The following is a 57,671-nucleotide window of genomic DNA, read 5'->3' as shown; positions in this document are numbered from 1 at the left end:
GATTGTAACTATTTCTTTGTCGTCTCATTTCTCTACGATTTTTCTCGGCGTTTTTCTTTCTGCGTCTCATTTCGCTTTCTGAAACCCTGCCGCTTGAAATATCGTATTTTTTATTAATATCACTGTAACTTGATTTTCTTTTCTTGTCAGCCATATTCCACCTCTTTTATTGATGTTCTACATCCGGAGTATAATTTGGTACGATCTTTTGCAATTGTTCTACAATTACTAACTTAGAGTTTTGTTCTGTAGTTTTCTTCAAATCTACTAAGTCGTCAGATAATTTTTCTATATCGTGAACCACCGGTTCTTCTACAAATATCATATCATATTTTGTCTTACTTATATTATTAGCTTCAATCAAAGTTTCTTCATAAAGTTTTTCTCCAGGTCTAAGTCCCGTAAATTCTATCTTGATGTCTTTGTCCAATTCCAAACCTGATAACTTTATCAATTTTTTAGCCAAATCTACTATTTTTACAGGATCTCCCATATCTAACACAAATATTTCTCCACCTTCTGCCATTGCTCCAGCTTGCATAACAAGTTGACAAGCTTCAGGAATTGTCATGAAATATCTAATGATGTCCTTGTGGGTAACAGTAACTGGTCCACCTTCTTGAATTTGCTTTTTGAATAGTGGAATTACTGAACCATTTGATCCAAGCACGTTTCCAAATCTAACTGCTACATACTCTGTTTTAGAAATTTGATTTTTAGATTGTACTAATAGCTCACAAATTCTCTTGGTGCAACCCATTACAGATGTAGGATTAACCGCCTTATCTGTAGATATTAATACGAATTTCTTGACGTTATGAATATCGCAACAATCTATTATATTTTTCGTTCCAAATACATTGTTCAAAACAGCTGCTTGTGGTGAATGTTCCATCAAAGGAACGTGTTTGTGAGCTGCAGCATGGAACACAACATCTGGTTTGTGAATTCCAAAAATCGCATTCATTCTATCGAAGTTTCTTATAGATTCTATAATAACATCAATTGGTGCATCAGGATCATTTCTCAAAATTTCATTTTGTATATCATAAGTAGTGTTTTCATAGATATCAATCATCGCCAATTTTTTTGGTTTATATTTTAATATTTGTCTACAAAGCTCACTACCTATTGATCCACCTGCTCCAGTTACCATTACGACTTTATCGTTCAAAAATTCATTAAGAATTTCTTTATCCAATACTACTTGGTCACGTCCAAGCAAGTCTTCGATTTGAACATCTCTTAAATCTTTCAAATCAACCTTGGAATCTATAAATTCATAATAGCCAGGCATTATTTTAACTTTTGCATTAAGTTTTTCGCATTCATTAAGAATTTGTTTCTTTCGTTCTGAATCTATAGTTGGTATCGCTAAAACAATTTCTTCAACGTTGTACTCATGTGCCTTTTTAACAATATCACTTGTGTCACCAACAACCGGAACTGAAGATATGCTTTTGTTTATTTTAGTATTGTCATCGTCGATTATACACACAGGTTTGGATTTCATTTCAGGGTGATTTAACATTTCACGAACAACCAAAACACCTGCAGCACCTGCTCCTATTACCATTGAATTAACTTGTCCTTCGATAGTTTGTACGACCGATGATTTTTTATCAGTTTGAGTTCTTGCAATCATACGAACTATTAAAATCAAAATAACTTCAAAAACAAGCGCAATCAAAAAGCTTGATCTTGGCAGAGTTGATTTTACTAAAATCAAAAACAATGAAGAGCCAACACTTGCAATAGCAGTGTACACACCAGCTTTTAAGTAGTCTTCAAATGTTGCATACCTCCACATTACCTTGTACATTTTGAAAATAAAAAGTATTAAAATTTGTATTATTGTAACTACAACTGCGTATTTAAGATAGTAACTCATATACCTTGGCGGAACTTGTCCGTCAAATCTTAAAAGTAAACCTACAATATACGATATATTAATGATTATAGCATCTAAAATTCCCAATACTATGTTTCTGTATTTATTCATTTTAACTCCTCTGACAAATATTACTTATCGTATTCATTATACCATAAATACAAGATAAAATTATTTGGAAAATGACTTTTATCGCTTAAATCTCAACTCTCCAATTAAAGTTATCTTCAATCTTTCCAAATTGTAAATTAGTTAATGTTTCATAAACGTGAAGGCTAGTTTTTCCGATTTGGCCATCGTTAATAATCATTTCATATTCATCATACAATAGCTTCCCAACTGGACTGATAACAGCAGCAGTTCCGGTTCCAAATATTTCTAGAAGCTCTCCATTTTTGTAATAATCTTTGATATCGTCAATAGAAATTCTTTCTTCTGAAACTTCCATACCTTCGTATCTTAGTAATTCGATAACAGATTTTCTAGTTATTCCTTCCAAAATACTTCCGTTAATCATTGGCGTTATAACTTTGTCTTTTAGCACAAAGAATATATTCATGGCACCGACTTCTTCGATGTATTTTCTTTCCACACCGTCTAGCCATAAAACTTGTGAATAGCCCCTGTCGTGAGCAATATCTTGGCTTTTCATACTAGCAGCATAATTTCCACCAGTTTTTGCCATTCCCATTCCGCCTCTTACAGCTCTCACATAATCTTTTTCTACATAAATACTAACAGGGCTCAAACCATTTTTGTAATAAGATCCACTTGGAGAAGCTATTATGATAAGTTTGTATTGGCTACTAACTTTTACTCCTAATTGTGCATCAGTTGCAATGATAAAAGGTCTGATATACAATGAGCAACCTTCTTCTTCAGGTATCCAATCTCTTTCCAAATCGACAAATTTGTACAAATATTTCAAAACTTTTTCTTCATCGATTTGTGGAATACACAATCTATCATTGCTTTTATTTAATCTTTTTAAATTTTCTAATGGTCTAAACAAATATACTTTGCCGTCATTTTTATAAGCTTTCATCCCTTCAAAAACAGTTTGTCCATAATGAAAGACCATAGAAGAAGGATCAAGACAAATATTTTGATATGGAATTATCCTTTCATCGTGCCAACCATTTTCTTTGTCATAATCTATTACTAACATGTGATCTGTAAATATTTTTCCAAATCCCAATTCTTCACTATTAGAGTATTTTTGCTTCGGTGTTGTTGTTTTTTCGATTTTTAAACTCATTTATATCTCCTTATATGTAAAAAAAGCTACCATCAAGGTAGCTTAATTTTGTCTTATTCAGCACTGTATGGTAATAGTGCAACTTGTCTAGCTTTTTTGATAGCATCAGTTATTTGTCTTTGATGTTTTGCGTTTAATCCAGTTACTCTTCTTGGTAAAATCTTACCTCTTTCGCTGATATAGTTTTTAAGCATATTAACATCTTTGTAATCAATAACTTTTGTTTTATCCTTTTGGAATGGATCTATCTTTTTTCTAGGTCTAAATCTTCTTTGCATATCTTTAAAACCTCCTACTATTAGAATGGAAGTTCGTCAATATCAGTCGGAACTGCATTGTCTCCCATTCCGAAATCGTCATTACTCTTATGAATATCGTTTGAATTTTGGAAATTATTGTTTTGGAAAGAATTATTGTTGAATGACTGGTTATTGTTGTAACCTTGATAGTTACCTGAATTTGGTTGTGAATTACTTGATTCAACAAAATCAAATTGATCGACAATTACATCAGTTGTATAAATTCTTTGTCCTTGTTGGTTTTCATAAGATCCCGTTTGAATGTGACCTGTAATCGCAATTCTATTTCCTTTGTGGAAATATTGTCCAATAACTTCTGCAGTCCTTCCAAAAGCAACGCAATTGATAAAATCCGCAGTTGGTTGATTGTTGTTTTCAGCTTCCATTCTTTTCTCTTTAGATAATCTTCTATCTACAGCAACACTAAATCTAGCGTTAGCTAATTGAGTATTCGCTGAATATCTCACTTCAGGGTCTCTTGTCAATCTACCCATCAAACTAACATTATTCAAAACATTTCCTCCTCTTACGATTATTGTTCGTCTACTCTAACAACCATGTATCTAATGATTTGGTCGAATAATCTACATCTTCTTTCGATTTCCTTAACAAATTGTGGATCTAAATCGAAGTTTACAATATAATAGTATCCTTCTTTGATGTAGTTAATTTCATAAGCTAATTTTCTTTTTCCCCAATCGTGAACTTCTTCAAGTTTACCATTTTCGTCAATTACTTGTTGAATTCTTGAAAATACAGTATTTCTGTCTTCTTCTGATAATTCTGGCTTAAAGATTAGCACTAATTCATATTTGTTCATATGACACCTCCTTGTGGTCTATTTGGCTCCTATACCGGAGCAAGGATTTACCTATATATATTACCATAATCTTATAATAATTACAACAAATTACAAAAATTTTCTTGTAAAATTTTTCCTGTTAATTTTTGTATTTTAATTGCCACATTTTTTATATCTGTGATAATATATTATAAAGTTTAAAAATAAGGAGGAACCTTATGGAGAAGAAATTTATACCAGAAGTAAAATCTAATTTAAGAAATAGAATGGTACATATTCCAGAAGCAATGTACAAGGCAACTGGAATAACAGTTTTAGGAAAAAGAATCAAAACTCTTGTCTTCACAACAGACATTGCAATAATTAATAATACAAACGGTCATGCGATAATGGCAGTGTATCCTTTCACACCAACATTGGCAATCACAAATGCTATTATAATGTCCTCCAGTCTTCCCGTTTTTGCCGGAGTCGGCGGTGGAATCACATCTGGGATTAGAAGTATAAATATGGCATTACAAGCAGAAATGTTAGGAGCTTACGGAGTAATAGTAAATGCACCAATGAAAAATGAGACTATTGTTCAGATGAAAAAAGTTCTAGACATTCCTATTGTAGCTACAATCGTATCTGCATATGATGACATCGAAGGAAAAATAAATTCTGGTGTGGATATTTTAAATGTATCTGGTGGAAAGAAAACTGCATTTTTAGTTGAAGAAATTAGAAAAAAAGTTGGATATGAATTCCCAATAATTGCTACAGGCGGCGACAATGAACAAAATGTTATAGATACAATAAATGCTGGAGCAAATGCTTTAAGTTATACTCCGCCAACATCAGGAGAAATTTTTCACAAAGTTATGGCAAATTACAGACAAGATATGAAGGAGAAACAAGATGACTAATAAATCAAATACAAAAGAACTTATAAAAATCGCTTTATTTAGTGCTCTAATAATAATTGGATCATATATAATTATCCCTCTATTCCCAGTTCCTATATCACTACAAAGTTTGTTTGCAATAGCATCTGGATATTATTTAAGTAAAAAATACGCAAATATGTCAGTTTTATTATATATTATACTTGGTCTTATAGGTCTTCCTGTTTTTGCTGGAGGAAAAGGTGGTTTGCAGGCAATATTTTCACCAAGCTTTGGTTATATACTTGGCTTTTTAGCACAAACTTTTTATGTTAAATACAAAAAACGAAACTTATCTAAGATAAATCTTTTTATTATGTTCATGGTGTCATCAATTATAATTTACGCTTTTGGTGTCGCATACATGGGAATATTTTTCAAATTATCCAACAAACAATTTGATTTGTGGAAATTATTGTTTACTGGTATGATAGTTTTCTTACCTGGAGATATGCTAAAAGCATTGGTTTTTAGTTTCGTAACAAAAAGAATAGAAAAATACATTTAAAAAAGTCATACAAATTTGATATTGAAATCAAATTTGTATGACTTTTTTTATTCTGTAATTTCTTTTAATTTTCCAAATATTTTGTAGTCCACATTTTTAAGCTCATTGATGTTTTTTGCTCCGAGCATTACCATAAGCATTTTTAATTTATAAATCAAGCTATCCAAAAATTCCTTAGCAAATTCATAACCACCATGCATTAAATAAGATAACACTTCTCCACTCATCGCTGTCATATCTGCACCAAGGACTAATGCTTTTACAATATCAATTGATGTTTTTATTCCACCACTTGCAATCAAAAACAAATCGTCAGGTTTATCTTTCATGTCCAATAAAATCTTCGCCGTAGGAATTCCCCAACAGTAAAATTCAGAAAATTCCATATCGAATCTTCTATTATCTTCTATTTCAGAAAAATTTGTTCCACCAAAACCAGCAATATCAATGTATCTAACACCTAAATCGTATAATTCATAGATTGTTTTCTTGCTCATACCATAACCCACTTCTTTTACGATTATAGGCACATCTACATTTTCTACTATATTTTTAATGTTAGCTTTTATTCTGGAAAATTCTCGGTCTCCCTCTTCCATAATCAACTCTTGAATTGGATTCAAGTGAAGGCCAAACATATCAGAGTCTATCATCTCAATTGCTCTTTGAACTGATTCCAAGCTTTCTCTTGCAGAAAGATTTCCTATTACGATGTTTTCGTTTTTAATCAAATTTTCTCGTACAAGTTCGAAACTTTCAATCGCTTCATCTTCCACAAGAGCAATTTTTTGACTGCCAACTGCCATTGGAATGTTGAATGTCTTACACAATCTAGCCAAATCTTCATTGATGTCACAGCAGGAATCTCCACCACCAGTCATGGCGTTTATCATGAAAGGATAGTCGATTTTCTTGCCGTTAAATTCCACAGACAAATCGACATCATTCAAATCTAATTCTGGTAATGATGTGTGTTCCAAATATACACAATCAAATAAGTTGTTACCTCTGTATTCTGATTTTAAATAATTTTCAATGTGTTCTTGCTTTCTTTCCACAAAAATACCTCCAAAAAACAAAACCGCTAATTATTTTGTGATTCTTCCTCATTTTCATTATTTTCGTTGTTTTCACGATTAGTGGTTTGATCATCCAGTTTGTATTCAGCAAATAATCTGTCTACAATTTCTGGTAATTTTTCTTCATCAGCCATATACCAACTTATTCCATCATCCTTGTATTCTCCTGGAAGTATATAGCTATGTATTTTGCTAGATGAAAAGTTAGGAAGTTTTGTCAGATAAGCAGTCATATCTCCCAAAGGAATGTTTGTCTTTACATCTTTTTTGAAAATATCAACCATCTTTGGCATTTTCGTAATATTCGATGGGCTCAATAATTGATCCAATAATGTTTTTATGAAGTAGTGTTGATTTTCAATTCTAGCTTCATCTGATCCTCCAAGTGGATGACGAGCTCTTACATATTGCAACGCTTCAGCTCCATTTAGCTTAGATTTTCCTTTTGGAATATGCATTTTTATTGTAGGAAGATTAATTTCTACTGGAGAATCAACCTCAACCCCTCCCATAGCATCTACAATATGTTCAACACTATCAAAATCAACTTCAACATAATAATCTAAATCTATTCCCAGTAAATCTCTCAACGCTTTCAAAGATCCTTTTGGACCTTCATACGCGTGTGCTGCATTTACTTTGTGAATATTGCCATTTAATCTAATTTGTGTATCTCTTGGTACAGATAATATGTCAACATTTCCCGAATTAAAATTAACTTTGCAAACCATTATAGTATCAGATCTTTGATGATCGGTTGTGCTTACTTCTTTATCAATGCCTAATAATACAAATAAAAATTCATCTGGTATATTTTGTTCAATTACGTTATTTTTTCCTAATTCATCGCCTTTAATATCAGAGCCAGTTGTTTTTAAGCTTCCCAAAAATTTACCAGCACCGAAATAAACTCCCAAAAATAGTGCTAGCGAAATAAAAAAGACAATAACAGCTCTTTTTTTCATTCTTTCCTCCAATTACTTTTTTAATGAACAAAGCACTCGGATTCACCGGTGCTTTGTCTTAACACTTATTTAATTATATCAAAAACAATGAAAATTTACATTAAATTTGATTTTTTGTAAGTTTTAATTATTAATTTTCTCCTTTGCTTGTGAAAGCATAAGTTTAATTCTGTTAATTTGGTTTACTTCACTTGCACCAGGATCGTAGTCAATTGGAATTATGTTTGCTTGTGGATACAATTGTCTAATTCTCTTAATTACTCCTTTTCCTGTGATATGGTTAGGAAGGCAACCAAATGGTTGGATACATACAATGTTGTTGGCGTTGATGTGAATTAATTCAATCATTTCTGCAGTTAACAACCAGCCTTCACCATATTGATTTCCTAGCGATACAACTTCTTGTGCGTAATCTTCCAGTTCTTGTATCTTAAGTGGATGAGTAAACTTCGATTTGATTAATTGGTTTCTGATGTATTTTCTGTAATGTTCAATCAAATTTACACCCATGTTGCACATAAATCCTGTGAATTTGGATTTGGATAAGAAGTTTCCCTTATGGTATTCATTTCTCAAACAATAAAGTACAAAATCTGTCAAATCAGGCATTACTACTTCACAGCCTTCTTTTTCCAATAAATCTTGCAAATTATTATTAGCTTGAGGAAGATATTTTACTAGAATTTCTCCCACAATACCAACTTTTGGTTTTTGTATATCCAATAATTCTATTTTTGAAAAATCTTCAATAATTTCATCGACAGTTTGTCTAAATAGTTTTGAACTTGATTTCAAAACTCTCTTTTGACATTCTTCAATCCATTTTTGTTTTAAAGTATCAGTTTCTTTTTCCTTTTCGTAGGCTCTTGTGAAGTTTGATAATCTCATTATCAAGTCCCCATATAATACTGCAACTATCATTTTTTGTAATACTAACGGAGAAAGGTTAAAGCCTTCGTTTTTTTCGATATTTTGCCAGGAAATAGCAATTACAGGAATATTTTCATATCCCGCTTCTTTTAATGCTTTTCTTATGAAACCAACATAGTTACTTGCTCTGCATGCTCCACCAGTTTGACTCATTAACAAAGCTAGTTTGTCAGTGTCATATCTACCAGAATTTATAGCTTCCATCATTTGTCCAACAACAGTTATAGATGGATAACAAGCGTCGTTGTTTACATATTTTAATCCCTCGTCGATTACTTTTGAATTAACATCTTTTAAAAATTCCACTTTGTAGCCATTATCTTTGAATAAAGATTCCATTATTTCAAAGTGATCCGGCGCCATTTGTGGTGCTAGGATTGTGTATTCTTCTTTCATTTTCTTAGTGAATTCAACTTTTTCAACGTGATATGATTTTTTCACATTTGGAACGAAGTTTTTCTTTTCAAGTGCTTGTATCAATGATCTTATTCTGATTTTAACGGCACCTAAGTTACTAATTTCATCGATTTTTAATACAGTGTAGATTTTTCCTTTAGCAGACAATATTTCATTAACTTGATCTGTTGTTACAGCGTCTATTCCGCAACCGAATGAATTAAGTTGAACCATTTCCAAATCTTCACTGTTTCCAACAATTTCTGCTGCTCTGTAAAGTCTGGAGTGATATACCCATTGATCCAATACTCTCAAATCGCTATCAACGTCATCATCATAATCAATTATAGAATCTTCTGATAAAACTCCAAGGCCTAATGAAGTAATCAGTTCAGGAATTCCATGATTTATTTCTGAATCAACGTGATAAGGTCTACCAGCTAACACAATTGCTTTTTTGCCCATTTCACGAATTTTGGACAAAGCTTTCTTCCCTTCAACCTTTACATCTTTTCTGTATTTTTCAAGTTCATCCCACGCTCTATCAACGCTGTTTGAAATGTCCTTATCAGAAAGTCCTAGCTCTTTTAATTCGTCGATAAGTCTTGTCTTTAATTTATTTTTATCTTGAAATGATATAAATGGGTTGAAATACTTCGTTTTTTTCAATCCATCGACATTATTTTTGATAACTTCCGGATATCCTGTAACTACTGGACAGTTAATATGATTATTCGCCTTATCGTATTCTTGTTTTTCAAAAAATACCGAAGGATAGAATATCATATCGACATTTTTTTCTAATAAATCTTCAATGTGACCGTGAACTAATTTTGCAGGATAGCAACATGTTTCACTTGTAATAGAAGAAATTCCTTTTTCGTAAATTTCTCTTGATGATTTAGAAGACAATACAACTCTGTATCCTAAATTCGTGAAGAATGTATGCCAGAACGGATAATTTTCGTACATATTCAACACTCTAGGAATTCCTACAGTCGCTCTTGCTTTATCTTCTGGAATGCTCTTATATCCAAATAATCTCTTGTTTTTATATTCGTACATATTTGGAAGCTTGTCTTTTTTATCCAGACTAATTCCAGCTCCTCTTTCACATCTATTTCCAGTAACAAACTTTTTGCCATTTGCAAATTTATTTATCGTCAATTTGCAATGGTTAGAACAATATTTACATTCTGCTTGTTCTTGAGTATATTCAAATTTTTCAAGTTCATCCTCAGATAAAATCGTAGAATATCCTGTTGATTTTTCTTTTGCAATCAAAGCCATTCCCATAGCTCCCATAAGTCCAGAAATATTTGGTCTTGTAGGAACTTTGCCTGTGATTTTTTCGAACGCTCTTAGTATCGCATCCCCGTAGAATGTACCACCTTGAACTACGATATGTTCACCTAATTTTGATGGATCTCTAAGTTTGATAACTTTTTGGATTGCGTTTTTGATTACTGAATAACACAAACCCGCTGCAATATCACTGACACTAGCGCCTTCTTTTTGCGCTTGTTTTACTTTCGAATTCATAAATACTGTACATCTTGAACCTAAATCTACAGGATTTTCTGATTCAAGTGCTTTTTGTTGAAATTCTTGTACGGATAAATTCAAACTATGAGCAAATGTTTCAATAAATGATCCACAACCAGAAGAACACGCTTCGTTCAATTGAATAGAATCAATTATTCCATCATTTACATGCATAGCTTTCATGTCTTGACCGCCAATATCCAAAACAAAATCAACATCTGGATCAAAATATCTAGCAGCAGTCAAATGCGCTATTGTCTCTACTTCACCAAAATCGACCGACAAAGCTTGTTTTATAAAATCTTCTCCATAACCTGTTATACCACTACTTGCAATTTTTTGGTTATCATTTAGTTTAGAATAAATTACAGATAATTGCTCCTTAACTAAATCAAGTGGATTGCCTTGGTTATTAGCATAAAAATCATATACAATGTTGCAATCTTCATCAATTACTACAATTTTACTAGTAGTTGAGCCCGCATCAATCCCCAAATACAAGTTTCCTTGTACTTCTTCAAGATTTTTGAATTTCACGTTAGATTTCTTATGGTTTTTGTAAAATTCTTCTTTTTCATTCTCATTTTTAAATAACGGCTCAAGTATTAACTCATCACTAATGTCTTGTTTTTTGTCATAAGATCTGTTCAACAAATCCTCATACTTCACAACTTCTCCATCCATTGATGCAATAGCTGCTCCCAATGCCACAAATACTTGAGCATTTTCAGGACTGTAGAATGTATTCACACCATCATCTAGTGTCGTGATGAATCTATTTCTTAATTCTGATAAGAAATAAAGTGGTCCACCCAAAAATACGATATTTCCTTCAATAGGTCTACCACAAGCAAGATTTGATATTGTTTGATTGACAACAGATTGGAATACACTAACTGCCATGTCTTCTTTTGTTGCGCCTTGGTTAATCAAAGCTTGAATGTCAGTTTTTGCATATACACCGCATCTACTTGCAATCGAAAATATTTTCTTGTAATCTTTGGCTAATTCGTTAAGACCAGATGCATCCGTCTTTAACAAAGCTGCCATTTGATCTATGAATGCTCCAGTTCCACCTGCGCAGATGGAATTCATTCTTTGTTCTACATTTCCTTTTAAATAAGTTATCTTACTGTCTTCTCCCCCAAGCTCAATACACACATCGGCATTAGGGATATATTTTTTAATAGCTGTGGTTCCAGCCACAACTTCTTGTATAAATTCGATATTTAAATTATCTTCAACATACATTCCGCCACTTCCAGTAACCATGATTGTACAATCGCTATTTTTGAATTCTGGATGTGAATCGTATGCTTGTTTAAGAACATTTTTGGTAGTTTCTTCTATGTCAGAACGATGTCTAGTATATTCTTGGAATAAAATTTCGTAGTTTTCATTTATAATGACAAGTTTGACAGTAGTTGACCCTACATCTAATCCCATGTGGATTTTCATTTTTGTTATTCCCTCCATATTCCTATACTAAGTTAGTATATTTCAAAAGCACAAAAACTTCAATAAATTTTTTTATGTATTGTATGTTTTAATTTTACTATTTATCTCAGAAATTACCTTTAATTTATCACAAGACCATTTAGGAAGATAAAGTTTTGGCTTGTAAGCATCTCCTGTCATTCGGTGCACAACAGTATCCTCGTTCAGAATTTTGAAACTATCTACAACCCAATCAGTGTATTCATCCATCGTTAGAATTTTAAATTTATTTCGTAGATAATAATCGTACAATCTTGAGTCTATTTGTATATATAATGAATGAATTTTGATTCCCCAAATATCATGCATTTGCGTTTGATACACACTTTCCAAAAACTCATCCTCAGTTTCATAGGGAAGGCCTGCTATTACATGCGAGATTACTTTAATGTTATTATCCATAAGTTTTTTTGCCATATCAAAATAAATATCATTGCTATAAGCACGATTAATTAATTCTATCGTAGACTTTTTAGTGGATTGAAGGCCCATTTCAACCCACACATCCACCTGTTTGTTTATATCACTCAAAAGTTTTATCTTCTCATCATCTAAGCAGTCTCCTCTGGTTGCTATATCAAGCACCAGCACATTTTCGTTATCAATAGCATCTGAGTAAATTTCCCTAAGTTCATTTACTGGCTTGTAAGTATTGGTGAACGATTGAAAATACGCAATGAATTTGTCTGCTTTTTTCTTTTCAGATAATCTTTTAATTTGCAATTCGACTTGGTCCTTGATTGAATATTCATTAAAAGTAAATTCACCAGATCCACTTTCAGAACAAAAAATACAACCGTTAGAATTTTTTCTATTAGGACAACTGAATCCACCATCTAGCGGTAATTTGTAAACTCTCGTTCCGTATGTTTTTTTCAAATAATCACTTAATCTATTTATTTCTATTTTTTTCACGAATCCTCCTGAAAAAACTTTGCATCAATTCGACGCACTCTTTTTCCATAATACTTTTTACTTCTATTTTATGATTGAGTCCTTCGTAATCATTTAATGATAGTAAAGACCCACAAGCTCCTCTTTTTTTATCAAAAGCTCCGAACACAACTTTTGGTATTCTCGAATATATCAAAGCTCCTGTGCACATCACACAAGGCTCCAATGTCACATACATTGTGCAATCATCAAGCCTAAAATTTCCAATAACTTTAGTTGCTTGATTAATAGCTTTTAATTCTGCATGCATTGTCGCATTGTTATCTGTTTCCAAACTGTTATAAGCTTGAGCAATTATTTCGCCATTTTTTACAATAACACATCCAACTGGAACTTCGTCCATATCAAATGCAATCTTCGCTTGTTCGATAGCTTTCATCATGAATTTTTCATCATCATTATTCATCATTTATAAAACACCTTTCCTATCCGATTATATCAAAAAGTTTGTGTTATTTAAATTTGAATACGGAAATTGTTTGTGATATTCTTTATATATAATGTAGTATTTAAGGAGGACTTATGTCAGAATCAAAATTTGAAGAGTTTCCATACGGAGAACTTGGAATCATAGCTATGAAAAACATTGAAGGTTTGGCAAAAGAAGTTGACGAACTTTTAATGAAAAAAAACGGTGCAACAGAAAGTTATTTATTAAAGATAACAGAATCCAGATTTAGTAATGGTGAAGGTAAAGTTACAATCGATGAATCAGTTAGAGGTCGTGATATTTTAATCATATCAGACGTTGGAAATTATGGATTGAAGTACAATATGTTCGGTGAACAAACTATAATTGGTCCAGATGAACACTTCCAAGATATCAAAAGAGTTATCTCCGCAATTAATGGAAAGGCTTCTCGTATCAATGTTATGATGCCTCTTTTATATGCATCTCGCCAACACAGACGTAAATCAAGAGAATCACTTGACTGTGCAATGGCACTTCAAGAATTAGAAGACATGGGTGTAGATGGAATTTATACATTTGATGTACACGATCCAAACGTACAAAACGCAATCCCATTGATGACATTTGAAAATATCTATCCTACAGCAGAAATAGTTACTTACTTCTTAGAAAAAGAAAATATTACTACCGATGAATTAGACAAGAAAAACATGATTATTATTTCACCTGATACCGGTGCAATGGATAGAGCTATTTATTATGCTAACATTCTAAAACAAGACATAGGTTTATTCTACAAAAGACGTGATTACACTAAAGTAGTCAACGGCAAGAACCCTATTATTGAACACAAATACATCGGACGTGAAGTAGAAGGTAAAGACATATTAATCGTAGACGATATGATTGCCTCAGGCGGATCTGTTATTGATATTGCAAAACAATTGAAAAAACAAAAAGCAAACAGAATTTTCTGCGCAGTAAGTTTCGCATTATTTACTGAAGGTCCTGACAAATTCGATCAAATGAATAAAGAAGGATACATTGACGGAGTTTATTCTACAAACTTAACATACGTACCAGAATCAATCAAAAACAAAGAATGGTTCCACGCTGTAGATATGAGCGAATTGATGAGCGAATTTATTCACCACATCAACAGAGAAGAATCTATCTCAATTTTGTTAGATAAAACCAGAGGTATTAATATTTTATAAGGAGAAAATAATGAAATCATCTCATGGAGCAAATCTTTTTGAAATTCAAAAAGAATACGGATTTAATATAGATGAAATCAAAGATTTCAGTTCAAACGTCAATCCTTTGGGGCCAAGTCCTAAAGCGATGACTAAGCTTGAAAAAAATCTTAATAAAGTCGGAGTATACCCTGACCCAAATTACGATCAATTATTATCATCTATTGAAAAATACACCAACGTATCACGAGACAAAATCTTGCTTACATCTGGTAGCACTAATTTGATTTCATCATTTATATCTCTAATCAATCCAAAAAACGCAATAATATTCAACCCTAGTTATTCTGAGTACGAAAGAGAACTCAACAAAATCAACTCCAATATAATTTCTTACGATTTGGATAAATCAAATGATTTTGCGATAGATTGTGAGAAATTATCGAGAATGATAGAAGAAAATGACGTAAGTCTTGTAATATTAACCAATCCTAACAATCCAACAGGATACGCTATTGAAAACAGAAAGCTTGAAGAACTCATCAAATCAAGCAATTGCTATTTTATGATAGATGAAACTTATGTTGAGTTTTCAGATGTAGACAAATATTCAGCAGTAAAATTAACTGAAAAATGTGATAATCTGCTTGTTATACGCTCTACATCGAAGTTTTTCGCAGCTGCAGGAATAAGATTGGGTTACGGAATAACTGGAAATAAAAAACTTTACGACGAAATAAATAAACACACCAATTTGTGGAACATAAATATCTTTGCCGACATTCTTGGTGGCGAGATGTTCACGGATACTTATTACCACAAAAACGTGTTCGAATTTATTAATAGTGAAAAAGAAAAAATGATATCTACTTTAGAAAAAATAGATTGCTTGAAAGTTTATCCTTCAAAATCAAATTTCGTACTATGCGAAATATTGGACAAAAAATTAACTGCACATGAATTAAGAGAAAAATTAATTCCTCATGCTCTTATCATAAGAGACTGTGCATCGTTTAATAATTTGAATGAATACTTTTTTAGATTTTGTATTTTGGATGAGCAATCAAACGACAAATTGCTAAAATTGATTGAAGATATTTTAAAATAATCGCAATTTAAAAGATCCCAGATTTTAAAAATCTGAGATCTTTTTTTGTTTATTTAAATTACTTTTTTATCTTTTTTGTGTTCGTCTGATAATAAAGTTGCCATGTTAACAAATCTTTGAATTGTATCCTCATGATCTGGATTCAAATCAACTTTTTCAACATGAATTGCACACACTTTATACTCACCAGTTCCTGTAATTGGATCGTAGTGATTTGATGTCACTTCGTTTACTGGAGATTCTCTGTAGTGGAATGTCATGAATATCATATTAGGTAATACTCTATCAGTTACTACAACACGAGTTACGATACTTCCTCTTCTAGATGTAACTCTAATAGTATCCAAATCTTTTACTCCCAATCTTTCTGCATCCACTGGATTGATTTCTGCAAGTTCGTAAGGACTTACTCCATCCAAATCTTTTGAGTATCTCGTAGTTATATTGTAATGATACAACATTCTTCCAGTACTTAGAATCATTGGATAATCTTCATCAGGCAATTCTTCTGATGGTCTGTATTCTATTTCCATCATTTGACCTTGACCTCTTGCAAATATTCCTTTGTGCAAGTATTTTGTACCAGGGTGAGATGTCGTAGGACATGGCCATTGTAATCCAACTTTGTCAATTCTTTCGTAAGTCATACCTCTGTAACTTGGCATAGTTACTCTCATTTCTTCAAATACATCTTCACTTGTTTCATAATCAAAGAATACATTTGGATTGATGATTTTACTTACATCACACAAAATTGACCAGTCATTTCTAGCTTGTCCCGGAGGAGTAACAGCTTTTCTAACTCTTTGAACTCTTCTTTCGGTATTTGTAAAAGTTCCGTCCTTTTCTGCGTAGCAAGTTGCAGGGAATACGACATCTGCAAGCTTTGCTGTGTCAGACATAAATATATCTTGAACTACTAACAAATCTAAATTATTCAAAGCTCTCTTAACGTGATTTGCATCTGGATCTGATAAAACAGGATCTTCTCCCATTATATACATTGCTTTAACATTTCCCTTAACTGCTTGATTAAACATTTCAGGAATTTGGTATCCAAGATTTGGACTTAATGGAGTCTTCCATACGCTTTCGAAAAATTCACGAGCTTTTGGATCTGTAACTTTTGCATAAGCAGGATAAGTGTTAGGTAAAGCACCCAAATCACAAGCTCCTTGTACGTTGTTTTGTCCTCTGATAGGATTGATTCCTCCAGATTCAATTCCAACGTGTCCAGTTAACATTCCTAGATTTGCTAAGCTCATTACATTTTCTGTTCCATGAGTGTGTTCTGTGATACCAAGTGTATAGAATATACCAGCTTTTTCAGTCTTTGCATACAACAAAGCTGCTTGTCTGATTAATTCTTTGTCCACACCTGTAACTTTTTCAGCTTCATCCAAATCGTATTTCATTACTGTTTTCTTCAAGCCTTCAAAGTTTTCAACACGAGATTCAATATAATCTTTGGCTTCTAATCCTTCTTCTATGATAACTTTCATCATAGCATTTAACAAGAATACATCCGTACCTGGATTTAATCTCAACCAAATATCCGCTTCTTCCGCCAAGCCAGTTTTTCTTGGATCTACAACTATAAGTTTAGTTCCCTTTTTAACTGCTTGTTTCATCTTATTACCAATAATAGGATGCGCTTCAGTAGCATTAGAACCTATAACAAACAATAATTCTGCACCCAGAATTTCTTCTATAGAGTTTGTCATAGCTCCACTTCCTAATGTAGCTGCAAGACCTGCAACTGTTGGAGCGTGTCAGGTTCTGGCGCAGTGATCTACGTTGTTTGTTCCAATCGCTGCTCTCATCATTTTTTGGAATACAAAGTTATCTTCGTTTGTACATCTAGCAGAACTTAAACCAGCAATAGAATCTGGGCCAAATTCCATCTTGATATCTCTTAGTTTATTTCCAACATAACCTATAGCTTCATCCCAACTACATTCAACCAGTTCTCCATTTTTTCTAATCAATGGAGTAGTCAATCTTTCGTCCGAGTGAATCATATCTGTATGGAAACGACCTTTGATACAAAGTGCGTTTTGATTTACATAACCATCACATGGTTCAACACCTTGAACTTTTCCATTTTTTACAATTAAATTGAATTGACATCCTGTTCCACAGAATGGACAAGTTGTCTTAACTTTTTCAACTTCCCAAGGTCTTGTATCTTTTAATTGTTTATTGATTAATGCACCTGTTGGACACACGCTTATGCATTGTCCACACATACGACAGTTTTCCTTAGATAAAGGAAGATCAAAAGCTGTAGAAATATAAGAATCAAATCCTCTATTTTTAAAATCTACTGTATGTGTACATTGAACTTCTTCACAAACTCTGACGCATTTTCCACACAAAATACATTTGTTTTGGTCCCTAAAAATCAATGGATTCGTATCATCAACTTCGTGATTTTGAACTTCTATGTCATAATTACCGTATTTGCCTAATACTTCTGGATTTTTAACACCATATCTGTAGCACAAATCTTGTAATCTACAACTACCAACTTTTGAACAAGTTAGGCAATCTTTAGGGTGATTCATCATCAAAAGTTTAAGTATATTTTGTCTAGTTTTTACTAAACGATCAGTTTCTGTCTTAACAACCATTCCGTCTTTGACCATAGTAGAACACGACGTTTGAAGTTTTCTGGATCCTTCTATCTCAACTAAGCACATTCTACAACCGCCAAATTCGCTCAGGTATTTATCGTGGCACAATGTCGGAATATCAATCCCTATTTTATGCGCCGCTTCTAATACAGTGGTATTTTCTTCAACTTGAACATCAATACCATCAATATTTATATTTAACATATTACACCTACCAAACTTCGTTAAATCCTACATTCAAAAATATTTCTTCTAGTTCAGTTTTATGCAATTTTTCCATTTTAGATAATCCAGCAAAAATATCTTGTTCAGCTTTATCTAAGCAAGAATTTGCAATATCAGCGTACAATTGCATAGCTTCTTCTTCTCTTTTTATAGCTAATTTGATAGCATCTCTGAAGTCCATTTCTGTAGTCATTCTTGGTCTATCAATGTCTTGTGATAAATTATAATCTTCACTATCATCAATTTTGATAGTTTCAGCTTTTGTTTCTAAGAATTTTTGTAAGTAATCTTTGTGTTTCAATTCTTCTTTACTAAGTCTTTCAAAAAGACTTTTTGTTTGTGGATCTTCTGCTTTTTCAGCTGCATCTTTGTAAAATGTATACGAATCATCTTCTCTGTTTACAGCATCATCAATAATTGATATTAATTGTTCTCTATTCATTATTTCACCTATTCATTCTATTTATTTATACATTAATTATCTATTTTTTCGATTTTGTCTAGAATCTTATCCAAACCTAATACATTATTCCAGCTAGCTTCGACAAATTCTCCACCAATTTTTTTGTAAGGTTGTTTTGGGTTATCCACATTCAATAATTCTGTAGTCAATCTACCCTTTAAGCAAAGTGGTCTGCCATTTTCTGGGCTTAATGCTCTTAATGCAAGATTCTTTCCATTTTTTCTCAAAACTTCAAATTCACAACCGTATTCGCATACTTTACATTGAACTTTCTTCGTTTCTAATTCCCATTTTCTTCCTAAATTCATAGCCCTTTTGTCCATTAATGCTCCTACTGGACAAGCTACTACACATCTATTACAAGAAATACAGTAAGAAGATTCAAATGTGTCATTAATATCTAAATTAATTCTTGTTTTGTATCCTCTGTTTGAGAAATTAATAATTTTTCTATCATCCATAACATTACATGTTCTTACGCATTTACCACATAATATGCACTTACTATCATCTCTAATGATGTATGGTGAAGAATCATCAACTAATTTTTCTCTTCTTGCTCCGTCATGTTCTCTGAATTTTACTCCGTATTCATAAGAATATTTTTGTAATTGACATTCACCGGATTTTTGACAAGTCAAGCAATCATTTGGATGAGAATCCAACAACATTTGAAGAATTCTTTGTCTGTGTTTTATTAATCTATCAGTTTTAGTATGAACAACCATATTGTCTTTTGCCAAAGTAGAACAAGCAGTCATTAATTTTTTGCTTCCTTCAACTTCAACTAAACAAAGTCTACAAGCGCTCACCACAGCCAAATTTTTATCGTAACATAAATTTGGAATATCAATCCCATTTTCTCTTGCTAAATCGATAATGAATTTAGGCTTATCAGTTTGAATTACTTTTCCATCAATAGTTACAGTAATCATACTATCTATCTCCTAACTACTGCGTGAACAGGACATACAGTTTCGCAATTACCACATTTTATACATTGAGATTTGTCGATAACGTGTTGTTTCTTAACTTCTCCTTCTATACAACTTACAGGGCAATTTTTAGCACATTTAGTGCAACCTATACATTTGTCTGTAATTTCATATGATAAAAGTGCCTTACATGCATGAGCAGGACATTTCTTATCGTAAATGTGAGCTTCATATTCATTTCTGAAGTATTTTAATGTTGAGATAACTGGATTTGGAGCCGTTTGTCCAAGACCACAAAGTGAAGCTGATGTGATAGTATCACACAATTCTTCTAATGCTTCGATATCTCCATCTTCACCTTTTCCGGAAGTGATTTTTTCTAGAATTTCAAGCATTCTCTTAGTACCTTCACGACATGGAACACACTTACCGCAAGATTCATCTACAGTAAATTCAAGGAAGAATCTAGCAATATCTACCATACAGTCGTCTTCATCCATTACAATCATTCCGCCTGATCCCATGATTGAACCGATTTTTCCTAATGATTCGAAATCAACTGGAGTATCCAGGAATTCTTCTGGAATACATCCACCAGATGGTCCACCTGTTTGAACAGCTTTGAACTTCTTGCCGTCTTTAATTCCGCCGCCGATATCAAATATGATTTCTCTCAAAGTAGATCCCATTGGAACTTCTACCAAACCAGTGTTTACAACTTTACCACCTAAAGCGAATACTTTAGTTCCTGGTGAACCTTCTGTACCAAAACTTGTAAACCAATCTGCACCTCTGTCCATAATTGCTGGAACATTAGCAAATGTTTCAACGTTATTGATAATAGTTGGTTTATCCCACAATCCTCTTTCAGCAGTTCTAAATATTTTAGTACGAGGCATACCGCGTCTACCTTCAATAGATTCCATCAAGGCAGTACCTTCACCACATACAAAAGCTCCTGAACCCAATCTCAATTCGATATCAAATGAAAAATCAGATCCAAAAATGTTGTTTCCTAAAAGATTCATTTCTTTTGCTTGTTGTATCGCAATTCTCAATCTTTTAACAGCAATTGGATATTCTGCTCTTACATAGATAAAACCTTGATTAGCACCAATCGCTCTACCGCAAATAGCCATACCTTCTAATACTGAATGAGGGTCCCCTTCAAGAATCGCTCTGTCCATGAAAGCACCAGGGTCTCCTTCGTCCGCGTTGCAGATAACATATTTTTGATTATTTTCTACTTTATAAGCTGATTCCCATTTTCTTCCTGTAGGGAAACCTGCTCCTCCACGACCTCTCAATCCTGATTTCTTCATTTCTTCAATTATGTCTTTTTGGTCTAAATTAAAAATGGCTTTATGTAAAGCTTGATAACCATCTGCACCAATATATTCGTTCAAAGATTCTAATTGAATTTTTTCTACATTTCTTAAAGCTATCTTAAATTGTTTATCGTAGAAATCAACTGAATTGTATTTCAAAATCTTATCGTCTTGTTTTGCATTTTCGTAAACTACATCTTCATCAACTTCGTCATTTACAATAGATTTATCGACAATGCTCTTAACATCTGATAACTTAACTCTTGTGTAGAAAATTCCTTCAGGATATACAACAACGTTAGGACCAGTTTCGCAAAGTCCAATACATCCTACTGGAACAACCACTACGTTTTCGATTTTTTCTTCTTCTATATATTTGTTAAACTCATCAATCAAAGATTTAGCGCCTGTAGCTTCACAACCAGCTCCACCACACACAACTATTTGTTTTTCTTTTGGATTAGTATGTTCAACATAAATTTTATCCTTTACGAGTTCACGCATTTTGATATTTTTTGCATACTCTTCTCTTATCTCATTAAGTTTTTCAATATTCATAACAAATCCCCTAATAACTAATTATATTTACTAACAATTGATTCTAATTCATTAACATCTACCTTACCGTACACATCGCCGTTAATAACAATAACTGGAGCTAATGCGCACAAACCAACACATCTACATGGTGTGATTGAAAATTTTTGATCTTCAGTAGTGCTACCTGCTGGAATCTTCAAAATCTCTTGTAGTTTTTCAGAAACTCTTTGAGCTCCTTTTACATAACAAGCAGTTCCTTCGCAAACTTGAATATCGTATTTTCCTTTTGGAATCAAAGAAAATTGTGCATAAAAAGTTATAACACCGTAAATTTCTGACAAAGGAATGTCTAATATTTTAGAAATCATTACAATAATTTCCTTAGGCAAATAACCAAATTCATCTTGTGCACGTTGTAAAACGGGCATCAAAGGACCTTTAATATCCTTTTTGCTTCTTACAAATTCTCGAAATTCATCGACTTGAGAAGCATGTTCTTTTAAGTCAAATGTAAAACTCATTAAAATCCTCCTAAAAAATTGTTTTCCTTCAGTTATTAAGATTATTTTCTTATTTATATTTTTTATTATACCACTTATATTTCCTAAAGTAAATTAGTATTTTGTTTAAAATCCTTATTAATATTCATTATCACTTTATTAACTAGCATAATATCGCATTATTTATGTATATATATTCTTATAAATGTATCTTTCGGTTAATCAACTTTAATATAATGATAAAGTAATTGACACAAATATTTTATATTTACTTTACCATTTTAAATCAATACGTTTGTCAAAAAACTTATGAAAATAATTTCCTTATGTTTTATAAAAAATAACGAAATATGATATAATATACATTAGTAAATTAATTGGAGGTTATATGGATTTTATTATAGGTACATCTGGCCATATCGATCATGGAAAAACTACATTAATAAAAGCTTTAACCGGAAATAGCACTGATAGACTACCGGAAGAAAAAAAGAGAGGAATTTCTATCGATTTAGGTTTTAGCTATTTTGATCTTCCAAGTGGTCAAAGAGCTGGAATAATAGACGTGCCAGGTCATGAAAAGTTTGTAAAAAATATGATGACTGGTACTTTTGGAATGGACATGATTCTTTTATGTATCGACTGTAAAGAAGGTGTAATGCCACAAACTGTTGAACATTTGGATATTCTTAGGTTTTTAAATAAAACTGAAGGTATTGTTGTCTTGACAAAAAGAGACTTGGCGACTGATGAAGAAACACAAAAGACAACCGAACAAGTAAAAGAATTAGTTAAAGGAACTTTCCTCGAAAACTGTCCTGTTTGCGAAGTGGATTCTGTTTCAAAAAGAGGAATAGATAATTTAATTCAAATGATAGATTCTGAATCTAAGAAATTAAAGCAAAAACACGCCGAAAGAGATTACAGAATGAATATCGACAGAAAATTCAATGTCAAAGGAATTGGAACAGTTGTTACTGGAACACTTCTTGATGGAGATATTCACAAGGGAGAATCTTTTATATATCCTCTTGAAAAAGATATTAATATTAAAAACATTCAAGTTCACAATAAAAATGTAAATGTAGCTCACCCATCCCAAAGAGTTGCTTTGAATATCAATCTAAATTTGGATGAAATCGACAGAGGATATGTTATTGCCAAGAAAAACTCACTAAAAGCTTTCAATATGATAGATGTTAGACTTACATTGTTAGAAAGTGCATCGCCTTTAAATCACTGGGATAGAGTAAGATTGTTCCACGGTACAAAAGAAATATTCGGAAGGGTAGTTCCACTTGATAAGCAAGTAATTCAACCGGGAACACAGGCTTTAGTTCAAATAAGACTTGAAGAAAAAATCTATGCAAAAACATCTGATCCTTTTATTTTAAGACAATTTTCCCCACAAGTTACCATCGGTGGTGGTATTATAATAGATGGTTCTGTTAGAAAACATAAATTATTCGATGAAGAAATCATTGAAAATCTTAAAATAAAAGAAGAAGGAAAAATCAAAGATATCATTTTAAATTATCTGCGAGACGAGATTTTTCCTACTAAAATTGATGACTTGGTATTCTATTCTTCGGAATCAAAAGACAAAGTTTTAAAAGAATTAGACGAACTAAAACAAGAAGATAAAGTTGTAATTAGAAATGATAAAGTATTAGAAAAAGAAGCTTACTTAAAATTATTAGGTAAATTAAAAATGTTTGTGATATCATTCCACAAGACAAATCCTTTATTACCTGGTATTAACAAAGAAGAACTTCTTAAAAAATTACAACTTGATGACGATAGACCATTCTTCAATTACATGCTTAAAGACTTAAACGACCAAGAGGTTTTGATGGAAGAAAGTGGTATAATATCTTCTAAATCTCACAAAGTTCAATTAAGTGATGAAGATGAAAAAATCAGAAAGAAAATGCTTCAAGATATTTGTCAAAACCAGTTCGACAAATTATTGAAGATAGACAATGTTGTTCACAACCAAAAGGACAAGACTATTTTGGGAATTTTATTGCAAAAAGACGTCGTAATTTTAAGAGATAACTTTTTGATTTCTAAAAAATGTTACGACAAATTCATCAAAACTGTCGATGATCATTTCAATAACAACAAAACTTTGAATGTAAAAGAACTCAAAGACATGCTCAATATGTCAAGAAAAAGTGCAATCACTCTTTTAGAAACATTGGACATTAAAGGCTACACTAAAAGAATTGAAAATGACAGGGTTAAAGTAAAAGATTTTAAATAATAGAGCTGGGCTTTGCTTGTGCATTGCCCTAATCTATTATATTTATTACAGTTTTGTGAATTGATTGTAAAATAATTTGTAAATTAACTTTGTTTTTGGTATAATATTAAGGTATTTGGGAATTGATGGGTGCTGGTGTGCCCTGCGGTCTTCAAAACCGTCTCAGGTAGTTAGGAGCTGCCCGGGTAGGTTCGATTCCTACCAATTCCCGCCAAACACCTTATAGATAGCTAAATTTAGCTATCTATTTTTTTGGAGTACTAAAAAAGTACTAAAAAAATCAGTGAATGTTGAAATATTTTAACATTCACTGATTTTTATTTTATAGATATTTCTTCAAAGCTTCAACTTTGTCACATTTTTCCCATGATAAATCCAAATCATTACGTCCGAAATGTCCGTAGCTTGCAACATCTCTGTAAATAGGTCTTTGTAAATCCAATTTGTCGATTATTGCTTTTGGTCTTGCATCAAAGTTTTCATTTATTGCTTCAATAATTTTTTCTTCTTCGATTTTATTCGTTCCAAATGTATTGATGAACATACTGATTGGTTTTGCAACTCCGATTGCATAAGAGAAACCTACTTCACATTTGTCGCAAAGTCCAGCTGCTACGACATTTTTTGCAATATATCTTGCAAAATATGCTGCTGATCTATCAGTTTTTGTAGGGTCTTTTCCACTGAATGCTCCGCCACCATGATTACAGAATCCACCGTAAGTGTCTACTATTATTTTTCTTCCTGTAAGTCCAGCATCTCCCATTGGTCCCCCAATTACGAATTTTCCTGTTGGGTTGATGAAGAATTTTGTGTTTTCGTCAATCATAGATTCATCTACGATTTTCAAAATAACTTCTCTTTTGATGTCTTCTTTTAATTGTTCGTAATCAACATCTGGATCGTGTTGTGTCGAAACTACTATAGCCTCAATTCTTTTTGGAGCGTCATTTTCGTATTCAACAGTTACTTGTGTTTTGCCATCTGGTCTCAAATAATTCAAGATTTTTTCTTTTCTTACAGTAGCAAGTCTTCTAGCTAATTTGTGTGATAATTCCAATGGCAATGGCAATCCTGATTCTGTTTCATTAGTTGCATAACCAAATACCATTCCTTGGTCTCCTGCACCGTATCTATCGTATTCGTCTGATTTGTTGCCCTTGTATTCTTCAGATTCATCAACGCCTTGTGCGATATCTGTAGATTGTTCCTCCAATGAAGTGATGATTGCGCAAGTTCTTGCATCAATACCATAATCTGCATTATCATATCCAATTTCAGCCAATGTTTTTCTAACGATTGACCTGATGTCTACATAACTTGTAGTAGTAATCTCTCCCATTACCATAACAAGTCCAGTTGTAGAACAAGTTTCACAAGCAACCCTTGCATCTTTGTCTTCTTTAATAATAGCATCTAATATTGCATCAGAAATTTGGTCACAAACTTTATCTGGGTGACCTTCTGTAACTGATTCAGATGTTAAAAATATGTTTTTCATAATACCTCCATAAAAAAATCCTCACCTGAAAAGGTAAGGATGTGTAAACTTATCTTTCAGGATTTCCTGTGGGATTTAGCACCTAATTTAATAGGTTGCTGAGTTTCATCGGGCCCATTCCCTCCACTACTCTTAATAAGATAAATATTAAATTGTCTTTTAATACATTAACACTAATTTTTTAGTCTGTCAAGTATTTTAATCAATATTTTCCACAGCGCTCTTGCGATACATTTTTATAGATCTTATCAACAATAAAACTATCACTACAAGCATCAATCCAAATGATATTCCTATTTCCAATAGCTTCACATCATTCAATAAAAATCTAACTGGCATCAAGGTTGCAGATGAAAAAGGCACAAACGATAATATTTTAATCAAAATATCGCTGTCTTTCCCTAACGAATTGATTATTACGAAGAATAATCCAACGAGCACCAAAAATATTGGAACTATTAGGAAATTAACTTCTTCCGCTCTTTTTACAGCAAGTCCAAGAATTTGGAACAATATCAAATACAAAACAAATCCAAATACTACAAACAAAAGTATAGTCAACAAGAATTTTAGACTCAAAGTATTTGTGAAAAACGTCCATATGCCTTCTGGATAATAGTTTTTATTGACAAATATTCCGACTATTCCCGCAATAATAAATATAAAGTATTGGATTATTCCCAAAACTGCTGAACTTAAAAGTTTACCAAATACAAACACACTTGGCTTTGCAGATGATAAGAGCACTTCAATTGTCTTGTCTTTCTTTTCTCTTGAAATATTGTTGCTCATAACACTTCCATAAAATAGTATCATCAAATCGAAAAGAATAACAAAAACTATTGAAAATACAAATGAATGTGACCTGTCTTTATTCAAAACTTTTTCTGTAAAATTAATCTCCGCTTTTGAATTTTTCTCAATTATTCCAGGATCTACTCCATTATTAATTAAACTTTTGTCGTAATTATACTTTTCCAAAGTCCTTGTGAATCTTTCGGAATGATCGTCCATAAATTCTTTGTTTTTGATATAAGAATTGAACTTCGTTGGACTTTCTACTACAAATCCTATATTGTATTCACCATTTTCTACAGCTTTTTTTACATCAGCCTCAGATGTAAGCACATCTTTGCTATCCAAACCCATTATAGTCTTCAAATATTCAACATCAATATCCTTATTAGATGAATAAATGCATGTGTTTTTGAATGTAAGTGCATTGATATCAACGGTTGCGTTTTTATTTGCCCCCGCATTGGCGTTATTAAAAATAGATGGCATAAATCTTGGCAAAAAAGACAAAGCAAACACCAATACCGTAATTACCAATGTAGCTATCAAGTAAGAATTGTGTCTGATTATGGAGTTAAATTCAAAATTAAATACTCTACTAAATTTTTTCATTATTCTCTAACACCAACCTTTGACACAAACACATCTTGAAGACTAGGTTCGTATTGACTGAAACAATTGATGTCGATTTGATTTAACATCATAAATTCTAGTATATCTTCTTTGGTTACATTCTCAGTAAGTCTGACCAAAAGCTTGAATTCTCTGACAACAGCATCTGGATATATCAAATTTTCTGACTCCAATAACTCTTTTAATTCCCAAATTCCCATATTGTTTGCATTAAGTAGCATTTTTTTCTCAGCCATTGAAGTTTTGATTTCATTCAAATCCCCATTCAAAATAATTCTACCTTCTTCAATAACGCAAACATCTCTGCAAAATTCTTCTACATAACTCATCAAATGGCTGGAGAATATAACTATTTTTTGATTCTGTATAAATTCTCCAACAGCCAATTTTAGTTCGTAAGCATTAATCGGGTCAAGTCCAGAAAAAGGCTCATCAAGAACCAAAATATCTGGATCATTTAAAAGAGCAGAAATGATTTGAACTTTTTGTCTTAAACCTTTGGATAAAGTGGACAATTTTCTGTTCTTGTATTTTGCAAGGTCAAATCTGTCAAGCCAATATCTTACATTTTGAAGAGCACTTCTTCTGTCTGTTCCTTTAAGTCTTGCAAAATAATACAATTGCGTGAACACTTTTTCGTTGGAATACAATCCTCTTTCTTCTGGAAGATATCCGATATTAACTTCATTATAATTAATGGGAGAGCCGTTAATCAAAACTTGTCCACTATCAGCACTCAAAACATCCGTAATGATTCTCATAGTTGTAGTTTTTCCGGCTCCATTTCTACCCAAAAACCCAAAAGCACGTCCGCTTTCAACTTTAAATGAAATATCGGTTAAAACTTTGTTATCTCCAAAAGATTTATTCACATGTTTTAACTCAAGATTCATACTATTTACCAATTATTTCGATGTTAAATCCATCTGGATCCTTCATGAAATAAAATGTTGCAACACCTTCAAGTCCACCTAATTCATCAACTTCATAACCTAAAGATTTGTGATATTCGTGTGATTTTTTCAAATCTTCAACTTCAAAAGCCATGTGACCGTAGAAATCGCCATGAGTATAATCTGTCTTTCCGTAGTTATAAGTCAATTCGATTTCATAGTCGTGATCACTTGTCATATACACAAGTGTGAACTCATCTTCAGGGAAATCTTTCTTGCTTGTAACTTCCATACCTAAAGCTTTTTCATAAAACTCGATTGATTTTTCCAAATTAGTTACTCTGATACATGTGTGTAATGATTTATATTTCATGAATTTCTCCCCTATTTATTGACAATTTTTTCAAATTCTAATACTTTTTCTTTAAAAACTTCAAAAGCAGTTCTCAAAACTTCTTTATCTTTGATGTTTGCTCCAGCGTTTTTAAGTTGTACTAGAGGATAGTTTTTGTTACCATCTTTCAAGAAATTCTTGTAGTTTTCCAAATCTTGTTTATTTCCCGATAAAATCTTTTGTGACAAGATTGATGATGAACTAAGACCTGTAGCATACTTATACACATAGAAGTTAGTGTAGAAATGAGGGATTCTTGACCATTCGTACTTAATCAAATCATCTGATACAACACTATCTCCGAAGTATTTTTTGTTTAAGTTAAGGTAAATTTCGTTGAAATCTTCTCCAGTTAATGCCTTTTCTTCTTCAACTAATTTGTGAGTTTCTCGTTCAAATTCTGCAAACATAGTTTGTCTGAAAATTGTTGATTTGAATGAGTTGATGTGATGATCTAACAAGTATAATTTTTCATCATCATTCTTAGCATTTTTAATCATATAATCCAACAACAACATTTCATTACAAGTACTTGCAACTTCCGCAACAAATATAGTATAACCTGCATATTTGAACTCATTGTTAGCTCTTGAATAATATGAATGAATCGAATGACCCAATTCGTGAATCAAAGTAAACACAGAATCCACATCATTTGTGTAGTTTAATAAAATGTATGGATAAGAGTCGTATGATCCCCAACTGTAAGCACCTGGTTTCTTGCCATCTTTTGGATAAACATCAATCCAATTTTCTTCAAAAGCTTTCTTCATGATAGATTGATATTCTTCTCCCATTGGTTTTACAGCTTCAATCACCATTTTCTTAGCTTCTTCAAATGGAATTTCACGATCAAAACCTTTTGTAGATGGAACATAAACATCGTACATGTGGTGCTCATCTAATCCTAACAATTTTGTTCTTGCCTTGTAGTATTTGTACATGTATGGCAAGTATTCGTGCACAATGTCGATTAAATTATCGTACACAACTTCTTCAACATCGTCGTTGAATAATTCCATTTGTCTTGCACTGTCGTATTTTTTGATTTTAGATAGTATAACCAAATTTTTGATATTCGCATACAAAGTAGAGCCAAAAGTATTGTTGTACTTAGCTAATTCATCGTAATATTTTTCAAAAACTTCTTTTCTTTGTTCACGTGGAAGCTTAGATAATAGTGGAACAAAATTAGCATTTGTAAGCTTTTCATCGATTGATTCTACATAAGGAAATTCCATATCTGTGTTTTGCAAACTGTAGAAATCATTGTGAGGGCTTGACATAGCTTCACTCATAAGAGAAATAATGTTTTCTTCTTCTGCAGATAAAGTGTGTTCCTTAAATCTCAAAATCTTTTTGAAGAATATTTCATAACTTGGATTTTCTCTGATAAGTTTGTCTTGTTCATCTTCTTTTAATGATAAAACAAATGGTTCAACAAAAGAAAATCTAGATTGTAGCTTGTTGTACAATGATGACAATTCCAATTCCAATTTTACACTATCTGAAACCTTGCTATTTTCATCCTTTTTCATTGAAGCGTAAGTGTACAAATTATCCATTACTCTGTCAGTTTCGAAAAGTAAATCCAATATTTCTACGAAATTATCCTTTTCATTTTTCTTCAATTCATCAATTTTATTAATATTTTCGTTAACTAATTTAATATCTTTTTCGATTGCGTTCTTGTCCTTATACATCTTGGACAAATCCCAATTACACATAAAATCACCTCTATTTATATAATACCTCAAACACACATCAATCACAAACAAAAAAGGAATTCGTTTTAGAATTCCCTAAAATTATTTTTCAGTTATTTTCAAAATATTTTCTTTATTAAAAGCTAAAAAGAATAAGCCGATTAAAGAAAGTGGCCATCCTAAAATCCACAATCCCCAAGATAAAAGAGGTTTGTCTTCATATATTTCCAACTCATACGATTTAATAGCCCCGAATGTCAATAAAGATAACACTACATAAACAGACAAAATCACATAAACAACTTTATTCAAGCTGAAATTTGTCAAATACAATATCAACAACCAGCTGATAAATAATTCCAATGCAATATACAATATTCTTAAAATATTTTCAGAAATTTTCTTTGGTTTTCTAATATCTTGCCACCAAATACATTGTGCTAAAAATTTTATCAAGTTCTCATCTCCTCTTTATACATTGATTTGTTATATCTATACTATAACAAAAAAATCGGTCAGGCAAATCAACTGCCCAACCGAAATTTATTTCTTTTTCTTTTTGACCATCTTCAATCTGAAGAATTCTTCTCTTTCTTTTTCGGCTAAGATATCTTCAGTATCTTTGATGGATTGTTCGTATTTTGGAATTTGTATTTTATCCAACGCATTGGCACGTTTTTGAGTTTTTTTAATTTCCTTACCCAATTTATACACTGCATTTTCCATTTCAGCCAATTCGTATATAGTTTCTCTGATTTTGTTGAATGCAAGAACAGCCCTATCGAATGAGGCATTAGTTCTGAAGAAACCATATTGTGCTTCGGCTTTTGATTTTGGATATACAATATTCGGAACTTCAACTCCCATTACTGATTTGTAAATTATATCGAATTCTTTTTCGTGACTAATCGAATGGGAAATTTCTTCAAGTCTATCAGTTCCAACTGTTATGGATGCTTCTGTCAAAAGCTCGTAAGCCTCATCGAACTCTTTTTCGATGGAATCTTGAAGAGTTTGTGCCTTTTTCATAAGACCCATCATTTCTTTAATTAGGACAGTTCTTTTTTTATCCAAAAGATTGTAACCTTTTTTGGAAAAATCCAATGTCTTTTTAGCTTTTATTAAATTCCCCTTTGTAGGAGTCATCTTATAAACTGCCATATAATCACCTGTTCATATGTTGTTTTATCATTTCTGGTGATAATCTGTCCAATTCGTTTTCTGGTAATATCTTCAATAAATCCCACGCAAGATCTAGTGTTTCTTCGATTTCTCTGTTTTCATAATAATCTTGTTTTACAAATCTATTTTCAAATTCGTCTCCAAATTTCAAATATTTTTGATCAGCTTCACTCAAATCATCCGCTCCGATAATTTGTGCCAAATCTCTGACTTCTTGAACGTGAGAATAACTTGAAAATAATTGGCTACTTACATCCGGATGATCTTCTCTTGTGTATCCTTCACCAATACCATCTTTCATAAGTCTCGATAATGATGGAAGAACATTGATTGGTGGATATATGTCTTTTTGCATCAAACTTCTTTCCAAAACAATTTGTCCTTCAGTAATATATCCTGTTAAGTCCGGAATAGGATGAGTGATATCGTCATTAGGCATCGTCAAAATCGGAATCAAAGTTACAGAGCCTTCTGCATCTTTAATCATACCTGCTCTTTCGTACAATGACGCTAAATCAGAATACAAATATCCTGGATAGCCCTTTCTGGAAGGAACTTCTTCTCTTTTTGATGAAACTTCACGAAGAGCTTCTGCGTAACTTGTCAAATCAGTAATGATAACCAATACGTGATAATTTTTTTCGAAAGCCAAGTATTCCGCTGCAGTTAGTGCCGCTCTTGGAGTAATAATTCTTTCCATTATTGAATCATCAGCGTAATTTACAAACATACACACATTATTCAATACACCAGATTGTCTGAAAGTATCTTCGAAAAATCTTGCTTCGTCGTGTTTTACACCAATCGCTCCAAATACAATAGCGAAGTTATCTTCGTTTGCGCCTTTGATTTTGGCTTGACGAACGATTTGTGCAGCCAATCTATTGTGACTCATTCCAGATCCAGAAAATACTGGAAGTTTTTGTCCTCTAATCAAAGTCATCAAACAATCTATTGAACTAATTCCTGTTTGGATAAAATCCCTAGGATAAACTCTGGAAACCGGGTTGATGGCACGTCCATTTACGTTGTAGCGTTTTGCTGCGTAAATATCTCCTCCATCATCTATTGGTTGACCAATTCCGTTGAATTTTCTTCCCAAAATATCTTCTGACAAAGCTATTTCAAATGGCCTTTGTGAAAATCTAACTTTAGTATTTTGTGTACTCATTCCTGTACTGTCACCAAAAACTTGGATTGTAACAGTATCATCGTTAATATTTACAACTTTACCGACCATTGATTTATCTGATGCAGATGATTTTACTTCGACAACTTCACCAAAAGATGCTTCATTTACATTTTCAACTTCTATAATTGAACTTTCAACTTTTTTTAGTTTAATGTATTCTTTTATCATAAAATCACCTACTTTTCGTATTTGCTAATCAAATCGCTGTAAAACTCTTTGATTTCGTCATTCAAATCTTTTATTCCACTCAAATCTTCATTGGAAATTGTGTTCTTCATGGCGATAACTTTTGAATACAAATCTGCATTTTTCACTTGAGAAATAGGAATTTGTTCTTTAATTGCCTTGTGTCCTTCTTCGTATAATAATTTGATAGTTTTAAGCATTTCAACTTGCTTTTTAAGAGGAACATAAGTATCCACCTTGCTAAAAGCATTTTGTTGCAAAAATCCTAGCTTCATTACATTTGAAATATCCAAAATCAATCTTTGATCGTCTGGAAGAACATCTTCACCAACAAGCATTACTATTTCTTTTAATTTGTCTTCTTCGTATAACAATTTAAGCATTTGATTTCTCAAATCTACAACATCTTCGCCAAGTTTAGATTCGTAATAATCTCTTAATTTTTCTACATAAGAAGAATAACTACTCATCCAGTTAATAGCTGGATAGTGTCTTGAATATGCCAAGTCCTTATCCAAACCCAAGAATACATTTACGAATCTCTTAGTATTTTCTGTAACTGGTTCACTGAAATCCCCACCAGCTGGAGAAACTGCTCCGATAATTGTAACTGATCCTTCGTTGTCGTTCAAAGTTTTCACAATTCCCGCTCTTTCGTAGAACTGTGCAATTCTAGATGGAAGATATGCAGGATATCCTTCTTCTGCAGGCATTTCTTCAAGTCTTCCAGAAATTTCACGAAGAGCTTCTGCCCAACGAGAAGTGGAGTCTGCCATGATTGCCACATCATATCCCATATCTCTGAAATATTCTGCCATTGTAATTCCAGTGTAGATACTTGCTTCTCTGGCTGCTACTGGCATGTTGGAAGTATTGGCTATCAACACAGTTCTTTCCATAAGTGGCTTACCGTTATTTGGATCGATAAGTTTTGGAAAATCTTCCAATACTTCTGTCATTTCATTACCACGTTCACCACAACCAATGTAAATAATAATATCTGCATCGGCGTATTTTGCTAATTGGTGTTGTGTCATTGTTTTTCCTGTACCAAATCCACCAGGAATTGCTACAGTACCACCTTTTGCAAGAGGGAAGAACACATCTAAAATTCTTTGGCCAGTTTCCAATAAGCGATCGACATCTAGTCTTTCCTTGGAAGGTCTTGGAATTCTGATTGGCCAGTCTTGGTACAATTTTATATCTGTTAAGTTCCCAAAATCATCTTCCACTTGCATAATAGTAGTCTCAATATTGTACTTGCCATTTTCAAACACATTTTTTACAGTACCATTAACTCCAACTGGAATCATAATTTTGTGAACGATAGCTTCTGTTTCTGGAACTTCTGCTATTATTTGTCCTTGAGTAACTGTATCACCATTTTTAACTTTTATAGTGACATCCCATAATTTTTCTTCGTCAATGGAAATAAGTCCGATACCTTCTGGGATAAAAGTTGAAAATTTATCTCTTATTTCTTTTAATGGTCTTTCTATTCCATCAAACATATTTTTCAATAAACCAGGTCCTAATTTTAATGAAAGTGGTTTATTAGTGTGATAAATTTCATCGTCCTTTTTCAATCCTTCAGTTTCTTCATAAACTTGGATAACCGCGATATCATCTTCTAGGCTGATAACTTCTCCGATTAATTTCTTTTCACCGATTAACACCATTTCCTTGGCTGTGAAATCGGTCATATTTCTTCCTTTTATTACAGGACCATTAATAGAAAAAATCTTACCATTATTCATTGATATCACCGCCTGTCATTAGATTATGAATATCTTCACCCATTTCATGTTTACAATCTTGCATTTTTGACAAATAAGTGTAATCAAAATTCACCGTTTCTTCTACATCTTGAATCATAAATCCACCCAAGTAATTGTTCGCAATGGATTTGATTTCTTCGACTTTTTCTGAACTGAAATTCTTAGTTACATAATCATAATCGTTTTGTAAAACCAACAACACTATCTTGTAATCCAAATCAGTCAAGTTTTCTTCAATATTCTTGATTAATCTTTCTTTATACTCATCAGTCTTCACAAAATCCAATATTTTTTTAGTAACATTATCAAACAATTTTTGCAATACATTTTCTTTTAAAACCAAAAGCTCTCTTCTGCTTTCTTGTTCAGCAGTTCTCAATTTTTCGATAGATTTTTGTTCAGCTTTTCTGGTTCTTTTTTTCAAATTTAAATTGTATTCATCAATTAATTTTTGTTCGTAGTTTTTTAGCTCATTTTGATTAGAGTTTTTTACTTCAAGAAGTTTCTTTTCATAATCTTTTTTCTTATTTGCATAGATTATTTTGTTAAAAATATCTAATTTCTTTTCTAATAAAATCATTTCTACCTCTAATCTACCTTAATTCCTATAGACCCCTTAATGTATTTCATTAAGAAATCTTTGTCTTCAAGTCCTTTTCTTCCGGGTATTGTTACAACTAACGGCTTCTTACCCTTGTCTTTGTGTTTTGTCACTTCATCTTTTATAGTATTGAACACTTCTTCAGTGATAATGACAACGCCCAAAGTATCATCAATAGTTGCAGCCCTAAAAGCTCTCTTCATTTCAGCTTCGTTTTTCGCAACTAAACCTGTGATTCCAGCAAGGCGCATACCAAGATTTGTAACATTATCCGCACTTATAATTACGGATTTCATAATTATAATTGTTGCAAAATAAGAATTGAAATAACCAATCCGTAAATTGCAATACCTTCTGCTAATCCTACATAAATTAATGATTTACCTAATAATGATGGATCTTCACTAACAGCTCCCAATGCTGATGAGCCTACAACACCTACTGCATAACCAGTACCAATTGTTGCAAGACCTGTTGACAAAGCAGCTGCCAAAAGTCCAAGACCATTAGTTGCACCAGCAGCAGATTCTGCAAATGCAGAGTTAGGCATTAAGAATACAAATGCCATTACAAGACATGGAATTATAGCAAAAAGATTAGTTCTTAAAGCTTTTTTTAATTTTGTTTTTGATGAATCAGTGTTGTTGTATAACAAATAAACACCTGAACCTATAGTCAATAAAACTATTATTGCTGTTGAAATTAAAATAAAATACATAAATTTATCTCCTTTAAATTCTCTTTATAGTTGGTTGGAACAAAATTCCATCACCCTTAAAATATTTACTAAACAATTCATAATATTCAAGTCTCAATGATTGAATGAACACAATCAAACCTTCAAGACCCAAAATCACGATATTTCCTACGATTATCATCGCTACATTTCCAGCGTTAGTTCCTATCATCTTACCGATAGATGTAAATGCCAAGAACAAACCAACGTGGTTGATAGCAAATGCCCCTACTCTTATGAATGATACAGTTGAAGAAAACATCGAAATCAAAGTTTCAATAATTGAAAATGAACTTTCAACATAATAACCTGTAACATCCAAACCATTGTGAAGAGGTCTTCTCTTGTACAAAAGTTGCGTCAATGGAACTTTGAAAATCATGACAAAAATCACAATCAACATACACGCCGCAATCACTCCAACAGAAACAATGTGCAATTCTAATGCAACTGTTGCAGCTAATAATAAGAATAACAAGAATAGCATAAATCCTGCCAACCCTTCTTGTCCGAAAAGTCCTTCTTGCACATCTTTGAAAATGTAATTGTTACATAATCCTAAAACATAAGCCATCAGTAAAAGTACGACACCAAGTCCAATAGCTATAATCAAAACTTTGTTGATATTTTCAAATGGTTTCAAAAACAATGCCGGAATAATTCCTTCTAGTCCGAAGAAAGAACCGTAAAGAATTCCAAACACCATGGAACTTGCACCAATTCTTTCAAGAAGTCCGCCCATCATCTTATCTTTGAATTTCGCTAATAAGACACCTGCTACAAACATCACAGCGCCTTGTCCCAAATCCCCAAACATAGCACCGAACAACAACATATAAGTCAACCCGAAAAATACAGTAGGGTCGATTTCCTTGTAATTTGGAGTGCCATACATATTAACTAAAAGCTCAAACGGCTTAAAAAATTTGTTGTTTTTAAGCTTGGTGGGAGGAGTTAGTCCACTTTCATCTGCATCCAAGAAATTAATGAACATATCATCGTATGCAGATAATTTTTCTTGAACAACACTCTTAGCTGATTCAGGAACCCATCCTGCCAAGTAAAAGTAGTTTTCACTTCTTCCAAGTAAACTCTTCACATCTTCTAATTGAATCAACAAATTAGCAGAAATCACCATATCAATGATTTTGCTTTTGTTATCTCTGTAAATCTCATTCAAACTTTGATTTAATTCTGAGATTTGAGCTCCCAAGTTTTCATTTTCCAATTCAATTTTGGAAATTATTTCCTTTGGAACCTCTTTTCTTTCTTTATTAATATTGATATCAGTCCAATTCAACGATCTCAAAATTCTGTCTGTTTCAATGGACACATCTTTTGGATAAATAGCTACATAAACTTCCTTTTTGTTCTTACTTGCCAAATGAAGTACACTTGCCATGATATTATCGTAGTTTTTCTTCAACTTTAATCTATTTTCCTTAGACAAATAGCCAAAGCGATAATCGAAATACTTCATATCACACAAGCTTTCAATAGAAACATCCAAATCTTCTATCAAATACAAATCTTCCAATTCTTTTTTATTTTCATCAATTTGGTTTTCACAATCGTAGATCTTGTCCACCTTAGATTTAATAGAACCGTAGAAGTCTTTGATTTCATCTTCGTTGTACTCTCTTTTTAATCTCTCATCTTTCAAATCAATTTTGAAAATATCCTTCAAATTATCAGCAATAGAATTCAATTCCTTAACATCCCTGTTTTCAAAACCAGTAACATTATTAAACTCCATAGTTTTTTCGATATTTTCACTATTGATATTAACGATAAAAGTATTGTTTTCGATTTGGCTCAAACTATCAGTAAGTTCGACACTTCCAATATCCAACAAATCTTTTATAGTGGATTCAAGATACTTCAGATTTCCAACTACATTCATCATGTACATTTTTTCTGCTCTCAATTTACCACTTCCTTAAACTCTTCTAATCAGATAAGACTTGGACTTTTCAAAATCCAAATTAAATCTCTTAGATTCCACACTTTTTTCAATATCAAATTTTTCAAACTCAAGTAATTCGCCAATCGCAATAAGTTTCGAAATATTGTACTTATTAGTATGTAGCAAATCCATAGCCTTGAAATAAAGATATCTGTAAACTCTCCTATCCATGTACAAATCAATATCATTGTCGGTATTAACCAAGAAAGAATACTTACTTTCGGAAATAAAATTTATCAAATCATCAAAATCCATATACGAAATCTTCTTCAAATCGTCCAATTGGAACAATTTACCGCCCAAAATCGTAAAGTTGAAAATAATCTCGCTATTGATTTCATAATATTTGTTAGCTCTATAAATCCATTCCAAATTCAATAAGTCGATTTTTTCACCATAATAATCTTGGACAATCTTAGAATCTTGTTTCGATAAACCTTGACTCATCTTGATAATGTTTGAATAATAATTTCTATCCAAGTTCATCTCAATAAAAAACAAAATTCTGTGACGATTTTCTTCCTTGTACCTATCGACAATAGATTTGTATGGCTCATCTAACATATCCACAAAATCTTGAATCGTAGTCGACGAAGAAATTCGAGAAAATTTTGTATCCTTGAGAACTATAAGATTATCATTCAACCTATCGGTGTATTCCCTTCTAACGATAACACGCGCCAAAGTTTTAATATCTTCAACGACATAATACTCCAACAAAGAATTATAAAAATCCTTGTATCTGCCGTTCATATAATACTTCAACTTTTCTTCAGTTCTAATCATCTTATCATTAAGACTATTTTCAAACTGACTCACGCCCTCGTTTGCGTATTCACCCTCAATCTTTCCCAATTTCAAAAGATAATCATATTGATCCTTATTAGTATCAGCTTCTAATAATTTCTTAAAATCTTCATCAGACAAAAGCTCTGAGCTAATCTTAGAAATCTTAGTATTAAGCGCACTATATAATCTTGCAGATCCCATAATTACTCCGTAATAATGTTGAAGAATTTATCCACCAATCTATCCTCGTTTTTATCGAAGATTTCCTTCAAGTGATTTTTCTTTTCTTCAATACTTTTCTTTTGATTTTCGATATTATTGTTTTGGCTATTAATAATATCGTCATGGACAGAATTAAGTTTAGTTACAGATTCTGATTGATATTTGTCTTCAAGCTGTCTTATAGCTTCTTTTTGTTTTTTTTGTTCAGTCACAAGATCATTTTGAAAAGATTCATCCAAATCCTGTGCTTTTTTATCAATCTCAATTATTTTATTGATTACATCTTTCATAAACTCACTTCCTCACATCTAACTATTATAACCCATATAATTTTTTAAATCTAAATTGATTTTAGATATATTGTTGAATTTTTTATAAAAATTGCTATATGTATAAATGAAAACATTTTTATTATATTTTTTTGATTGCTGTAACTTTGATATTTTTAATTTACATTTTTTTATTTAAACAAAGTATAAATTTCTAATTATCTTTTTATATTTTCTTAAATGCTCGTAAAGCCTTATTCTATGTGCTTTCGAGTATTTTTACTGTAGGAAGATACTTCACGTTTCTTTGCGTATTTCCTCATGTCTTAGCTGTCAGAAGTGGTAAATAAGTAGTAAATTCATTTGTACTACTAAGCAACAAGACGCTCCTGTTGCTTCTCTTTATTCAAGCGTTTCATTTCTGCCATTGCAGAATCGAATGTTGCATGTGCGTAATAGTTCAGCGTCATGGCTATATTAGCATGTCCCATAATGTACTGTAATGCCTTTGGATTCATTCCTGCATTTGCATAGTTGGTACAGAATGTATGTCGCAAACTATGTGGAGTGATGTGTGGCAATTTATCCTCGTTATACTTATTGTATTTCTTAACAAGACCTTTCATCATGCCGTTGTAATCACTTGCCACTTTTGGATAGTTCTTTCTATTAAGAAAGAGGAAATCACTATATCCATCAATCTCAACACGCTTATCATTCTTTCGATTCGCTAACACTCGCTTAAATGCTTGATAGGCTTCTTCAACCATAGGAACTTGACGTTCGCCACTTTTGGTCTTTGGTGTTTCAATGTAGTACCCAATTTCAGTATCTCTCAATAGCTGATGGTCTATATTGACAAGACGATTCTCAAAATCTAAATCTGGAAGTGTCAAACCACCAAACTCTGAAATACGAAGACCTGTTTTTAAGAGTATCAGAATTTCATCATAATTTTTGCTGTAGGTTTTATCAGCTTTTGCAAAGGCTAACAGTTTTTCTTCCTGTTCTTCTGTTAGTACGGTCTTAGGGACAGTATCATCATCAAGAACTGCTTTCAGTTGAAAGTCAAATGGATTCTTCCGAACACAATCATCTTGTATAGCAATATAGAATGAAGCCTTTAAAGAACGTTTGTAGTTATTGATGGTTTGATAAGCATAACCATTTTCACTCATTCTAATAGCCCATTCTTTAGCGTCTGATGGCTTAATACTGTCAATACTTCTTACACCTAACTTGTCTTTCTTCAAAATATCCATAAGATATTTGCGTCCAGTTTCAGTGTTTTTTCTAACCTTTGGTCTTTGAGCGTTCTGTTTTGCGTAAAGCTGGCAGAGTGTCATTTTCTTTCCTACAACATCAATACCATCATGAATGTCTTTCTGTAACTCTGCGATTTTCTCTCTAAGTGAGATACAATCACGCTTTCCTGCTGGTACTCGGTCTGTAGCCACAAGTTTCCACGAGTAAACAAATTGCGGTTCTCCAAATGAATCTATATATTTGTATAAGTATCTTCCGTCTTTTCGTTGGCTCTCTCCAGTCTTTAAGATTCGACCTTTATTGTCACGTCTTTTTTCTGACATGGCATTTGCTCCTTTCCTTTATGGAAAGAGCCTTGATACGACTTAATACTATTTTATCATATACAAGACCCTTTGGCGACGCTAGATTGCGTCCAATGTATCTATAATTTTTTCAAATTGTTTTCGTTTAATCTGAATACGATTGCCATTCATAATCAGCCAATTTGCATTTTTATTTTCCTCTGCCAAGCGTCGTAGCTTGTTTTCGCCAATACGAAAATATTTTGACGCTTCTTCAATGGTTAGGGTATAACGTTCCCAAATAGGAATGTCAGTCTGCTTCATAAAATCCTCCTTTCCAAATCACTTATTTGGATTTCATAAAAGTTGTTTTACCAGCAATCGAACAGCTTTAGCAAAGCTCACGGGAGTTCCACCCCTGCATGGTTCTCATGTAGCCATACTCATTGCCTGCGACGGTTTTATCACGCTCGGACTATTGACTGTATGGGAGTATCATTATCACGATAAGAATGTCGTTGCAGGCAATCCTGCTAAAGATTGCTTCTCGGATCACTAACATGAATCGCTCGCTATCTTTATAAGATAGGTCATGGCGGTTAGTTCCGTTGGCTCTTTTCTTATCGAAACGTATTCGATTACTTTTATTCAGTTTTCAAAGAACAATGGCTCGTTAGCCTATCAAAACACATTGAAAGCTCAATATGCTTTGGTGGAATAACAAACCTCCCTGTTCGGGAAGCGTGGAATGGTTTAGCACGCTTCCACGAAAGGAGAGAGGATATTACTTAATTTCAAATGACAAAATCTTTGTAATCAGTCTGGTTTCCATTCTTCCACGTAAGACTTCATCAACGACCATACTTTGATTGCCATATTCATCTTTCATAAGTCGTAGGGAACGCTTCGTTATGTACCCTCTGTAATGATGTAGAATCTGGTTAATCGCTTCGGTATCGCCATCTGTTGCCTTTACAATGAGAGGAAAGGGAATCATAGGATATTGTGTTTTCATTCTTCAAATTCCTCCATAAACTTTTTAATTAAGGCTAGTCCACTGGTTCTATGCCGATAGACAGTAGAACGGTTCAATTTCAACAGGTCTGCAATTTCTGAATCGCTCATGTCCATAAAGTAAAACAGCAGTAGAATTTCACGTTTCTTGTCTGGCAACTCACGTAATGCTTCACTCAACAAATCATTTTCAACGCCTACTGATAACCCATTGAGTGTAAAAATCTGAAAGTCAGTTGAATAGTTATCTGTTGTCGCAAACTGGCTAACAAGATAATCGCCAACATCCGAAAAGGACACCTCACGCTTTGCAATCCTTGAAAGATAAAGCATATAATTCTTTCGCTCGTCTTCCATAGCACGTTTACAGATATAGTCAAACTGATTTTCTATTGTGGTCTGAAAAGAAGATGGTTTCATGTTTCTCACCCCCTTTCTGTCTAGGAAAGGAAGTGAGCCTTGCTCGTTTATCTCCTTTCACTCTTAGTCCCAATGTGAAAGGGGGATTTGTTGCATTACTGATAAATAAACTTTGTAAAAAAGTTCTGAATAGCCAAAAAAGCATATAAACAGATTTATTTCTCTGTTTACATGCTTCTGTTATTCTATCTATATGATTTATAAAACCACATTGGTGGACGTACTTATCTATTGCAGATAGACGACTTTTTTTGACAAGAACCCAATGTAAGGAAATTTATTGTATATGATGTACTTCATGGCGACGTTGACCTCCAACAAACCGCCATTTGGAAGTAATATACAATATTTTAACAGCGTAAATAGCACTACCATATAACGGTTTTTTTTATTGGCGTTTAGTAGTGCTTTTTATTAAATATAAACCTATAAACCATATAACACGTTTTTCTATACCTGTTTTTAATTCAGTAGGAACAATAAAATGTATAGAGGTGGTCTACTATGCGTAAAAAAGAAGATAAATATGATTTTAGAGCCTTTGGTTTAGCCATTAAAGAAGCTCGATTGAAACGAGGTTTAACTCGTGAACAAGTGGGAGCATTGATTGAAATTGACCCACGGTACTTAACTAATATTGAAAATAAAGGGCAACACCCCAGCATACAAGTTCTTTATGACCTTGTATCGTTACTTCATGTTTCCGTTGATGAATTTTTCTTACCTGCTAATAACTTGGTAAAAAGCACCCGACGATTACAGATAGAGAAATACATGGATAGCTTTACAGACAAAGAACTATCCTTAATGGAATCTTTAGCCAGCGGTATCAACGAAGCAAGAAACATCGAAGACTAATTAAAAGAATCCATACATAACGGAAAGAGCCGATAAAATGAGATTGTATTAATCTCATTTTATCGGCTCTGCGTCTTTGCGTCTGGCTCTGTAATCACAGTTACTTTGAACTGCTTTATTTCAATTAAATTTTCTTGTCTGCATTTCGGACAATAGAGGGGGAATTTTTTTAATTCAGTATCTTCCCTTATCTTTAATCGTGTTTTATTTCCACATACAGGACACACAATATCCACTTGTAGTTTATAATAACTATCTCCTCCTTTACACTTTAATTCAAATCTTTATTAAAAAATATTTCATCTTATTTAACAAGAAACCATATTTATATAACAACATAAAATACACTAAGTTATTTTATTGAACATATATCGTACTTTATCTATCCTACTATTTGGACGACGGGGCTGGCAAACAGGTTCACCGGTAGTAACATGGTACCCTTTTAACTCTGTTAAACAAACACTACGTCCATTTGTAAAGAAAGTTAAATCACTACGATATTCTTGAATACAACGAGCAGGGATTTCTCCACTAAGAATGACCTCATTATTTTTCAATTGAGTGTCTACGATGTTCGCACAATATTTAGGAGCATCGTTGTATGCTCGTGAAAGATATTCCTGTGGCGCATAAATTTTAAAACTAAGATATGGCTCTAACAATTCTGTTCCAGCTTTTTTTAAGACTTGTTCCAATACAATAGGAGCAAGCATACGAAAATCTGCTGGGGTACTAACAGGGCTATAGTATAAGCCATACTTAAAACAGATTTTACAATCCGTCACATTCCAACCATATAATCCTTGTTCGCAACCATAGCGTATCCCTTCCATAACTGCATTTTGAAATGATTGATTTAAGTATCCAAGAGAAACCGAGCTCTCATACTGCATTCCACTTCCCAACGGAAGCGGTGATACAGATAAACCAATGGAAGCCCAGAAAGGATTTGGCGGCACTTCGATGTGAATGGTATATTCTGCATTTTTTAACGGTCTCTCCATATAAATGACTGTAGGCTCTTTTAGTTCTATCTCCACATGATACTTTTCTTGCAACAGTGCACTAATCACTTCCATTTGTACTTTCCCTAAGAAAGAAAGTATAATTTCATGTGTCGTAGAATCCACGTAATATCGTAGAAGCGGATCACTATCTGAGATTTCCAAAAGGGCATCAAGCAACATTTCTCTCTGTTCAGGTTTACTCGGTTCAACAGTTGTTTGTAGTAGAGGGTGCGGATTTTCAATCTTTTTTCTCTGTGGCAATAGTTTTGTATCTCCAAGAACACTATTTAACTTCAAAAACTCATTTTGCAAAATAACAATTTCTCCAGAATAAGCTCTATCAATCTTACATAATTCACCATTTATTGAAGTATACATTTCTGTAACTTTTATTTTTTCTTTTTCTGATACTCTAACCGAATCTCGTAAATGTAGTACTCCACTATAAAGGCGTATATATGCAAGACGTTGTCTTTTTTTTGTATATTCAATTTTGAAAACATTTCCGCAAAGTTCAGACGGACCTCGATGTGTTGATGAATAAAATTTATTAGTAATAACTTCTATAAGGTTATCAATCCCTATATTACTTTTTGCACTTCCATGATAAAGAGGGAACAGAGAACAATTCTGAAATCTTATGCTTTCCTCTTGTTCGAGTTCCAATGCTTCTAATGATTTACCGGACATATATTTCTCTAAAAGGTCATCGTTTCCCTCTATTACCGTATCCCATTGTTCAGATTCGGTAAAGTTCGTCACACACATATTAGGATACAGTTCTACCTTCTGTTTGATTACAATTTCGGCAGAAAGTTTCTCTTTAATATCCTGATAAACCGTTGATAAATCAATTCCATTTTGGTCAATCTTATTGATAAAAAAGATTGTGGGAATCCCCATTTTCCTAAGTGCATGAAATAATATACGAGTTTGTGCTTGTACGCCATCTTTTGCAGAAATCAGTAGAATTGCCCCATCTAAAACTGATAATGAACGATATACTTCTGCTAAGAAATCCATATGTCCTGGCGTGTCTATGATGTTCACCTTCGTATTTTCCCACTGAAAAGAGGTTATTCCTGTCTGAATTGTAATTCCTCTCTGACGTTCTAAAAGCGTATTATCCGTCCTCGTTGTACCTTTGTCCACGCTTCCTAATTCTGTAATCGCTCCACTGTTATATAATAAGCTTTCTGTTAAGGTAGTTTTTCCTGCATCAACATGAGCTAAAACTCCAATATTAATAATTTTCATGTGATTTTCCTCCATTCAAAAACCCAAAAGGGCATAAAAACCCCAGTGATAAATACTTTTATCACTGGGATTTTTATGCATAACCATAGGTATACAAAGCATACAGATATTCTCTGGATACTTTAGAATCACATGATAAAGGTATTCTTAAACTGGGTACAAAAAACTAAGCCCTCCTAAAAAAGGACATCCAATTATTTGTTCCCACTATCAAATTGACAGTTTATTTAAGAATACCTTGCCGCATATTTATTAACTCCTTTTAAATAGATACTTAAATAATAGCACGTAAGAGCATATTTGTAAAGGAATCTCCAATTTTTTATCAAAGAGAGTACGTGATTACAAAATAGCTGTAATAATGTACCAATATTTGTTATTCTATAATCTTCCAATTACTCCCGTTCTTTTCAAGTACCAAATCAAATTGAGATACCTGCGTTGCTTTGGTCTGCTGGTCGATATACTCCACTGTCAGCGATACCGTGACTTGATTATCCTTACGATTGTGAATAGGATTTACCAGTTCTTGAAAGATGTACTCTTTTCCGATTGGTTTTAATATCCCGTCATTCACATAGTAGGAAAGTTCACTGGCTGTCGCTGTAGGATAGAGCTTGAAGAACGTCGTTAAAAACTCATTGATTTCATTGGTTGTAATGGAATCAACCGTCCCCTCACTTTCAATGGCTTTTGGTTTATAACTTGATTTCTTAGGTATGTTGGTAATGGTCGGATTCTTAACCAGTACCATATTTCCAGAACCATCTACATAGACACTCACTATATAAGCAGAGTGGACGGTCTTTGTATTTTCTCCCTCTGTAATGAGCTGGTCTACACTGTAGGTTACATTAAACTCATTGTCGCCAGTTGGCTCTACCGTCCATATCTGAAATCCTCTTACAGAAGACGATACAGGAATATCTTTGCGTACTGTATCAACATTGAGAGCTTGAAGTTCATCTGTCAGATAGCCTTTTAGACTTTCCATTCGATTATCAATGGACTTATCGGATTGCTCCCATGAATAGTAGACTTTCGCAAAGTTCTCTACAAAATTTTCTACATGATGAGTATCAACGTATTCCTTTTCTATGATAGTTGTTTCGTGAATAGTATGAGTATCTATAGCTGTAAAGTGCTTGAATATCGCAAAGCTGAAACTAAGCCCTAAAAGTACCCACAAGGCAATCACAACCTTTTTATGAGGATTGACCTTATAGTAGACACGAGGTTTCTTTTCCTTTGGTATCTGTTTTTCTTTATTCTGATTTTTTCTAAATTTCATCATTAAATCTTCCTTTCTCATTGTTTGATTCGTCCTGCTCCCACTAAATGCTGTTGCCAGTAGGGGCTTGTTAAGTCGGCATAACCGATTGGGTCGCCTGCATGAAACATACGGTTATTGCCAAGGTATATCCCAACATGAGTAATATAAGAGCCAGCGTTATAGGTAGAATGAAAGAAAACCAAATCGCCAGCTTGTGCTTCCGATAGTGGGATATGCTGGGTCACATCATATTGCTGTTGTGCGGTTCGTGGTAAGTTAATTCCAGCTTTTCCATACGTCCATTGTGTCAGTCCGCTACAATCAAAAGAAGTAGTCGGGGAAGCTCCACCGTAAACGTATCGCCAGCCCTCATATTTCAGTGCTTCGTCCATGATGGCTTGTACCGTATCATCATCAAACTCTGTTGTGACAAGATACTGCGTTACCAGTTGCACATAAAACATATTGCCATAGTTGTATCGCCAGCCCCCATTGATAGGTATGGCTATGGGATTGGGGTAAGACACTTTTTCGCCACCTGAATACTCTTTTGAGAAACTTTGAGCCAGTTCAAAGGTATATTTATTTCCACGATTAGCCACATACCCTAAGAAACCACCACCATAATTGTAGGACTGGATAACCGATTCTAAATCTACACTGAGCCTTTCGCTACTGGCTAATAATTCACTGAAATACTTCACACCTTGCTTAATGGATTCTTCTGTACTCAATGAATTAGGTGGAAGACCGAGGGATTCCGAGGACTGCATAACATCTTCCGCAGTACCGCCCGATTCCACCTGTATAATCGCAAGAAGTATGTTGACATATTCTTCAACGCCATATTCTTTGGCATATTTTTCTACCATAGGCTTATGAGCCAGCACTTCTGCGGAAACATTCACACCTCCATAATGAATATTGGAAATTCCGCTGTCCTGTTCATCTGAAAATAAAATGGCAACAAACAGAAGCAGTGAGAAGACCATCAAGAATAATCCAGAACCACCAATCACTAAAGTTTTCAACTTCATGGTTTCTTACCGACTTTCTTAATGGTGGCGGTTTTGATTGGTGGTCTACTTCTTGTATTTTGTAGTGGTACTCTTTGAACAGTAGACGGACGTTCTTTTGTGATTGGACGTTGTGAAGTTCTATCTGCTGTAGTGCTTGAAGTTGCTGGCTTTTGAACGGTTTTTTCTTGAACGGTATTGCCTTGGCGTTCCACTTTTGGACTTGAAAAATCGGACTTAACTGCTGGACGCTCTTGTTTGGCTTGTTGAGATTCCTTATATGAAGTCTGAATATTAGACTGTTTTGAGGTCTGTTCATCATGATATTGTTCTTGTCTTGTAGTCGGTCTTTCATGAACAGAAGAAGCAGGCTGTTTTTTCTGTTTGACCTGTTCCATTTCAGAGCGACGCTTCGCAATGGTTTTTCGCCTTTGTTCCTGCTGTTCCTTGCGTCCACTGGCTCTGTCCGCTTTGGTTTGAGAAATACTACTGGTTAAATCACGGACATTCTCTTTTACTTTGGATTTTCCTTGATATACTGCATATCTTGCATTGGTCGGCAAATCTTTAACCTGTTCTTTCAAACCACTAGCAGTGTCTACCATTCTGTCTTTGGTATCAGCTACTGTACCGATGGTTTGACCGATACGTTTTCCAAGTGTTGATTTTTCCTTTCCGTCTGGTCGGGAGTGATCTGCTTGTGTCCTTGCAGAACTCCCCGAACCCGACTGTCCTTTTTTACCTGTAACAATGGCAGACCCAGCCCCTAGAGTAGTCATGGAACGTCCAAGTTTCCGCTGTAGACGGTGCATGTGAGCGTGCATAAGCATACGAGGTTTTCTCATCACACGACTTCCCACACTTTGAGAATCGTTACTCTGTAGAGAAAACATACTCATTAAATCGCCCAGCTTGAAGTAGATTCCTGCAAAGGTCACAATCTGTAGAAAAGCAATCAAAAAGAACGGATAACCAGCCGATAAGGTATAGAGCATGGTTGAAATACTAAATGCTGTCGTAATAATCAATGTGATTCCAGCTCGTGTCAAAATGGTATTAAAGAGCTTTGTTATGGCTCGTTTTGACATACCATCAAATGATGGAATCATGCTTAAAATAAAGCTCACAGGCAGAAACATAGCATAGATGATAAAAAGTACCTGCGAGAAAATCATGATTCCTGTTAATAGGAATACAAATATGGAAATCCCAATATTGAAGACAAATAGGAAGAAGACTGTACCTAAACGGTTAATGGTCTTTGTAATGGTTAGATTGGTATTGCTTCTGTCTTCAATTTCTTCCGCAACAATTTTTTCTCTGTCTTCGCCATTGTTGGAATCTGGGCTGGTGGAGAGCAGGCTTTCCACACGGTCAATACCGATACTTTCAATGTCTGAACTGTTGTATTGAAGCAGTAGCCACGGTTGCTGAACCTGTATGGAAAACAGGCTATCTCTGATTAAGTCCACGCTGTCCTTGCCTTGACTATCGGAATGGGGCATGACAATCTTCGTGCCAAGTGATAAACTGGCATTACTGATGTCTGATGAAAAGTCATTGATTTTTTTAATGTAGTCGGGAGCGTAGGCAATAAAGGAAGCCGATAGGATAAACACCAGCACAAAATTCATAATGGCATGAATTGCCTTTGTGGTTTCTCTCTTTATCAGTCCCGTATAGGCAACATAAACCCCAAGAACCAAAATCAAGAGTAAGAGGAATCCAACATAGAAACCCTCTGTTGAAAATCCGTTTGCACTCATACCAGCTAAGGTCTGCATATTCTTACCAATGGAATCTGCTGTAGCGGAAATGAAGTCTAAGGAATAGGCTTCCTGTACTAAGTAACCTGTCGCATTGGAAACATACAAACTGATTGTCCAAATAAAATTGGTAATGGCATATAGTCCATACATGACCTGTTTTCCAATCCCGTCCGACCAGTTCCACGGAAGCCAGCCCCAGCTATTATCCACATAAAAATCCAGTTGATAGTTTTCAAGTGGGTATCGGCTGTATTCATTTGCCACATTGACCGTATCATCTACCAAGCCCGCAGCTTGAACCACCGTTCCCAGCATGGCTAAAAGAAAAATGGCAATCACAAGTGTGAAAGCCACTGTCATTGCCACTTTACCTAGACGTTTCAGCGTCCAGTTTGATTTTATTCTGTTTACTATTGATGGTTTCACATTTACACCTCTTTTCGCACAGGTGGTCTGGTATCAAAGGCATGGAGCAGTTCTTCAAATACAGGGTGGAACTGTATCACACCGACACGACCATATAAATCACTGATAAGGCATTGCCCGTTTTCCAAATCACGCAATCGCTTCTGATTGTTTTCGTCCTCTGGGTCTACACCAAAAAAGGCTAAGGTCTTTTTAATCTCGTTAAGGTCAGTGGAACGAAATGCAAATTTTAAGCCGAGGTTATTTTTCAGTTTTTCATCTAAGAGGTCGTCTGTATTTTGGGTCACGAAATATACCCCAGCGTTCATAGCACGACCAGCCCGAACCAGCTTCATAGATAGTGTTTTTCCTTGTGCTACCTGTAAAAAGCTCCATGCTTCGTCTAAATCTACAATCTTGAAAATGCTTCGGTCTGTATGGATAAAGTCTAAAGCAAAGGTACTAATGACAATCAGCATAGCAACGGATAAAAGCTCCATAGTGGTATATTCCTCAAAGGAAGTTTCCTTGTCGGGAAGTACCAAGTCCGCAACCTGTATAATGTTCAGTTGTTTTTCTAAGCTGATAGACTGCTCCACATAACCATTACTGAATAATAAATGTGCAAAGTCATAGTCTGTAAAACTTTCGATATGGTCGGCTATACCGGTACTTAGTGGCGTATTCTCAACCCGTAATTCCTCAATCACTTTCATCAACCCTCGTACTTCACTATTGGTTACTGCACGAATGGCTTTTCTAAGGATTGGGAAGCGTTCCCCATCACGAGAGGAAATCCCCGTAAGGAATGTCAGAATATCAATAGCCAGTGATTCAGAATCTTTGGGATTTTTCATAATCACATAAGGGTCAAGTAAGCCTTTGTTTTTCTCATCAGAAGTCAGAGTGACGATATTGATTTCATGGGAAATCTCTGGCAAGGTTTCTTTCCATCTGCCACGTTCTGCTTTTGGGTCTACAATCACTGCTTGTGCCCCATAAAGCACCGCATAATAGACGATAAGGTTATTCGCAAAGGATTTACCACCACCCAGCGAACCAACAAAAGCCGACGCTAACGCATTGGTTACTGAACCCTTAACCCCTTGACTGGCAAGAGCAGGTTTCAGATAGACATTGCGTCCAGTATCTAAGCTGTAGCCAACATAAATCCCCTCATTTTCCCCCAGCATTTGAGTAGCACCAAAACCTAAACCAGCGAGGAAATCAGAGGTCACGTATTGAATATAATCATTCATATAACGCTTGCTGGCAGGTAAAAATTCTTCATGTAAGCCGAGCATATCCCCAAATGGTCGTACCAGTTTTACGCTTAAATCGTCATAAAAATCTTTCACTTCATTACAACGACGTTTGAGTTCGTCAAGATCATTTGCTGATACCCTTACCACATAAGACAGCTTGTACATAGATTCCTTGCTTTGGTCTAAATTGGTTTCCAGCTCATTCACACTTTCCAGAGCTTCCGCCACATTGGAGCTGGTTTCATTATCACTTTGCCAAGCGTGGTTATCCAAGTCTTTCAGTTCTTTCTTTTTATTGCGGACAGTAGATAGGGCTTTACGATTCGCTACAATTTCCACATTCATTGACGTATCAATCGGGAATGTAAATTGCTGTTGCTGGTAGTAGAAGATTTCAGAGGACGGGAAGTCCAGTTCTCCGACAATGCTGTTAATGGTAAAGTAAGCTACATAGACGGTTTCATCTTCCTGCTGGATTTTCAAATATCGCTGTTTTTCTTCCACCAAACAGCGAGTAGGCTTAATCAAGTCATAGTATTTAATCAGCGTTTCATTATCCAGCTTTTTCTTTGATAGATGGTACTCATACTCTTCATAGGCAGTGCCTGTCTGTCCGTAAAGGTGTTCAATCAGATAGCCGAAGTCGTCCTTATCTAACCTGCGGATTTTGAAACGACGAGAGATTTTATTTTCTAAGAGCTTTTCCATCTTCTGAAAACGCAGGATTTCATCATTACTCATACTAACAAAATCGCCCATCAGCTTATGGTTCACATCATAGACAAAATCAGACAAAGCATTTTTTGCTTCAACGGTAAGACTTTTCATAGAAAACTCCTGATCGTTGAGAAGCAACTTAAAGCCGATAAAGAAACGGTAGTTCACTTGATTTTCGCCAATCATGGATATTAAAGCGTCTGTCTGTTGGTCGATTTTGTCATAGGCAACCGCTTTGAGCTTGCCAGTGACTTCATTTTTGGAACGCTCTTGTGCAGAACGTATGCTGGATTCTGTACTGATTTGTAAAGCATGAATTTTGCCATCACGATTTTGTGCGATAAGCTGTCTGAAAGAATCATGCACTTGTATTTTCTGTTCTGGACTTAGAAATGAGTAATTGTAAGGAACAAGCTCATAGTAAGCATAACATTCCCCGTCTTTATTCCAGACGAGATTGTTTTCAATGTATTTAATTGGATATGCCATAAAATTCACTCCTAACTGCTGTAATGGCTTCTTGTGGCTGGTTTCTGCCAAGCGTTACTTTTTTTCCTGCATAGGTCAGCTTTGGTCGCAGTGCATAAGCAATGACAGACTTCAAAAATCCATAAGGCTTTTTACCATCAAAAGTTTTTGTAGACATAAACCATGTGAAAGCCACAGGAATCCCAAAGTATTTGAGAAATGCTCCCTCTATCATGGAAAGAGGGGGCAAGTTGCCAAGTATCATCACTGCAAAGAGTGACACGACAAACCATGTCATTTGCGTAAAGGTTATGGGAAACGGAAGTCTAAAATCATTGATAGAATACAGTACCTTTTCCACAGACCAGATACTGGTATAGCTTCGTATTTTCTTCATGTAATCAATCCTTTCATAAAAAATAGGGGTAGCTGATTGAGCCACCCCGTAAAATAGAAAATCTGCCAGTAGTAATGTACCGACAGATTTAATAGACGATTTCAAAAATCCCATGATTGGTTGAGATAAACGTTCCTGAAAGGTCTAAATCCCGACCATAGGCTTGATAATCAATATAGTTTTGAAGACTAGCTGGTACTTCGCCTAAAGCACCCGTTTCTTCAATGTAGTAGCGTGCCACGTCATACATATCATCACAATCGGAATGAATGATAATATCCTCTTGATGTTCGCTTAGTTCTTCAATGCTTGAAAAATGAGTGAGCAGAGCAGATAGCTCCGATTGTAATTCTTCGGGTAATTCCGATACCATTTCCCATAGTCGATTGAGTTCGCCAATGGAAGTGTATTCGTCAACCGTAAAGGGTAACTCGTAGTCATGAATGGCGTATTCCTCATATTCATCATTCAAGCCGATTTTCTCTTTGACTTCCTCAAAGTCAATGGGAAAGGTAAACCACGCACCGACCAATTCGCCCTCATTGTATTTGCCTAAATTCGCAATATAGACTTGCATATCGTCCATATATTCACGTCCTTTCTTTGTAGAGATTCAAAAATCCCTACCGCACTTCGTTTGGTGTACCATTCCTTTGCGGAACATAAGAAAACCACTTATATTCCACAAAAGAACGGTTTTATTTAAGCACCAATAATGCGATTGAATAGCTCTAGTAAAATGTCTTTTACTCCAGCAGCGTTGAAGACTAAGCCAACCGCAATAATCGCAATAATTAAAAAGCCAATCAGTTTGCTAAACTCACGCTTGAAGCCAAGATACAAGCCAATCACAACGATTGCTAAAAGCACCAGTGATTGAGCGTTTGATAGAAACCAGTTATAAAGGTTTTGTCCAAAATTCATAAAAATGTTCTCCTCTCTATATTCAATGAATTTGTATTTGAGTTATTTTTTTGTTGTTATCACGTCCTGTTCTTTTACTGACTGTTGCTTCAAAATCTGCTTGTGTCGGTCTGTCAGTTTCGCATGGTCGAGAATGTCTTTTACAACCTGCGTCTGGTTGATTTCATCAAGTTTAATCGCAACCTTTAAGGTCGGGGCAACTTGATGAGATAGCCAGTTCAGCGTCCTTTGGAAGGAGTAAGGCTCTGGTTTTGTGGTTAGTTTTAATCGTTCACGATTGTTCCCAATAAACCAAGCCCATTCTTCATTCAGTTTCCAATCAGAACGAGGTTTGGAATCGTCTTTATCTACAAAACGGATATACCGATTGATAATTTTAAAGGCGGTATGCTCTGGATTGTCATAGACGAGTAAATCACGGACTGCATAATAGGCACGCTCATTTTTCAATCGAATCTCAAAACGGTTTTTTACTTCTGCGTCTTCAATGGGAATATCATTTTTCTTGTACTGCTCGTAGTCCTTTTCATAGATACAGAAATAAACTTCACTTTGTAATGAACCGATATAGAGGGTGTTTCCCATACATTCCTTTTCCTCTTTGCGTACCAGTTCGCCACTGCGATAGCTTTTAAAACTGCGGAAGACGGAGATACATTCTTCCTGTTGGCACTTTTCAGTGAGTACAGGGATATTCAAAATCCCTGTCTTATCGTTAATGGCAAGGTCAAGGCGTTTCATCACACCGCCAGCCACCAAAACGTCCATAAAGAACTCATACCAGCTTCTTTGTTGTGCCAGAAGATAGCTTTCAAATTGTCTGCACCCACGACCTTTCAATTCCACCAGAACTCCTTTGTCCAGTTCATGGGAGCAAAGGACGAATATGTCGCCTAAAGCATAATGCTCTGAATAAGAATAGAAACCATAGTCCTCATGAAGAAAATAGGACAGTTTCAGTTGTAAGATGTTTTCGACCACCTGCTGTACGTCTGTTGTCGGAAAGCGAATCCTTACATAATCAAACAGCATTTCAAGGGGAGCGTCGGGATTGAAGCGTTCCAGAGCTTCCCAAAGGGACTGCTGTAAATCCTCTGATGGCTTGACTTTTCCTGTTTCAATATCGCTTAGATACTGCCTTGTAATACCAGTCGCAACAGCTAAACGGTTTTGAGATAGTCCATAAGCCAAGCGTTTTTCTTTTAAATGCTGTAACCAAGTTTGTTCATTCAGTAAAAATCCCTCCAATCAAAAAGGCGTATGTCAACTTTTAAAGCCCATTTGACATACGCTGAAATTTTGTAAATCCCTTGTAACCAAAGGATTTTCTAATGTTTTTTTGACTGTTTCCTGTCGATTTGTACCCCCCTGTTAGATACGGGGGGTTAAGTGCTGGCGTGGCTATTGCCACACCAGCCAGCAAGATCAGTCCACACCTGCGACTTCCGCTTCGCACGTCGCCTGCGTGGACTGTCTGCTGTTGGATAACTTTTTAATTTCCTCCAAGAAATCATATCCTTTTGGTACAAGGGGAGTATAAAACTCTGATATGACACTTGTTCCTACATCAACATAGCCACGACCTTTGATTCGCTTTAAGAAGAAATCCTTTTGTACGTCACTGCCAAACATCATGCCATAGCCCATTTCAGACATACGACCTAAAGCCACTCTGAAATTAAACTGATCACGGATTCCGTCGCCTAAATATTTTGCGTCTGGACGTTGACAAGCCAGTATTAGAAAGAAGCCAGCTTGACGACCTAACATGACAATCTGTTTCAGCTTATTCATAACTGCGGTGTTTTCTTTTGTTCCCAGCATTTCCATGAAAGCGACGTATTCATCAAAGATTAAGAAGTGTGCCGGGAGACCTAAGTAAGCATAATTTTTGCCAGTCTTATAGTTCTTCATCTGCTTCATTTCCTCACTACGTTTCATCATTTCTTCATAGAATGTTTCAATGCAAGAAAGCAAGTCTTCTTTTCTATAGTAGACATTTGCCATCACAGAACCTAAGTCCGCAAGGTCAGCATTTTTCGGGTCAAGAATATACAGTTTTGAATCTGTATGAAGCAAGGCTTCAATCAGTGTCAGTATAAAGTAAGTTTTACCGCCACCTGTACCACCAGCAATCAACATATGAGGGAGCTTATCATATTCCCACCATACGTTTTTCATTAAGCGAAGTTTACCATCTTTAGCTTCTACTTCATCAATAGAAATACGACTGGCTATGGTGTCATAGAGCAAAGTATATTCCACATAGGAATCCTTTAACTCTTTATCCGTCAGCTCACAGTACAAGCCACTCTCTAATTTCTTTTCCAAGTGTAAGAGTTGGTCTTGATATTTTCCCAGCGTGATTTCCACCTGTATCTGTATCAAGCCATTTTTAAGTCGATAATACATTTTAGGGAAGTAGGTTATCTTTTCCTTTGTACGACCAGCACTATCTTTAAAGAAACCCTCTGTTTTGACCTGTTCAGATTCATACCACTTGTTTTCAAGTATCATCTTTGCCAGTTTTTGACGGTGGTAAAGTTGTTTAACCGTATCATAGCGAACCCGTTTGAATACAAACGCTACCAGCAAGCAGATAAGAATTGCGACACTGAAACTGATAATTAAATAGGGAATGTCAATCTTATCTGCTTGTGATAGGTTAAAATCCTGCCAGTTGATCTGCTGGATTGTCTTCACATGAAACAGTCCGACAACCAGCAGGAAAACAGGCAGGAGTGACGCTATCGTAAAATGAAAGACTAAATCTTTACCAGATGGGCGAATCCTTTTACCACGCTGTTTCATGCGAAAAAGTCTCCTTTCTACCTAGCGACTATTTGTCTTGTGTCGGTTCTTTCTTTGCTTGTGGTTGAGCTTTGAATGAACTAGAATCCTTTGTCAGCACAATATCGTCTGCCTTGATATACCAGTCAACATCTGCTCCTTGATAGGTGGCAGTAGCAACGGTGTCCGCAATGGGATTGATAAGTTCCACCCGTGCGTTATAATCAAACTCTTTCAAAGGCACGCTGGCAGGAATACTTACTTGAATCATGCGTCCTTGTCCTTTGGATTTTAAGTCATAGGTACGTTCCTTGATTTCATCTGAAACCGACCCGTCTTCATTTTGGATTCTCACTTCACGACGTAGAGCAGAGAATTTCAATTCTCCAAAAGTCGTGTCTTTATCTAATACAATGCCATTTGCTAATCTCATCATTTTTCCTCTCTTTCTTTATTCTTTTATCATGTCGTCAGCATGTAAAAGGTAATTTGTAAAACCACGAGTGCCGATTTTGTAGCCCTCTGCGGTAATACGTGGATTGACTAACTTCACACGTTCCTCAAAGCCGAAATGTTTTTCGCCAGCTTCAGCAGGAAGCACCACCACAATATCATCTGCTCTTTGAACATCAGAATAGAGATTATAGCTTCTTGATAAGACAGTTAGCCGTCCGTTGATTCTTCGCTGAACGACTTTATCCTCGCCAGCAAATTCTAAATTGCCGAATGTTTTTTCCATGTTGGGAATCACAAATTTAAGTTCCATATTTTTACCTATCCTTTCTTTTTTATTGGCTGAATGAATGTTTGATGGTCTTAAAGAGTGGGGAACGACCTTTTGATTCTTGATTTTTTGTTTTCATAAGTTCACTTCCTTTCAAAATCGGGTAAAAAAATAGACACCTCATTTTTGAGCTGAACCCGTAAACACGGAATAATTTAATAATATTTTAAGCGGAATGTAATCTGTACATAACAGGAGACATTCCGTTTAATTTTGTTTTAATTCTGTCTTCATTGTACCATTTAATATATT

At 34.3% G+C, this 57,671-nt stretch carries 55 protein-coding genes, 1 tRNA gene, 1 pseudogene and 1 riboswitch (1 of these 58 running past the window's edge); of the genes and pseudogenes, 7 read left to right on the top strand and 50 right to left on the bottom strand.

All coding sequences use genetic code 11. The annotated features are described in order from the left end of the window. The 6 genes from ACU68W_RS06655 to rpsF form a co-directional block, all read right to left on the bottom strand. Positions 1-154, bottom strand: partial view of a D-alanyl-D-alanine carboxypeptidase family protein gene (locus ACU68W_RS06655; protein ID WP_446756312.1) — the 5' end (the start) only. Its footprint begins 1,220 nt before the window's first position; only the first 154 of its 1,374 coding nucleotides appear in the window; it begins with the start codon at positions 152-154; the stop codon falls past the left edge of the window. 12 nt (positions 155-166) lie between these two features. Next, entirely contained in the window at positions 167-2,002 is a 1,836-nt protein-coding gene (locus ACU68W_RS06650) for a polysaccharide biosynthesis protein (protein ID WP_094208875.1), read from the bottom strand. 85 nt (positions 2,003-2,087) lie between these two features. Beyond that, positions 2,088-3,149 carry a branched-chain amino acid aminotransferase gene (locus ACU68W_RS06645; protein ID WP_094208876.1) on the bottom strand — a complete coding sequence of 354 codons (1,062 nt, stop codon included), beginning with the start codon at positions 3,147-3,149 and terminating at the stop codon, positions 2,088-2,090. 53 nt (positions 3,150-3,202) lie between these two features. Next, positions 3,203-3,427, bottom strand: a complete 225-nt coding sequence (gene rpsR, locus ACU68W_RS06640; RefSeq protein ID WP_002835041.1) for a 30S ribosomal protein S18 — start codon at positions 3,425-3,427, stop codon at positions 3,203-3,205. 20 nt (positions 3,428-3,447) lie between these two features. Next, positions 3,448-3,960: a single-stranded DNA-binding protein gene (locus ACU68W_RS06635; protein ID WP_002835042.1), complete on the bottom strand. Its 513-nt coding sequence runs from the start codon at positions 3,958-3,960 to the stop codon at positions 3,448-3,450. A gap of 20 nt (positions 3,961-3,980) precedes the next feature. After that, entirely contained in the window at positions 3,981-4,268 is a 288-nt protein-coding gene (gene rpsF / locus ACU68W_RS06630) for a 30S ribosomal protein S6 (protein ID WP_002835043.1), read from the bottom strand. 200 nt (positions 4,269-4,468) lie between these two features. Between rpsF and ACU68W_RS06625 the strand changes: the two genes are divergently transcribed. Then, complete coding sequence (locus tag ACU68W_RS06625; protein ID WP_094208877.1) at positions 4,469-5,158, top strand: hydrolase; 690 nt, start codon at positions 4,469-4,471, stop codon at positions 5,156-5,158. Then, positions 5,151-5,684 (top strand): biotin transporter BioY, encoded by a 534-nt coding sequence (locus ACU68W_RS06620; protein ID WP_094208878.1) that lies wholly within the window; start codon positions 5,151-5,153, stop codon positions 5,682-5,684. Before ACU68W_RS06625 ends, ACU68W_RS06620 begins: the two co-directional genes overlap by 8 nt. Positions 5,685-5,731: 47 nt before the next feature. Here the strand turns inward: ACU68W_RS06620 and fni are convergent, their stop codons facing one another. The 5 genes from fni to tadA form a co-directional block, all read right to left on the bottom strand. Further along, entirely contained in the window at positions 5,732-6,742 is a 1,011-nt protein-coding gene (fni, locus tag ACU68W_RS06615) for a type 2 isopentenyl-diphosphate Delta-isomerase (protein ID WP_094208879.1), read from the bottom strand. 26 nt (positions 6,743-6,768) lie between these two features. Then, positions 6,769-7,728 (bottom strand): LCP family protein, encoded by a 960-nt coding sequence (locus ACU68W_RS06610; RefSeq protein ID WP_094208880.1) that lies wholly within the window; start codon positions 7,726-7,728, stop codon positions 6,769-6,771. 123 nt (positions 7,729-7,851) lie between these two features. After that, entirely contained in the window at positions 7,852-12,057 is a 4,206-nt protein-coding gene (locus ACU68W_RS06605; RefSeq protein WP_094223644.1) for an acyl-CoA dehydratase activase-related protein, read from the bottom strand. Between the two features lie 72 nt (positions 12,058-12,129). Further along, a complete protein-coding gene (locus ACU68W_RS06600) occupies positions 12,130-13,011 on the bottom strand; it encodes a TIGR01212 family radical SAM protein (RefSeq protein WP_446756311.1) in 882 nt (293 codons plus the stop codon). Further along, positions 12,989-13,459, bottom strand: a complete 471-nt coding sequence (tadA, locus tag ACU68W_RS06595; protein WP_242428015.1) for a tRNA adenosine(34) deaminase TadA — start codon at positions 13,457-13,459, stop codon at positions 12,989-12,991. The genes ACU68W_RS06600 and tadA overlap by 23 nt, the downstream gene beginning before the upstream one ends. Positions 13,460-13,572: 113 nt before the next feature. On the opposite strand from tadA, the gene ACU68W_RS06590 reads away from it, so the two are divergent. After that, positions 13,573-14,679: a ribose-phosphate pyrophosphokinase gene (locus ACU68W_RS06590; RefSeq protein WP_094223645.1), complete on the top strand. Its 1,107-nt coding sequence runs from the start codon at positions 13,573-13,575 to the stop codon at positions 14,677-14,679. Positions 14,680-14,689: 10 nt separating this feature from the next. Next, on the top strand, positions 14,690-15,766 hold the full coding sequence (locus ACU68W_RS06585) for a pyridoxal phosphate-dependent aminotransferase (protein WP_446756310.1): 1,077 nt from the start codon (positions 14,690-14,692) through the stop codon (positions 15,764-15,766). 149 nt (positions 15,767-15,915) lie between these two features. Here ACU68W_RS06585 and fdhF read toward each other — a convergent pair. From fdhF to ACU68W_RS06560, 5 genes and pseudogenes are all read right to left on the bottom strand, one after another. Further along, a pseudogene (gene fdhF / locus ACU68W_RS06580) lies at positions 15,916-18,606 on the bottom strand (formate dehydrogenase subunit alpha); the annotation flags it as partial. Between the two features lie 7 nt (positions 18,607-18,613). After that, positions 18,614-19,069, bottom strand: coding sequence for a ferritin-like domain-containing protein (locus ACU68W_RS06575; RefSeq protein ID WP_094203933.1), 456 nt, complete (start codon positions 19,067-19,069; stop codon positions 18,614-18,616). A gap of 32 nt (positions 19,070-19,101) precedes the next feature. Beyond that, entirely contained in the window at positions 19,102-20,025 is a 924-nt protein-coding gene (locus tag ACU68W_RS06570; protein ID WP_094208886.1) for a 2Fe-2S iron-sulfur cluster-binding protein, read from the bottom strand. A gap of 5 nt (positions 20,026-20,030) precedes the next feature. After that, positions 20,031-21,911 (bottom strand): NADH-quinone oxidoreductase subunit NuoF, encoded by a 1,881-nt coding sequence (locus tag ACU68W_RS06565; RefSeq protein ID WP_311437555.1) that lies wholly within the window; start codon positions 21,909-21,911, stop codon positions 20,031-20,033. Between the two features lie 17 nt (positions 21,912-21,928). Further along, positions 21,929-22,414: an NADH-quinone oxidoreductase subunit NuoE family protein gene (locus ACU68W_RS06560; protein ID WP_094208888.1), complete on the bottom strand. Its 486-nt coding sequence runs from the start codon at positions 22,412-22,414 to the stop codon at positions 21,929-21,931. A gap of 367 nt (positions 22,415-22,781) precedes the next feature. Here ACU68W_RS06560 and selB point away from each other — a divergent pair, with 367 nt between their 5' ends. Further along, positions 22,782-24,659, top strand: coding sequence for a selenocysteine-specific translation elongation factor (selB, locus tag ACU68W_RS06555; protein ID WP_094223649.1), 1,878 nt, complete (start codon positions 22,782-22,784; stop codon positions 24,657-24,659). A 117-nt stretch (positions 24,660-24,776) separates the two neighbouring features. Next, a tRNA-Sec gene (locus ACU68W_RS06550) sits at positions 24,777-24,873 on the top strand. Positions 24,874-24,981: 108 nt separating this feature from the next. On the opposite strand, the gene metK is transcribed toward ACU68W_RS06550, so the two are convergent. From metK to ACU68W_RS06455, 19 genes are all read right to left on the bottom strand, one after another. Beyond that, entirely contained in the window at positions 24,982-26,160 is a 1,179-nt protein-coding gene (gene metK, locus ACU68W_RS06545; RefSeq protein ID WP_094223650.1) for a methionine adenosyltransferase, read from the bottom strand. Between the two features lie 46 nt (positions 26,161-26,206). After that, a riboswitch (SAM riboswitch) is annotated at positions 26,207-26,302 on the bottom strand. A gap of 56 nt (positions 26,303-26,358) precedes the next feature. Beyond that, the gene (locus ACU68W_RS06540; protein WP_094223651.1) at positions 26,359-27,567 is read right to left on the bottom strand and encodes an ABC transporter permease; all 1,209 of its coding nucleotides are present in this window, start codon (positions 27,565-27,567) and stop codon (positions 26,359-26,361) included. Continuing rightward, positions 27,567-28,481, bottom strand: coding sequence for an ABC transporter ATP-binding protein (locus tag ACU68W_RS06535; RefSeq protein ID WP_094223652.1), 915 nt, complete (start codon positions 28,479-28,481; stop codon positions 27,567-27,569). The genes ACU68W_RS06540 and ACU68W_RS06535 overlap by 1 nt, the downstream gene beginning before the upstream one ends. Position 28,482: 1 nt before the next feature. Further along, the gene (locus tag ACU68W_RS06530) at positions 28,483-28,854 is read right to left on the bottom strand and encodes a VOC family protein (protein ID WP_094223653.1); all 372 of its coding nucleotides are present in this window, start codon (positions 28,852-28,854) and stop codon (positions 28,483-28,485) included. Positions 28,855-28,865: 11 nt separating this feature from the next. Beyond that, complete coding sequence (pepF, locus tag ACU68W_RS06525; RefSeq protein ID WP_094223654.1) at positions 28,866-30,602, bottom strand: oligoendopeptidase F; 1,737 nt, start codon at positions 30,600-30,602, stop codon at positions 28,866-28,868. An 81-nt stretch (positions 30,603-30,683) separates the two neighbouring features. Continuing rightward, positions 30,684-31,037 carry a hypothetical protein gene (locus ACU68W_RS06520; RefSeq protein WP_094223655.1) on the bottom strand — a complete coding sequence of 118 codons (354 nt, stop codon included), beginning with the start codon at positions 31,035-31,037 and terminating at the stop codon, positions 30,684-30,686. A gap of 87 nt (positions 31,038-31,124) precedes the next feature. Continuing rightward, the gene (locus tag ACU68W_RS06515) at positions 31,125-31,742 is read right to left on the bottom strand and encodes a V-type ATP synthase subunit D (RefSeq protein WP_094207409.1); all 618 of its coding nucleotides are present in this window, start codon (positions 31,740-31,742) and stop codon (positions 31,125-31,127) included. Between the two features lie 4 nt (positions 31,743-31,746). Continuing rightward, positions 31,747-33,123, bottom strand: a complete 1,377-nt coding sequence (locus ACU68W_RS06510; protein ID WP_094207410.1) for a V-type ATP synthase subunit B — start codon at positions 33,121-33,123, stop codon at positions 31,747-31,749. Positions 33,124-33,131: 8 nt separating this feature from the next. Further along, on the bottom strand, positions 33,132-34,898 hold the full coding sequence (locus tag ACU68W_RS06505) for a V-type ATP synthase subunit A (RefSeq protein ID WP_094223656.1): 1,767 nt from the start codon (positions 34,896-34,898) through the stop codon (positions 33,132-33,134). Continuing rightward, positions 34,891-35,499 carry a V-type ATP synthase subunit E gene (locus tag ACU68W_RS06500; RefSeq protein ID WP_094223657.1) on the bottom strand — a complete coding sequence of 203 codons (609 nt, stop codon included), beginning with the start codon at positions 35,497-35,499 and terminating at the stop codon, positions 34,891-34,893. Before ACU68W_RS06500 ends, ACU68W_RS06505 begins: the two co-directional genes overlap by 8 nt. Positions 35,500-35,507: 8 nt before the next feature. Continuing rightward, positions 35,508-35,816 carry a V-type ATP synthase subunit F gene (locus ACU68W_RS06495; protein ID WP_094223658.1) on the bottom strand — a complete coding sequence of 103 codons (309 nt, stop codon included), beginning with the start codon at positions 35,814-35,816 and terminating at the stop codon, positions 35,508-35,510. 2 nt (positions 35,817-35,818) lie between these two features. Continuing rightward, a complete protein-coding gene (locus tag ACU68W_RS06490; RefSeq protein WP_094207412.1) occupies positions 35,819-36,238 on the bottom strand; it encodes an ATP synthase subunit C in 420 nt (139 codons plus the stop codon). Positions 36,239-36,251: 13 nt separating this feature from the next. Further along, on the bottom strand, positions 36,252-38,183 hold the full coding sequence (locus ACU68W_RS06485) for a V-type ATP synthase subunit I (protein WP_094223659.1): 1,932 nt from the start codon (positions 38,181-38,183) through the stop codon (positions 36,252-36,254). A 12-nt stretch (positions 38,184-38,195) separates the two neighbouring features. Further along, positions 38,196-39,212 carry a V-type ATPase subunit gene (locus ACU68W_RS06480; protein ID WP_094208901.1) on the bottom strand — a complete coding sequence of 339 codons (1,017 nt, stop codon included), beginning with the start codon at positions 39,210-39,212 and terminating at the stop codon, positions 38,196-38,198. A gap of 2 nt (positions 39,213-39,214) precedes the next feature. Next, the gene (locus ACU68W_RS06475) at positions 39,215-39,523 is read right to left on the bottom strand and encodes a hypothetical protein (protein ID WP_094223660.1); all 309 of its coding nucleotides are present in this window, start codon (positions 39,521-39,523) and stop codon (positions 39,215-39,217) included. Between the two features lie 350 nt (positions 39,524-39,873). Further along, a complete protein-coding gene (locus ACU68W_RS06470; RefSeq protein ID WP_001291561.1) occupies positions 39,874-41,091 on the bottom strand; it encodes a tyrosine-type recombinase/integrase in 1,218 nt (405 codons plus the stop codon). An 81-nt stretch (positions 41,092-41,172) separates the two neighbouring features. Continuing rightward, entirely contained in the window at positions 41,173-41,376 is a 204-nt protein-coding gene (locus ACU68W_RS06465) for an excisionase (RefSeq protein ID WP_000814511.1), read from the bottom strand. Positions 41,377-41,836: 460 nt separating this feature from the next. After that, positions 41,837-42,067, bottom strand: coding sequence for a helix-turn-helix domain-containing protein (locus ACU68W_RS06460; RefSeq protein WP_000857133.1), 231 nt, complete (start codon positions 42,065-42,067; stop codon positions 41,837-41,839). Continuing rightward, a complete protein-coding gene (locus ACU68W_RS06455) occupies positions 42,064-42,486 on the bottom strand; it encodes a sigma-70 family RNA polymerase sigma factor (protein WP_000804885.1) in 423 nt (140 codons plus the stop codon). Before ACU68W_RS06455 ends, ACU68W_RS06460 begins: the two co-directional genes overlap by 4 nt. Positions 42,487-42,990: 504 nt before the next feature. On the opposite strand from ACU68W_RS06455, the gene ACU68W_RS06450 reads away from it, so the two are divergent. Continuing rightward, entirely contained in the window at positions 42,991-43,344 is a 354-nt protein-coding gene (locus tag ACU68W_RS06450; protein WP_001227347.1) for a helix-turn-helix transcriptional regulator, read from the top strand. 59 nt (positions 43,345-43,403) lie between these two features. On the opposite strand, the gene ACU68W_RS06445 is transcribed toward ACU68W_RS06450, so the two are convergent. The 15 genes from ACU68W_RS06445 to ACU68W_RS06375 all read right to left on the bottom strand — a co-directional run bounded on the left by ACU68W_RS06445 (position 43,404) and on the right by ACU68W_RS06375 (position 57,666). After that, positions 43,404-43,571: a cysteine-rich KTR domain-containing protein gene (locus ACU68W_RS06445; RefSeq protein ID WP_000336323.1), complete on the bottom strand. Its 168-nt coding sequence runs from the start codon at positions 43,569-43,571 to the stop codon at positions 43,404-43,406. A gap of 120 nt (positions 43,572-43,691) precedes the next feature. Continuing rightward, complete coding sequence (gene tet(M), locus ACU68W_RS06440) at positions 43,692-45,611, bottom strand: tetracycline resistance ribosomal protection protein Tet(M) (RefSeq protein WP_000691736.1); 1,920 nt, start codon at positions 45,609-45,611, stop codon at positions 43,692-43,694. A gap of 15 nt (positions 45,612-45,626) precedes the next feature. Further along, on the bottom strand, positions 45,627-45,713 hold the full coding sequence (locus tag ACU68W_RS06435) for a tetracycline resistance determinant leader peptide (RefSeq protein ID WP_446756318.1): 87 nt from the start codon (positions 45,711-45,713) through the stop codon (positions 45,627-45,629). A 274-nt stretch (positions 45,714-45,987) separates the two neighbouring features. Beyond that, the gene (locus tag ACU68W_RS06430) at positions 45,988-46,905 is read right to left on the bottom strand and encodes a conjugal transfer protein (protein WP_000975335.1); all 918 of its coding nucleotides are present in this window, start codon (positions 46,903-46,905) and stop codon (positions 45,988-45,990) included. A 14-nt stretch (positions 46,906-46,919) separates the two neighbouring features. Then, the gene (locus ACU68W_RS06425; protein WP_000769868.1) at positions 46,920-47,921 is read right to left on the bottom strand and encodes a bifunctional lytic transglycosylase/C40 family peptidase; all 1,002 of its coding nucleotides are present in this window, start codon (positions 47,919-47,921) and stop codon (positions 46,920-46,922) included. Then, positions 47,918-50,095 (bottom strand): CD3337/EF1877 family mobilome membrane protein, encoded by a 2,178-nt coding sequence (locus ACU68W_RS06420; RefSeq protein ID WP_446756309.1) that lies wholly within the window; start codon positions 50,093-50,095, stop codon positions 47,918-47,920. Before ACU68W_RS06420 ends, ACU68W_RS06425 begins: the two co-directional genes overlap by 4 nt. A gap of 2 nt (positions 50,096-50,097) precedes the next feature. After that, positions 50,098-52,545 carry a conjugal transfer ATPase TcpF gene (gene tcpF, locus ACU68W_RS06415; RefSeq protein ID WP_094223661.1) on the bottom strand — a complete coding sequence of 816 codons (2,448 nt, stop codon included), beginning with the start codon at positions 52,543-52,545 and terminating at the stop codon, positions 50,098-50,100. After that, positions 52,529-52,921 (bottom strand): conjugal transfer protein, encoded by a 393-nt coding sequence (locus tag ACU68W_RS06410; RefSeq protein WP_000723888.1) that lies wholly within the window; start codon positions 52,919-52,921, stop codon positions 52,529-52,531. The genes tcpF and ACU68W_RS06410 overlap by 17 nt, the downstream gene beginning before the upstream one ends. 88 nt (positions 52,922-53,009) lie before the next feature. Continuing rightward, entirely contained in the window at positions 53,010-53,507 is a 498-nt protein-coding gene (locus tag ACU68W_RS06405; RefSeq protein WP_000342539.1) for an antirestriction protein ArdA, read from the bottom strand. A 116-nt stretch (positions 53,508-53,623) separates the two neighbouring features. Continuing rightward, positions 53,624-53,845, bottom strand: coding sequence for a hypothetical protein (locus ACU68W_RS06400; protein ID WP_001009056.1), 222 nt, complete (start codon positions 53,843-53,845; stop codon positions 53,624-53,626). 42 nt (positions 53,846-53,887) lie between these two features. Continuing rightward, positions 53,888-55,093 carry a MobT family relaxase gene (gene mobT, locus ACU68W_RS06395; protein ID WP_000398284.1) on the bottom strand — a complete coding sequence of 402 codons (1,206 nt, stop codon included), beginning with the start codon at positions 55,091-55,093 and terminating at the stop codon, positions 53,888-53,890. Positions 55,094-55,270: 177 nt separating this feature from the next. Then, the gene (locus tag ACU68W_RS06390; RefSeq protein ID WP_094223662.1) at positions 55,271-56,656 is read right to left on the bottom strand and encodes an FtsK/SpoIIIE domain-containing protein; all 1,386 of its coding nucleotides are present in this window, start codon (positions 56,654-56,656) and stop codon (positions 55,271-55,273) included. A 28-nt stretch (positions 56,657-56,684) separates the two neighbouring features. Next, the gene (locus ACU68W_RS06385; protein ID WP_000985015.1) at positions 56,685-57,071 is read right to left on the bottom strand and encodes a YdcP family protein; all 387 of its coding nucleotides are present in this window, start codon (positions 57,069-57,071) and stop codon (positions 56,685-56,687) included. 15 nt (positions 57,072-57,086) lie between these two features. Next, positions 57,087-57,401: a YdcP family protein gene (locus ACU68W_RS06380; RefSeq protein ID WP_000420682.1), complete on the bottom strand. Its 315-nt coding sequence runs from the start codon at positions 57,399-57,401 to the stop codon at positions 57,087-57,089. Positions 57,402-57,585: 184 nt separating this feature from the next. Continuing rightward, positions 57,586-57,666 carry an IS3 family transposase gene (locus tag ACU68W_RS06375; RefSeq protein WP_080551595.1) on the bottom strand — a complete coding sequence of 27 codons (81 nt, stop codon included), beginning with the start codon at positions 57,664-57,666 and terminating at the stop codon, positions 57,586-57,588. Between the last annotated feature and the right edge of the window lie 5 nt (positions 57,667-57,671).

The sequence above is a fragment of the Finegoldia sp. P2-F-LR genome (assembly GCF_052932265.1).
The sequence above is the reverse complement of the archived record's forward strand: the minus strand, read 5'-3'. Positions and strand labels throughout refer to the sequence as shown.

Coding starts and splice junctions, on each gene's coding strand:
- ACU68W_RS06610 (WP_094208880.1), bottom strand. CDS start 7,728: ATGAAAAAAAGAGCTGTTATTGTCTTTTTTATTTCGCTAGCACTATTT.
- ACU68W_RS06605 (WP_094223644.1), bottom strand. CDS start 12,057: ATGAAAATCCACATGGGATTAGATGTAGGGTCAACTACTGTCAAACTT.
- ACU68W_RS06625 (WP_094208877.1), top strand. CDS start 4,469: ATGGAGAAGAAATTTATACCAGAAGTAAAATCTAATTTAAGAAATAGA.
- ACU68W_RS06495 (WP_094223658.1), bottom strand. CDS start 35,816: ATGAAATCCGTAATTATAAGTGCGGATAATGTTACAAATCTTGGTATG.
- ACU68W_RS06540 (WP_094223651.1), bottom strand. CDS start 27,567: ATGAAAAAATTTAGTAGAGTATTTAATTTTGAATTTAACTCCATAATC.
- ACU68W_RS06530 (WP_094223653.1), bottom strand. CDS start 28,854: ATGAAATATAAATCATTACACACATGTATCAGAGTAACTAATTTGGAA.
- ACU68W_RS06560 (WP_094208888.1), bottom strand. CDS start 22,414: ATGAGTTTTACATTTGACTTAAAAGAACATGCTTCTCAAGTCGATGAA.
- ACU68W_RS06465 (WP_000814511.1), bottom strand. CDS start 41,376: ATGAAGCAGACTGACATTCCTATTTGGGAACGTTATACCCTAACCATT.
- ACU68W_RS06565 (WP_311437555.1), bottom strand. CDS start 21,911: ATGAATATTGAAAAACTTAATGAGATAAGAGAAGAGTATGCAAAAAAT.
- ACU68W_RS06400 (WP_001009056.1), bottom strand. CDS start 53,845: ATGAATTTTGGACAAAACCTTTATAACTGGTTTCTATCAAACGCTCAA.
- ACU68W_RS06490 (WP_094207412.1), bottom strand. CDS start 36,238: ATGTATTTTATTTTAATTTCAACAGCAATAATAGTTTTATTGACTATA.
- ACU68W_RS06535 (WP_094223652.1), bottom strand. CDS start 28,481: ATGAATCTTGAGTTAAAACATGTGAATAAATCTTTTGGAGATAACAAA.
- ACU68W_RS06425 (WP_000769868.1), bottom strand. CDS start 47,921: ATGAAGTTGAAAACTTTAGTGATTGGTGGTTCTGGATTATTCTTGATG.
- ACU68W_RS06515 (WP_094207409.1), bottom strand. CDS start 31,742: ATGGCAGTTTATAAGATGACTCCTACAAAGGGGAATTTAATAAAAGCT.
- ACU68W_RS06590 (WP_094223645.1), top strand. CDS start 13,573: ATGTCAGAATCAAAATTTGAAGAGTTTCCATACGGAGAACTTGGAATC.
- ACU68W_RS06510 (WP_094207410.1), bottom strand. CDS start 33,123: ATGATAAAAGAATACATTAAACTAAAAAAAGTTGAAAGTTCAATTATA.
- ACU68W_RS06460 (WP_000857133.1), bottom strand. CDS start 42,067: ATGAAAACACAATATCCTATGATTCCCTTTCCTCTCATTGTAAAGGCA.
- selB (WP_094223649.1), top strand. CDS start 22,782: ATGGATTTTATTATAGGTACATCTGGCCATATCGATCATGGAAAAACT.
- rpsR (WP_002835041.1), bottom strand. CDS start 3,427: ATGCAAAGAAGATTTAGACCTAGAAAAAAGATAGATCCATTCCAAAAG.
- ACU68W_RS06385 (WP_000985015.1), bottom strand. CDS start 57,071: ATGATGAGATTAGCAAATGGCATTGTATTAGATAAAGACACGACTTTT.
- ACU68W_RS06650 (WP_094208875.1), bottom strand. CDS start 2,002: ATGAATAAATACAGAAACATAGTATTGGGAATTTTAGATGCTATAATC.
- ACU68W_RS06500 (WP_094223657.1), bottom strand. CDS start 35,499: ATGATTTTATTAGAAAAGAAATTAGATATTTTTAACAAAATAATCTAT.
- ACU68W_RS06480 (WP_094208901.1), bottom strand. CDS start 39,212: ATGGGATCTGCAAGATTATATAGTGCGCTTAATACTAAGATTTCTAAG.
- ACU68W_RS06450 (WP_001227347.1), top strand. CDS start 42,991: ATGCGTAAAAAAGAAGATAAATATGATTTTAGAGCCTTTGGTTTAGCC.
- ACU68W_RS06570 (WP_094208886.1), bottom strand. CDS start 20,025: ATGATTACTGTAACTATTGATGGAAAAGTAATTCAAACTGATAAGCCT.
- ACU68W_RS06410 (WP_000723888.1), bottom strand. CDS start 52,921: ATGAAGAAAATACGAAGCTATACCAGTATCTGGTCTGTGGAAAAGGTA.
- ACU68W_RS06475 (WP_094223660.1), bottom strand. CDS start 39,523: ATGAAAGATGTAATCAATAAAATAATTGAGATTGATAAAAAAGCACAG.
- ACU68W_RS06435 (WP_446756318.1), bottom strand. CDS start 45,713: ATGCTTTGTATACCTATGGTTATGCATAAAAATCCCAGTGATAAAAGT.
- rpsF (WP_002835043.1), bottom strand. CDS start 4,268: ATGAACAAATATGAATTAGTGCTAATCTTTAAGCCAGAATTATCAGAA.
- tadA (WP_242428015.1), bottom strand. CDS start 13,459: ATGATGAATAATGATGATGAAAAATTCATGATGAAAGCTATCGAACAA.
- ACU68W_RS06380 (WP_000420682.1), bottom strand. CDS start 57,401: ATGGAACTTAAATTTGTGATTCCCAACATGGAAAAAACATTCGGCAAT.
- pepF (WP_094223654.1), bottom strand. CDS start 30,602: ATGTGTAATTGGGATTTGTCCAAGATGTATAAGGACAAGAACGCAATC.
- ACU68W_RS06575 (WP_094203933.1), bottom strand. CDS start 19,069: ATGAATAGAGAACAATTAATATCAATTATTGATGATGCTGTAAACAGA.
- ACU68W_RS06455 (WP_000804885.1), bottom strand. CDS start 42,486: ATGAAACCATCTTCTTTTCAGACCACAATAGAAAATCAGTTTGACTAT.
- ACU68W_RS06620 (WP_094208878.1), top strand. CDS start 5,151: ATGACTAATAAATCAAATACAAAAGAACTTATAAAAATCGCTTTATTT.
- ACU68W_RS06430 (WP_000975335.1), bottom strand. CDS start 46,905: ATGATGAAATTTAGAAAAAATCAGAATAAAGAAAAACAGATACCAAAG.
- ACU68W_RS06405 (WP_000342539.1), bottom strand. CDS start 53,507: ATGGACGATATGCAAGTCTATATTGCGAATTTAGGCAAATACAATGAG.
- metK (WP_094223650.1), bottom strand. CDS start 26,160: ATGAAAAACATATTTTTAACATCTGAATCAGTTACAGAAGGTCACCCA.
- ACU68W_RS06585 (WP_446756310.1), top strand. CDS start 14,690: ATGAAATCATCTCATGGAGCAAATCTTTTTGAAATTCAAAAAGAATAC.
- tcpF (WP_094223661.1), bottom strand. CDS start 52,545: ATGGCATATCCAATTAAATACATTGAAAACAATCTCGTCTGGAATAAA.
- ACU68W_RS06470 (WP_001291561.1), bottom strand. CDS start 41,091: ATGTCAGAAAAAAGACGTGACAATAAAGGTCGAATCTTAAAGACTGGA.
- ACU68W_RS06505 (WP_094223656.1), bottom strand. CDS start 34,898: ATGAATAATGGTAAGATTTTTTCTATTAATGGTCCTGTAATAAAAGGA.
- ACU68W_RS06645 (WP_094208876.1), bottom strand. CDS start 3,149: ATGAGTTTAAAAATCGAAAAAACAACAACACCGAAGCAAAAATACTCT.
- ACU68W_RS06390 (WP_094223662.1), bottom strand. CDS start 56,656: ATGAAACAGCGTGGTAAAAGGATTCGCCCATCTGGTAAAGATTTAGTC.